Below are 56320 nucleotides of genomic sequence, written 5' to 3' on the forward strand. Positions count from 1 at the left end.
TGCGGGGCTGCGGGCGATGGGGCTGAGCCTGTATGGGCAGGATGCCTATCGCATGACCAACGTGACGGGGGTTTATATTCCCGACGGCGTGGATGGCGAGCGGGTGCGGGCGCGGATGCGCGGGGAGTTCGAGATCGAGATCGGCACCGCCTTCGGGCCGCTGGCGGGGAAGGTCTGGCGGATCGGCGCGATGGGCTACAATGCGATGCGGTACAAGGTGCTGATCACGCTCGGTGCGCTGGAGGCCGTCCTGCGGGCCGAGGGCTACGCGCCGCCGCCCGGCGCGGCCATCGATGCGGCCCGCGCCGTCTATGGAGAATGACGCGCCTTGTTCAACTATGCCGGGATTTTTCGATGGCGGCTTTCAGCGCGTCGTAATCCACAGCGCCGGGGATGATGTAGCGGGCGTCGAAGACGAAGGTGGGCGTGCCTTCCAGGTGGATGGCCTCGGCCAGCTCCGAATTGGCGCGCAGGGTGGCGGCGACGGCGGTGCCTGCCATGTCCGATACCAGGCGGTCCGCGTCCAGGCCGGCCTGTTTCGCCAGGAGGCGGATGCGGGTGGCGTCGGGCTTCGTGGTGTCGGTCATGATGGCGCGCTGCATGCGGAAATAGGCGTCCTGGCCGCCCTGCAACGCGGCGGCGACGATGGCCTGTGCCGTCAGCAGGCTGGCCGGGCCCAGTACCGGCACGACTTTCTCCACGATGCGTACGTCGGGGTCGTCATGGACCAGCCGGTCCAGGTCGGGCAGCACCTTGCGGCAATAGGGGCAGCGCGGATCGTAGAATTCGAGCACCGTCGTCCGGGCCCGGGGCGCGCCCAGAATCGCGTCGCTGGGTGCCGGCGTCGTCAGGGCCGCCCGGTTGGTGGCCAGCGCGTCGCGGGTGCGAGTCTGTTCCTGTGCCTCGGCCCCGGCGCGCAGGGCGGCGATCGCGTCGGACAGGATCGAGGGGTCGGTCTTCAGCGCGTCGCGGACGATGGCGACGATTTCCTTGCGCTGGGCGGGGGTGAAGAAGCTGTCATCGGCGCGGGCGGGGGCCGCTGACGACAGGGCCAGCATCATGCCGAGACCGGCGGGAATGGCCGGGCGGAGCCTGGCGAGGCTGCGGGACGAGAAAAAAGACAAGGGCGGCCTCCGGCGCTCGGGTTCCGTAACGGGGCTGTCTGTAGAGCAGAATGGGGTGGCGCGGAAGGGCGCCGGGGGACAAGGCGAGTTGCCGATGCTCCCGAAGACCGCTAATTCCCGATAGCCCGGTGGTTTCATCCTCGGGGCATGACGGCGGTAATGGAGAATCTGTGCGTGCGTGAACGTCCCCTGAACCACCCGTTGCGCCGTTGCGGGGCCTTGCTGCTGTCCACGGTCCTGGCTACGGCGCTTGGCGGATGTTCGGTCAAGTCATTCAATGACCCGTTGGGATCGGCCAGCCATGTCCTGTTCGGCGGCGGCTCCGACACGCCGAAGGGGCCGACCTACCTGACCGGCTATATCGGCAATGTCGTTTCGGACGAGCCGCAATCCGCCATGGTTGCCCGCGACGTTCTGGCGCGGGGCGGCAATGCCGCCGACGCGGCGGCGGCGCTGGGGATGACGCTGGCGGTCACTCTGCCGTCGCGGGCCTCGCTGGGGGCGGGCGGCGCCTGCGTGGCGTGGCGCCCCGGCGAATCCGGTGGTGGCCGGGCGTTCCTGTTCCTTCCGGTCGCGGGATCGACGACGCCCGAGCCGGGGAGCGCGCGGGTCGACCGCCCGGCGGCGGCGCCGATGCTGGCACGCGGGCTGTATCTGATGCATCTGCGCTATGGCAGCGTGGAGTTCGCCGAAACCCTGGCCCCGGCGATGCAACTGGCGCGCGGCGGCATTTCGGTCAGCCGGGCGCTGGCTACGGACCTTGCGGCCGTCCAGGGGCCGCTGCTGGCCGATCCGGGCGCGCGGGCGATCTTCAGCCGGGGCGACGGCAAGGTGCTGGCCGAGGGTGACGCCCTGGTGCAGCAGCGCCTGACCGGCGTGCTGGAACAGATCAGCAGCATGGGGGTGGGCGACCTTTATAACGGGGCGCTGGCGCGCTCGTTCGTCGCCGGCAGCCAGGGTGCGGGCGGTGGATTGACGGTGGCGGACCTGCGCGGTGCTGTTCCGGTCGAGACCGATCCGCTGACGGTGCGCGCGGGCGAGGTGCGGGTCAGTTTCCTGCCGCCGCCGGCCGATGGCGGGCTGGGCAGCGCGGTTGCCTTCCGGGCCCTGAATGAAGGCGGCCAGAGCGATCGTGCCGGCCAGTCGGCGGTTGCCGCCTGGCGCGGCCAGACGGCGGGTGCGCAATCGGGCGCCGAGTTGGTCGCCAGGGCGCAGGCGGTGGTCGATTCCGGCACGGTTTCGACCGGTGGAACGCTGCCGCATCTGCCGGCTTCGACCTCGTTTGCCGTGGTTGACCGGCATGGCGGGGCGGTGGCGTGCAGCCTGACGATGGATAATCTGTTCGGTACCGGCCGTATCGCAGGGAGTACGGGCATTGTGATGGGGGCGTCGCCGCGCCGCCTGCCGCCGCCGCTGCTGACGGCTGCGATCGCCAGCGAGGGCAGCAGGTTCCGGGCCGCGGTGACAGGATCGGGCCAGAACGACGCGGCCGATGCGGTCGCGGCCGAAATGAAGCAGGTCCTGGCGGGCGAAAAGCCGGGTGCGCGGCCGGTGACGGTGGATGGGCGCATCAACGCGATTTCCTGCCCGGCGGGGCTGCCGGGGGGCGAAGGGAGCTGTGCCGGCGGTACCGACGCGCGTTCGGCCGGCCTGTCGGTGGGATCTGACTGAGGGACCGGCGCCGGGGTCTGGTGCTGCCGCTTGTGGATGATCATGTTTTGTTCTAGTTTTCGTTTGGTCGGGACCGCCGGGCGAGGCGGGCAGTACCCGGGGTTTTCATGATATCGGAACGGGATTGAAGGCGATGGCGCAGGCACCGGGCATTGACAAGAGCAAGGCGCTGGAAGGCGCGCTGAGCCAGATCGAACGTGCGTTCGGCAAGGGATCGGTGATGCGCCTGGGCCAGCGTGCCAACGAGGCGGTGGATGTGATCTCCACCGGTTCGCTGGGGCTGGACATCGCGCTGGGCATCGGCGGCCTGCCGCGTGGCCGCATCGTCGAGATCTATGGCCCCGAAAGCTCGGGCAAGACGACCCTCGCACTGCATGCGATTGCCGAGGCCCAGAAGAAGGGCGGCGTCTGCGCGTTTATCGATGCCGAACACGCCCTGGACCCCGGCTATGCCCGCAAGCTGGGCGTCGATGTCGACAATCTGCTGATCAGCCAGCCCGATGCCGGTGAACAGGCGCTGGAAATCGCCGATACGCTGGTGCGCTCGGGGGCCATCGACGTGCTGGTGGTGGACAGTGTCGCGGCCCTGGTGCCGCGGGCGGAGCTGGAAGGCGACATGGGCGACAGCCATGTCGGCCTGCATGCGCGGCTGATGAGCCAGGCGCTGCGCAAGCTGACGGGCACGGTCTCGCGCTCCAACACCATGATGATCTTCCTCAACCAGATCCGCCTGAAGATCGGTGTCATGTTCGGCAGCCCGGAGACGACGACGGGTGGTAACGCGCTGAAATTCTATGCTTCGGTGCGCATGGACATCCGCCGGATCGGGCAGATCAAGGACAAGGAAGAGGTCGTGGGCAACCAGACCCGCGTCAAGGTAGTCAAGAACAAGATGGCCCCCCCGTTCCGCCAGGTCGAATTCGACATCGTGTATGGCGAGGGGATCAGCAAGATGGGCGAGCTGATCGACCTGGGCGTCAAGGCCGGCATTGTCGAGAAATCGGGGGCCTGGTTCTCGTATGACAGTCAGCGGATCGGCCAGGGGCGGGAGAATTCCAAGCAGTTCCTGCGCGAGCATCCCGAGATGGCGGCCGATATCGAACGGCGTGTGCGCGAGCAGGCGGGCGTGGTGGCCGAGGCGATGCTGGTCTCTCCCGGCGAACAGGATCTTGCCGACGCCGAGTGACCGGCGCGGGGCGATGAGCCGGCACGCGGGGCCGCGTGGCCTCGCAGTGCTGGCTCTGCTGGCCGGTCTGACGGCCTGCGGGTTCAAGCGGCCGGATGGGGAGTCGATCGATGTGCCGCCCCTGACCCTGTTCAGCGGGCAGGAGCGGCCGGGCGCGGCCCAGACTGCATCGGCCGGCCGGCAGCATGATGGATCGCAGCCGATGTCTGCCGCGCCGGCGGGGCGGCAGCCGGATTATCAGCCGCTTCCCGATGCGTGGGGCATGCAGATGATTGCTTCCGGATTCGATTCCAATGCCGCCGGGGATGACGGGCAGAAGGAAGATGCCGGGCATTATGTGATCCCCGACACGCAGGTGAGTTATGGCGCCCGTGGCCGTGGACAGACGGTGAGGGGGCAATAGGCCGCGGAGCCTGATTGGAAACGGGCGCTGGCGGCGCGTTCCGCGCCTGTTTCCCATCGGGCCCCGAGTCACGTCTGTGTCATGAGACGGCCGGAATGTGGCGGTTTTGTGCCTTTCTTTGACCGAAAGGGCCGAATGCGGGGGCGGAAGGGCGTGGGGTCCACTGGATCGCTCCAGGCGTTGATGTTACGCCGCGCTGAACGAGACCGGAATGACGGTCCATCCTGGGGAAGCGGATTCATGACGGTTGGCACGAAACCCGGCGGCATCTGCCCGGTCCGGGCATAGAGCATGATGCTGCGGATGCCTCCGTGGGGGTCGGTGTCGCGGGACGGCGATCCACCGCTTCCGTATCTGACCTTTTCGCGTTCCGACTGGGCGGCGTTGCGGGCCAACGTGCCGCTCTCGCTGTCCGAGGACGAGATCGCGGCCCTGCGCGGCCGGAACGAGCCGGTGTCGCTGGCCGATATCACCGAGGTCTATCTGCCTCTGTCGCGCCTGCTGAACCTGTATGTCATGGCCTCGCGCGGCCTGAACAGCATGGTCGAGAGCGCGTTCCTGGGGTGTCCGCGCATTTCGGTGCCGTTCATTATCGGCATCGCCGGCAGCGTGGGCGTGGGGAAGAGCACCTTTGCCCGCCTGCTCCAAGCCGTGCTGTCGCGCTGGCCGGATCATCCGCGCGTCGACCTGGTGACGACCGACGGGTTTCTGCTGCCCACGCGGGTTCTTGAGGAACGGAGCCTGATGCAGCGCAAGGGCTTCCCGGAGAGTTACGACCTGCGGCGGATGATCGCCTTCCTCGCCGCCGTCAAGGCGGGCGAGCGGTTGCAGCAGGTGCCGCTCTATTCGCACGAGGCCTATGACATCGTGCCGGACCGTTTCCAGACGGTGGACCGGCCGGATATCCTGATCTTCGAAGGGCTGAACGTGCTGCAGACCGGTACCGACCGGTCGATGGTGGCGTCGGATTATTTCGATTTCTCGATCTATCTCGATGCCACGACCAGCGATATCGAATCGTGGTATGTGGAACGGTTCCTGCTGTTGCAGCGCACGGCGTTCCGCAAGCCGACTTCCTATTTCCATCACTATGCCGACCTGTCGCCGTTCGAGGCCGAACGGGTCGCGGGGCAGATCTGGAACCGGATCAACCTGCCCAATCTGGAAGCCAATATCCTGCCCACGCGTGAACGCGCGCGGTTGATCATGCGCAAGGGGCGGTCGCACGCCATCGACGAAGTGCGCCTGCGCTATCTGTGAGGGTATCGGCGTCGCGCGCCGGACGACTGTCTGACGGTCATGTTCCGCCATTGATCCCGATGCGATAGTCTGGATGCTGTTTCGGGAGGGATAGGTCCGATGATTCGGGTGATCGGTCTGATGAGCGGCACGTCGCTGGACGGGGTGGATGCCGCCGCCATCGAGACGGATGGTATCATGGTCGGGGCGGTCGGGCCGACGACGACCGTTCCCTTTCCGCCCGAGCTTCGGGCGCGGACCCGGGCCATTCTCGATCGTGCGGCGAGCCTGCGGGCGGATGATCCGGACCTGCTGGCTGTCGAGCATGATCTGACGCGCCTGCATGTTGCGGCGGTCCGCGCTCTGGACTGGCCGGCGGATCTGATCGGTTTTCATGGCCAGACGATCCTGCACCGTCCGGAGGAGCATAGAAGCTGGCAGGTCGGTGATGCCGGGCTGCTGGCGGCGGAAACCGGGGTGCCGGTCGTGCATGATTTTCGCAGCGCGGATCTTGCCGCGGGGGGCGAAGGGGCGCCGCTGGTGCCGGTCTTTCATCAGGCCCTGGCCCTTGGGCTGGAACATCCTTTGGCCGTGCTGAATATCGGCGGGGTGGCGAATGTCTCGCTGATCGGAGCGGCGGGGGAACTGCTGGCCTGCGATGTGGGGCCGGGCAATGCGCTGCTGGATGACTGGGCGATGCGCCATACCGGCGTGCCCTATGATCGCGACGGGGCGCTGGCCAAGGCGGGGCGGGCCGATGAAGCGGTTCTGAGGGACCTGATGGGCGACCCGTTCTTCCGTCGACCGGCGCCGAAATCGCTCGACCGCCTGTCGTTTCATCGTGCCATGGACCTGCTGGCCCCTCTGTCGCCGGCCGATGGGGCGGCGACGCTTGCCGCCTTTACCGTTCGGGCGGTGGCGGAACTGCCCCTGCCATTCGCGCCGCGCCGCTGGCTGGTCTGTGGCGGTGGCCGTCATAACCCGGTGCTGATGGAGGGATTGCGGCAAGCGCTGGGCGCTGCCGTCGAACCGGTCGAGGCCGTGGGATGGAATGGCGATGCGCTGGAAGCCCAGTGTTTCGGTTTCCTCGCCGCGCGTGCCGTGCGCGGGCTGCCGCTTTCCTTCCCCGGAACCACCGGGGTGAAGCGCCCTGTCAGTGGAGGGCGGCTGGAAGAGCGGGGGGTGCCGGCCGCCGCGACGCGGATGCTGGACCTGCTGCGGCAGGGATAGAGCGCCGGCCCATACCGGTCAGCCGTCCGTCTGGCGGGGGATGCCGAGGGTATCGAGGCGATCGTGGACCCGATTCGAGAGGGCCGTGTCTCCGTGCGGGCCGAGGGCGTGCAGGGTGCGCTCCATGGCCAGCAATACGTCCGATGTCGCATCGCCGACCGCGCGCCGCCACCAGTCCAGGGCCTCGGCATGCTTGCCCATCGCCAGCAGCGCCGATGCGTAATTATGCTGTCCGCGATAATCGCCGCCTTCGGCCGAGCGGCGGTACCATGCGAGAGCCGTGGCGGGGTTGCGTTCGGTGTGCCAGCCCTCTTCGGTGAAGCGGGCGACCAGGTTCATCGACTTGGCGTGTCCGCGTTCGGCGGCGCTGCGGAACAGTGCCAGTGCGCGGCGCAGGTCGACCGGCATGCCGAGGCCGCGCATCGTCATGATGCCCAGATTGTAGCACCCCCAGAGGTCGCCCAGGCGCGCCGCCATTTCGTAGCTGGCGGCGGCGGCCGGGAGGTCGGCCGGACAGCCCCATCCGAAATGATGGCATCGCCCGAGCATGTTATGGGCGGGAGCATAGCCGGCGGAGGCGGCGATTTCGTACCATTTTCGCGCCTGCTGCGGGTTGGGCGGCACATAGATGCTGTCGAGCAGGATATCGCCCCAGCACACCTGTTCCGAAACATGGCCCTGCGCGGCCCGGATGCGGATTTCGTCGATGAAATCGGGCAGTGGGGGCGGTGTGTCCCTGTCGCGCCGGCGCTGGATGGCGGTCTTTTTCAGGATGTCGAGAAGCCGCATCTGCTGGGAACCCGTGACGGTTGACGCTTGGCGCTACAAACCATGACCGGGGCATTTATGCAATTGATAATCTGTCGCAACCTGGCTATTCAGCGATCTTGCATGTCGCCCGCGTGGGGCGTTGCCGTTCGTCCAGGCGCGGACCATGCAAGCGCCATAGATCGAGACCGCCATGTTGCTGCATATCCCCAATGTCCTTTCGGACGATGAGCTTCTGCACTGTCGTCGCGCGCTTGCCGAGGCGAACTGGGCGGATGGGAGGGTGACGGCGGGGCCGCAATCGGCATCGGCCAAGAACAATCTCCAGATCCCGCTGGACCATCCGCTGCATCGTTCGCTGGGTGAGGTCGTGCTGCGTGCGCTGGGGCGGAACAACCTGTTCAACAGTGCGGTCGTGCCGCTGCGCGTCGTGCCGCCGCTGTTCAACCGCTATGACGAGGGCATGTCGTTCGGTGCGCATGTGGACAATGCCATCCGGCCGATCCCCAATTCCGGCGGAATGCGTATCCGCACGGATGTTTCCTCGACGCTCTTCCTGACCGACCCCGACGAATATGACGGGGGCGAGCTGAGGATACACGATGCCTCGGGCGTGCAGGAGATCAAGCTGCCGGCCGGGGACATGATCGTCTACGACACCACGGTGCTGCACGATGTGACCCCGGTGACGCGTGGCAGTCGCTGGGCGTCGTTTTTCTGGACGCAATCGATGGTCCGGGACGTGGAGCGGCGGCGGATCCTGTTCGATCTGGATCGCACGATCATGGATCTGCGCATGCGTCTGGCAGATGACGATCCTGCCGTGCTCGAACTGGTGAATTGTTATCATAATCTCATGCGTCAATGGTGCGAACTCTGAGTTCCTGACCAAAATGCGCGCTGGCGGCGATCCGACGCGTGTTTTCTGTGCTCCGATGCTCACGGCCCTCAAGGCCGCTCCGCTTCGGTGCTCGAAAACACACGCCGGGCGCGGCCCTACCGGGCCGCTCTCGCTCACCAGCCCACATTTCCGATCAGGAACTGAATGGAACAATACAGAAATTATCTATAGATTTCAGTATTCTTGTGCGGCGACCGGCGGGAGTGCATCGCCGGGAATGGACAGGACATTTTTTGTCGCAAATGAATTTCTTGACGCTTTGTATCTCTCGTGAAACATACTCTGTTAATGCGAGTGGTTCGCATTTTCATGTATGGCATTGAGGAAACCCCGGAGAATGGGTGTCACTGGAAAATGGCGTGTGGCGCGGCAGGTGGCGCCCCAGCGCGGTCAGGTCCTGTGCGGTCTGGCGATGGCGATGATCGGGTCGCAGGGGCTGGCCGCGACGCCGGGTGTGGCGGCATCGGACAAGCTGACCGATGAGGAAAGGAAGAAGGCGCATCAGGATCGGCCCAATCCGCGGCACGAACATATCGAAGTCGTGGGCATGTGGCATGACATGTCGCCGAAATTCACCGCCTTGCTGCTCGATACGCCCAAGAGTGTTTCGGTCATCTCGCGCCAGTTGCTGACCCAGACCGCGTCGAACACGCTGGCCGATGCGTTGCGCAACGTGCCCGGGATTACGATGGGCGCGGGCGAGGGGGGCAATCCGGTCGGCGACCGGCCGTTCCTGCGGGGGTTTGACGCGCAGTCGAGCACCTTTGTCGATGGATTGCGCGATGTCGGGGCGCAGTCGCGCGAGACGTTCAATGTGGAATCGATTGAAATCGTCAAGGGCGATACCGGGGCCATCGCCGGGCGGGGCGGGGCCGGCGGTGCGATCCTGATCAACAGCAAGATGCCCACCCTGAAGAATGTGGTCGATGCCAATCTCGGCTTCGGCAATGCCGATTACAAGCGCGGCACGTTCGACGGCAACTGGCGGATTGCGGATACGGGGGCCTTCCGGCTGAACCTGATGGGTGACGACCAGGGCGTGGCGGGGCGCGGGCCCACCCATTATCGGCGTTTCGGCGTGGCGCCGGCGGTGTCGTTCGGGCTGGGTACCCCCAACCGCGTTACGCTGATGTATTACCATATGCAGAATGACGACCTGCCCGATGTCGGCATTCCGTACAATAATCCGACCTTCAACCCGCGCTCGGGCGGTGCGGCGCGGGTCATGGCGAGGGGCGATGGCGCGCCGGTCAAGGTGCCGTTCGATACCTGGTACGGGCTGGAGAACCGCGATGCCAACCAGGATGGCATCGACATGGGCACGCTGCGGCTGGAACATGATTTCAGCAGCGCGCTGCATCTGCGCAATACCACGCGCTATTCGGAAACGACGCAGAACGACCGCTGGACGATGCCGGACGACAGCCAGGGCAATATCTATTACGGTTATGTCTATCGGCGCCTGAACAGCCGTTTCTCCACTTTCGATACGGCGACCAACCAGACCGATTTCTATGGATCGTTCGATCTGGCGGGCTTCAGGAACCAGTTTGCCTCCGGCGCGGAGTTTACGCGCGAGCAGGGCAAGAACGACAATTACACGGCCTATGTGAACGGCCAGAATGTGGGATCGGGAACCAATTTCACCCGTTGCGCCACCGCGCTGGCCTTTTCGTCGGGCACCTGTACCGCGCTGCTCGATCCGAATCCGGGCCAGCTCTGGACGGGCGACCTGAGGCATACGGGGAACCCGAACAGTACGCGCTTCGATACCAAGGCGGTCTATCTGTTCGACACGATCACGCTGCTGAAGCAGCTCCAGGCCAATGTCGGCCTGCGCTACGACAATGTGCAGAGCACCTATCGCGCGGCGGCGGGCGAATATGGGCGTGGCGACAATCTGTTCACCTACCAGGGTGCGCTGGTCTACAAGCCGCGTTCCAATGGTTCGATCTATGCGTCCTATGCCACGTCGGCGATTCCGCCGGGCAATTCGGTTGGCCAGGGATCGGACGATATCAGCCTTGGTGCCGACCGATCGGGCAATATCGGCGCCGTGCTGAAGCCGGAACGCGACCGCACGATCGAGGTCGGTACCAAATGGAACGTGCTGCATAACCGGTTGCTGGTGACCGGCGCGCTGTTTCAGATCGACGCCACCAATTTCAAGATCACCACCGCGACGGGCGGGATCGACAATGGCGGGACCAAGCGGGTTCGGGGATTCGAGGTCGGCCTGAATGGGCAGATTACCCGCGACTGGTCGATCAATGGCGGCTTCACGTACCTGGATGCGCGGCTGCTGAAGGCCGGCGGGTCCGGAGCTGCTGCCGGGCTGATGGATGGGCGCCATGCGCCGAACACGCCGGAGAACAGCCTGGCGCTGTGGACGACCTATCGCATCTTCCAGCCGCTGACGGTGGCGGCGGGCGTTTATTACATGGGCAAGGTGTACGGCACGGATTCCCCGACGGCACCGAAATTCGTGCCCAATTACTGGCGGTTCGATTTCATGGCCACCTACAGGTTCATGAAGCACTACAGCCTGCAGCTCAATATGCAGAACCTGGCCAACAAGCGGTATTTCACCCAGGCCTACACCACGCATTATGCGACGCAGGCGCCGGGCCGCACGGCGCTGGTGAACCTGAACGTGCATTTCTGACCGGCGCGATGCGGGAGGCTGGACCCGACCAGGCGACGGCCGGTGTCGCGACGATCTGCGACCTGGCCGGCGGCGGGCTGGCCGATGCGCAGCTCGCGCTGGGGCAGATCCTGCTGGATGGTGTGCTGCTGCCCCGCGACGCGCGTGCGGCGCTGGGGTGGTTTCTGGCGGCGGCGCGGCAGGGCAGCGCCATGGGGTGCAACATGGTCGGGCGCTGCTGCGAACTGGGCTGGGGCATGGCTGCGGCCCCGGCCGAGGCGCTGCGCTGGTATCGTCGGGCCGCCTGTGCCGGCCTGGATTGGGGCATGTACAATTATGCCACCGGCCTGACCCTGGGGTGGGACGGGCCGCCCGACCATGTGCGGGCGCTGGCCTGGTTCCGGCGGGCCGCCGCGCGGGGACACTGCAAATCCTTCAACATCATCGGTGGTTTTTATGAGGATGGATGGGCGGTGACGCGTGATCTTGTCCAGGCGCGGGCATGGTATGCCCGCGCCGCCGAGGGCGGCGATTTTCGCGGGCATTTCAATCTCGCCCGCTTTCTGCTGGCGGAAGGCGAGATGATCCGGGCGCGCCGGCATTTCGAGAATGCCTGGCAGACCGCGACGCCGGCCTTTCGAACGCGGATGGAGCAATTCCTCGTGGAAAGCGGGATCGAGATGCGTTTTCGCCCGGCGCCGAACGGCTGAAGCGGGACGGGCGAGCCCCTGAAGCCACACCTGCCGTCGAAGTCGGGCAGTGTGATTCGTCCCCGGCATCAGAAGCCGAGTACGCCGTCCATACCGAAGGTGAACACACCTGTATTGCGACCGTCATTGAACGGAGAGGTTCCGTTCAATGACCGGTCGAAGCGGATTTCGGGCCGCAGTTCGAAGACGCGGACCCCATGGCCGAGCGTTGGCCTGTAGGTTACCCCGAGCGTCAGCGCGCCATAGGTTGTGGGAGGCGCTGCCTCCAGGGGGACCGCGGCGCCCGTAAAGGCGGTCATGTACGCGGTGTTGTTCAGGAAGCTGAGGACGAACTGGCCGGTATTGTCGCGATAGATTTCACCGCGATAGTTGAAGGTCAGCGACGGGGTGATCTTGTAGCTGAGGAAGCTCACGAAACTGTAGGTGTCGGCGCGCAGGCCGTCATCATGCAGGTAATTGAATTCGCCCGTGACCGACAGCCTGTCGTTGATCTGGTACGCGGCGTTGATATCGTTCCAGTACCGCATCGCGCTGTCCGCGCGCGGACCGAGGGCTGCGACGGCATTTTCCGGCCCGACGCGGCTGAGTTCGATGATGTTGAGCTTGCCGCCGGCGAGGCCGTTCAGGTTGAAGCCGAAATATCCCGCCGCCTCGTGGTTGGGGTCGCTCTTGCCGAACGTGGTCTGATTGCCGGTATCGACGCCGAACGTGACGTCGAGAAGCGGAATGACATGCCATTTGAACATCGCGCCGACATGTTCGAACGGTACCGAGTATTCGGATGTGTAGGCAAGTGTATAGAAGGGGCGCGTCGTCGGATCGAGCGTTTCGACGCCCATCGGTGCCTGGAGGATGCCGGCCTGCATATCCAGGCCGCCGCTGGTCAGCCAGGGCAGATGCACGTCGACATGGGCCTGGGCGGGGATAAGCTGGTAGCGGTTCGAGAATGCGCGATCGGAGACGCCCAGCAGATGATAGTAGCGTGCGTCCGAGCCGTAGAGCGCCTCCAGCGTGAAGCCGATCTGATATTCGCTCTTGCTCGGATCGATGGCCTTTGAAAGCGTGAATTCGAGCTGGTTCAGTTGGACCTGGTTGGCATGGTCGGCGAGGAAGTTGCCAAAATTGATCCCGTTATCGGGGCGGGCTGGATTGGCCATGATTCCACCTTCGATCTGGCCCACCAGGGTGACATCATTGAGCCATTGGGAAACGCCCGACTTGCCTGACGAATGGCCGAATACCGCAACCTGGGCCTGGGCAGCCGCCGGAAGAGCGAGACCGCTTGCCGTGAGGAAAAGTGAAATGGAGAAACGAGATTTCTTTCTTGGCTTCGACACGCTTCGTTTCCTCTCTTTATTGTGAGGGGGAGGCACCTCCCCCTCTTTCTACGTCCTTGACGAAGTGGCGCCTGAATCTTGTCGCATCAGTTGATGCGTTCTCCGTGAAGGGTCATGTCCAGCCCTTCTTCTTCCTGGTCCGCCGTGACGCGCAGGCCGATCGCCAGGTCAATAATCTTGAGCAGGATGAAGGATGCCGCGGCGCACCAGACGATGGTGATGCCCACGGCCTCGGCCTGGGAGACGAACTGCGCGAACGAACCGCTGATACCGCCGGGATTGGCATCGGTGGCCGAGAGCGGTCCATAGGCGAATACGCCGGTCAGCAATGCGCCGATGATGCCGCCGATGCCGTGCACGCCGAACGCGTCCAGGCTGTCGTCATAGCCCAGCATGTGCTTGAGCGACGTGGCGGCCCAGAAGCAGACCACGCCGGCTACCACGCCGATGATCAGCGCGCTGCCCGGCAGGACGAAGCCCGCCGCCGGCGTGATGGCGACCAGGCCGGCGACGGCACCGGAGATGATGCCCAGCACGGTCGGCTTGCCGCGGCGGACCCATTCGGCCAGCATCCAGCCGAGGCCGGCGGCGGCGGTGGCGATCTGGGTCGTTGTCATGGCCATGCCCGCGCGGCCGTTGGCGCCGACGGCCGAACCGGCATTGAAGCCGAACCAGCCCACCCACAGCAGCGACGCGCCGATGACGGCGTAGGTCAGGTTGAAGGGCGACAGATCGTCCTGCCCGTAACCCTTGCGCCTGCCCAGCACCAGGGCCGTCACCAGGCCGGCCACACCGGCATTGATATGCACGACGGTGCCGCCCGCGAAATCGATGGCGCCCAGGCCGGCGACCCAGCCCAGCGGGCTCCACACCCAGTGGGCGATCGGCGAATAGACCAGCAGCGACCACAGGATGGTGAAGACGCACAGGGCGCTGAACTTCATGCGCTCGGCGAACGCGCCGGTGATCAGCGCCGGGGTGATGATGGCGAACGTCATCTGGAACATCATCCAGACGCTCTCGGGGATCGTCATCGTGACCGCGTTGGGGGTGCCCGCGCCCATCGTGAAGCCGATATCGGCGCCCTTGGCGATATGCGCGCCGATGCCGTTGAGCAGGACGCGCGACAGGTCGCCGATATAGGGGGTGCCGGTGCCGAAGGCCAGGCTGTAGCCGGCCACTATCCAGACGATGGTGACGATGCAGCAGATCGCGAAGGACTGCATCAGCGTCGCCAGCACGTTCTTGCGGCGGACCATGCCGGCATAGAACAGGGCCAGGCCCGGGATGGTCATCATCAGCACCAGCGCGGTGCTGACCAGCATCCATGACGTGTCGCCCGTGTCGATCGCAGGGGGCGCGTCGGCGGCGAGGGCGGGTGTGGACAGGCCGATGATCGGGACAAGGGGAGCCAGGACCTTGATGACACCCGAGAGCCTGAGAGCCTGGGACGTGAAAGGGGGATTCCTCATAGGGCGCTGTCCCCCGTGTCACCTGTGCGAATGCGCATTGCCTGCTCCAGATCAAGAATGAAGATTTTCCCGTCACCGATCTTTCCGGTGTTGGCGGCCTGGCGGATGGCCTCCATCACGGTATCGGCAAGGTCGTTCGGGACCGCGATTTCAAGTTTCGATTTCGGAACGAAATGTTCCTGATATTCCGCGCCGCGATAGATTTCGGTCTGGCCTTTCTGGCGGCCGAATCCCTTGACGTCGGTCACGGTGATCCCCGTAACGCCGAGGGCGGACAGGGCCTCGCGCACGTCATCGAGCTTGAAAGGTTTTATTATTGCAACGATTAGTTTCATGATCTCCTCCCTGAGGAACCACTCGTCGCCGCAAGCCTGCGCAATGCGGTACGATCGAGGATGACTTGCCGCCGGACGCATGGATCAGGTGGCCAATACGGAGCGGGAATGCACCCCGTTTGTGCCGGGACGGGATCTACGCCACCGTCCGGTCCCTGCTTCATGGCAGGGCTGGTCGGTTCGCGGCTTCGATTTCTAGATATCGGCTATCGGGGAGTAGAGTTCCGTCATGAAAACCGGGATAACGACATGACTGTGTCTTCTGTGCCTGCTGGGGCCGGGATCATTCGCCTGATCGCCTGTGCCGCCGGCCTTGTGGTGGCCAATATCTATTACGCCCAGCCGCTGATCGGCCTGATCGGCCCCGATATCGGCCTGGCGCCGGCATGGCTGGGCAGCATCGTCATGCTGACGCAACTGGGGTATGGCTGCGGCATGATCGGCCTCGTTTCGCTGGCCGATATCGTGGAGAACCGGCGGCTGGTCCTGGTGGCGCTGGGAGGGCTGGCCCTGACGCTGCTGGCCTCGGCCTTCGTGCGGTCGGCGGGGGCATTCCTGCCGATGGCGTTCGCCATCGGTGTCTTTGCCACCGCCACCCAGGTGCTGGTGCCGCTGGCGTCGCATCTGTCGGCCGAGAAGGATCGCGGCCGCGTGGTGGGTACGGTCATGGGCGGGCTGATCGGCGGGATCATGCTGGCCCGGCCGTTCTCGAGCGTCGTCGCCGATTATGCCGGCTGGCATACCGTCTTCCTGGCGTCGTGCGCGATGACGCTGGTGCTGATGGCGGCGCTGGCGCGCGGCCTGCCGCGCCGGCAGCCCGTGCATGACGGGCTGACCTACCTGCACATCCTGGCATCGCTGCCCGGTATCCTGCGCGATACTCCGCTGCTGCGCCGGCGGGCGTTCTATCAGGGATCGGTGTTCGCCGCGTTCAATGTCTTCTGGACCGCGGTGCCGCTGCAACTGGCATCGGCCCCCTTTCATCTGGGGCAGACGGGGATTGCGCTGTTTGCCCTGGCCGGGGCGGGGGGCGCGCTGGCGGCCCCCGTCGCCGGGCGCCTGGCGGACCGGGGGCTGACGAATGCCGCGACGACAGGGGCGATGGCGATGGTGGCGGGGGGCTTCGCGCTGGGGCTGGCGGCGGTGGCGGGCCACGCGCTGGTGCCGCTGGCGGCGGCGGCGATCGTGCTGGATGCCGGCGTGCAGACCAACCAGGTGGTCAGTATGCGGGCGATCTACATGCTGCGGCCGGAGATCCGGGGACGGCTGAACGCCCTGTTCATGACCATCGTCTTCCTGTGCGGCGCCGCGGGCTCGGTGCTCGCGGCCGCCCTGTTTCACCAGGGCGGGTGGCAGGCGGTTTCGCTCGCCGGCGCCGTGCTGCCCCTGGTTGCCCTGGGGCGGCAGGTCTCGGCGGGCGAAGCAGCGCGGCGTTGAGTGCCGCGCCCGGCCGGCAGGCCGGGCGTTGGGACCATTCAGGCGGTCTTCCTGGCTTCGATCAGTTCGCGGTAGATGTCGAGATAATCCTCGGCCATGCGCCGGGCGGTGAAGCGTTGCTCGAATCGCTCACGGATGCGGTCGGACTGCAGCTCCGGCAGGCGGGCGCACGCGGTGATGGCCTCGTGCTCGTCATTCACGATCAGGCCGGTCAGGCCGTCTTCCAGCACTTCGGGGACCGAGCCGCGACGGAAGGCGACCACGGGCGTGCCGCAGGCCATGGCCTCGATCATCACCAGGCCGAACGGCTCGGGCCAGTCGATCGGCATCAGCAGTGCCCGCGCGCCGGACAGGAAGGCGGGCTTCTGCCGGTCGTTGATCTCGCCGATCAGTTCCACGCCCTCGCCCAGCATCGGGACGATCTCGCGCTCGAAATACTCGGCATCCACCTTGTCGATCTTGGCGGCGATCTTCAGCGGCACATTGAGGGCGCGGGCGATGCGGATTGCCTTGTCCACGCCTTTTTCCGGGCAGATCCTGCCCAGGAAGGCGAAATAGTCGCGCGGGCCCGGCTGCGGCGTCAGCAGCTTCTCGGGCAGGCCGTGCAGCACGGTGCGGACGTAATGGGCCTGGGGCAGGGGCAGGCGCTGGTTGTTGGAGATCGAGACGATCGGCACCTTGGGGAAGGCGTCGAACACCGGCTGCAGCTCCATCAGGTCCAGGCGGCCGTGCATGGTGGTCAGCATCGGCGTCTTCTGGCGGCTGAAATAGGTGAAGGGCCAGTAATCCATATGGAAATGCAGGATATCGAACTGCTCCGCCACCCGGGCGACCTGTTCCATCATCAGCATGTGCGGCGCGATCGGGTCGCGAATCGCGGGGTCGAGGCGCAGGGCCTGCGGCCAGCAGGCGGTCAGCCGGGCGGAGGTCACGCTGTCGCCGCTGGCGAACAGGGTCACATCATGGCCCATGGAAGTCAGTTCTTCCGTCAGGAAAGACACGACACGCTCGGTGCCGCCATACAGTTTGGGCGGTACGGCTTCATGGAGCGGCGCGATCTGGGCGATACGCATGGGGCAGTTCACTTCTTTCTTCCGCAGGAATGGACAGGGGATGCTAGCGTGCGATCACGAAACGGCAAATCGATGGCAGGCCTCGACGGCACGCCGCGATGGCGGGCCGGCTACAGGTGGAACGAACCGGGATAAGGGATGTTCCATCCCATGGGCCGGCTTGCCCGGCATCTGCGGGGAAGGGCAGGGAGAGCCTATCTTTCTTCCCCTCGATCCGGATAGATAAACATTTCAAGGTGTGGAACTTTCCGCGCGTCACGACGACCGGATGAACCGGCAGCAGAGAGGGCAGCCGATTTTGGCGACTGATACCGAGACCACCATTTCAGACGATCAGTTGGTTCATTATCTGGGCCGGCCGCTTTCCTTCGTCTTCCGCTATGCGCGGGGTCATGCGCTTCTGCATGCCGTGATTTTCCTTTCGGTCATGGTCGCTGTCGGCTGCACGGTCGGTGCCACATATGCCACCCGTTTCCTGGTCGATACCATGACCGCGCACGGTGTGGGAGAGATGCGCCCCATCTGGAATGCGGTGGCGATCCTGGTGGCGGTCATCACCTTCGACAATATGTCGTGGCGGGTGGCCGGGTGGTTTGCCACCTATGCCTTCGTGGCCATGACCGGCGATGTGCGACGCGACCTGTTCCGCTACCTGACGAGCCATTCCGCCGGTTATTTTGCCGACCGTATGCCGGGCGCCATGGCGGCGCGCATTTCCACCGCGTCCATGTCGGTGTTCACGCTGGAAAACCTGGCGGCGTGGAATGTCCTGCCGCCCTGCCTGAACGTGGCGCTGTCGATCGGGCTGCTGCTGACGATCAGCCCGGTCATGGCGGGGGTGATCGTGACGCTGTCGGCGGCGTTGTGCTTCCTGATGTTCCGCATGGCGGCCGGCGGCCGGGGCATGCACCAGCATTATGCCGCCGAGGCGGCACGCGTGGATGGCGAGATGCTGGACATCGTCAACAACATCCCGCTGGTCCGCTCGTTCGGCATGACCCAGTACGAGCGGCTGCGCCTGGGCGATACCATGCGCCAGGAAATGGGGGCGCGCAGCCGGTCGCTGCGCTACATGGAAAAGCTGCGGCTGGTGCACGCGGTGCTGACGGCGGTGCTGACGGCGGGCCTGCTGTCCTGGGTGGTGATGCTGTGGCATCTGGGCCGGGCCAGCGTCGGCGACGTGGTGATGGTGGCCAATCTGGGCTTCATGATCCTGCACGGGACCCGCGACCTGGCCGTGGCGCTGGTGGAGACCATCCAGCATGTCGCCCGGCTGGACGAGGCGCTGTCCGCGATTCTCGTCCCGCATGAAATGGTCGATTCCCCGAATGCGCGCGGCTTTGCCGGCCCGGTGCGCGGCGAGGTGGCGTTCCGCGAGGTGATGTTCGCCTATCCGGGCGGGAAGCCGGTGCTGTCGCATTTCAACCTGGTGGTCGAGGCCGGGACGCGGGTGGGGCTGGTGGGGCGGTCCGGGTCGGGCAAGAGCACGATCCTGGCCCTGATCCAGCGCCTGCGCTACGTGCAGGGCGGGGCGATCCAGATCGACGGTGTCGATATCCGCGACCTGGACGAGAAGAGCCTGCGGGCCTGCATGTCGGTGGTGCCGCAGGACGTGTCGCTGCTGCGGCGGTCGGTGATGGAGAATATCCGCTATGGCCGCCCCGACGCCACGGATGACGAGGTGATCGCCGCCTCGATCGCCGCCGGATGCCGCGATTTCATCGACGCGATGCCCGAGGGCTTCCAGACCGAGGTCGGGGACCGGGGGGTCAAGCTCTCGGGTGGGCAGCGGCAGCGGATCGCCATTGCCCGTGCGTTCCTGCGCAATGCGCCGATCCTGATTCTCGACGAGGCGACCAGTGCCCTGGACAGTGAAAGCGAACAGCGCGTGCAGGAGGCCCTGGACCGGCTGAAAGTCGGGCGCACCGTGATTGCGGTGGCCCATCGCCTGTCCACCCTGCGCGATTTCGACCGGATCGTGGTGATGGATCACGGCCGGATCGTACAGGACGGGCCCGTGAGTGTGCTGGAACGGACCGAGGGCCCGTATCGCGACTTCCTGGAGCGCCAGTCCATGTTCATCGAGGGTGCGCTGTGACGTGATGACGGCATATTGGAATGACGGGGATGAGCAGGACGTGATGCTGCGCGTGGTGGCATGCCCCGATGGAAGGGAGACTGGCGTGCCTGCCGGAGAGAGTGGGCACCGTGGGGCCGAGCCGGGCCGGCCAGCCCGTGCCGCGACGGATGGCGGCAGGCGTGCCCTGAGTGCCGATGCCTATGAATATATTCGCAGCGGCCTGATCCGCAGCCGGTACCGGGTGGGCCAGAGGCTGGTGCTGCGCCCGCTGGCCGCGGAACTCGGGCTGAGTCCCACGCCGGTGCGTGAGGCCCTGCTGCGGCTGGTGTCGGAACAGGCGCTGGACCTGAACGACCGCAACACGGCGGTGGTGCCGGACATTACGCCTGCCAGTTTCCGCGAGATCCATCGGCTGCGCGTCGACCTGGAAAGCCGGCTGGTCCAGGCGGCGGCACTGCGCGCCACGCCGGAGGAGCTGGAGGCCCTGTCGGACCTGCATGAGCGGTTCCAGCAGGCCTGCGCCCGGCAGGATGAGGGCATGATGGCGGCCGGCAATGCCGATTTCCACGCGATGCTGGCGACCATGGCCGACCTGCCGCTGACGGCGAACATTCTGCATAATCTCTGGGCGCGGATCGGACCGCTTTATGCCCTGGCGCGCACGGCGCCGCCCGCGCGGCCGCCCGGCGTGCCGCACCCGCATGACGAGCTGATCGCGGCGCTGCGCGCGCATGACCCGGTTGCGGCCACCCGCGCGCTGGTCACTGACGCGGATTATGCGCGAAGCTGGATCGAGCCGCTGCTGTCGCAGGGTATGGTAGAGGACCAGCCGTGAGGGGGATATCGTGCGCCGCTCGTGTGGCGACGATCATCGCCGTAATCGCGAGTGCTTGCCTGCTGGTGGGCGGCTTTGTTTTCCAGGTGCCGTTCTGCCTGGGCACCCTGGATTGGCTCGGCCGCCACAGGTGGATATGGCTGACGCTGGGTGTGGTGATCTCGATATGGCGCCGTTGGAACGTGCCCTATGCGGAGCGCGTTCGACAGGGGTGGTGACCATTGGGCAGCCGGGGCCGGTCGGACCGGACCCGGCTGAAAAGTACCTGCTCAGGCGGTCTTGGCCGCAGGTTTGGCTTCGGGGACCTCGATGTCGATCTCGAGCATCGAGACGCCGGCGCCGCGATCCATCTTGATCTGGACCTTGTCCTGATCGACGGAAATATGCCGCTTGATGACCTCCAGGATTTCTTCCTGGAGCTTGGCGATCAGTTCCGACTGGCCTTCGCCGGCGCGTTCGTGCGCCAGCAGGATCTGCAGCCGGTCACGGGCGATGGGGGCCGAGGTCTTGCGTCCGAACAGCGATGTCAGGAAGCTCATGCGACACTCCGTTTGAACAGCCAGTCGAACAGGCCCTTGCGTTCGGTGGGGACGCTGACATCCAGGGTCTCGCCCTCCAGCCGGCGCACCGCTTCGAAATAGGCGCGGGACGGGGCGCTGGTCGGGTTGGACAAGGTGACCGGCATGCCGAGATTGGATGCCCGCAGAACCTCTTCGCTCTCGGGAATGATGCCCAGCAGGGGAATCGACAGGATTTCCAGCACGTCTTCGGTGCGCAGCATTTCCCCGCGTGCGGCGCGCGCCGGGTCGTAGCGCGTCAGCAGCAGGTGCTTGTCGATCTTCTCGCCCTTCTTGGCGCGCTCTGTGGTGCTGTCGAGCATGCCGATGATGCGGTCGCTGTCGCGCACCGACGAGACCTCGGGGTTGGTCACCACCACGGCCTGGTCGGCATGGTACATCGCCAGTTGCGCGCCGCGTTCGATGCCGGCCGGGCTGTCGCAGATCACCCAGTCGAATTTCTCGCGCAGTTCCTCGATCACCCGGGCGACGCCCTCGGGGGTCAGGGCGTCCTTGTCGCGGGTCTGCGAGGCGGGGAGAATCGAGAGGGTTTCCACGCGCTTGTCGCGGATCAGGGCCTGCGCCAGCTTGGCGTCGCCCTGCACGACGTTGATCAGGTCGAACACCACGCGGCGTTCGGCCCCCATCACCAGATCCAGGTTGCGTAATCCGACGTCGAAATCGACGACGACGACATTTTTCCCGGTCTGGGCCAGTGCCGCGCCGAGGGCAGCGGTCGATGTGGTCTTGCCCACACCGCCCTTACCCGAAGTGACAACCAGCACCTTGGCCATATGCGTGTTTCCTTATGTCCGGACCTGCCGTTCTGCGGCATCGTCTTGATATGAATCTAATGGCGGAAATGTGGTGAGGGCAACGGGAAAGCGGGATTTTCGTCAGTTGAGCGTCCGGACGACCAGCATATCGTCCTCCAGCATGGCCTGGGCGGAGCGGTCGAGCAGGGTTGGGTCGATTTCCTCGGCGATCATGTAATAGCCGTCGATCGCCAGGAGTTCGGCCTTCATCACCGCCGCGAAGATTCGCGCGCCCGTCTGTCCGCCCATGCCGGCGATCGCCCGCCCGCGCAGGGTGCCGTAGACATGGACCGAGCCGCCGGCCGAGATCTCGGCCCCCGAGGCCACGGACCCGATGACCACCACGTCCCCGTCCGGGTTCTGGACCGACTGCCCCGACCGCACCGGCCCTTCGACGATCAGCGCCGCTGCCGGCATTGATGGCGCGGGAGGCATGGGCGCGGCATGGCCTGCATTGTCCTCGGGCAGTTCCACCGTGCCGGCGGCGCGGCCGCCGTCGAAGCCCACGGGCCAGTCCCAGCCCGCTACCGCCGGCCAGTCCGGGTCGCCCCCTTCGATTCCGATGACCCGGACCCCGCGCTCCAGCAGGGCGGGATAGAGGTCCGCCAGCCCTTCGGCGTCGCCTGCCAGCAGGCCCAGATCCAGGATGATCGGCTTGCCCACGAAGAAGGAGGGCGAGCGCGCGATCTGGGCATCCAGCCCGCGCAGCCAGTCGTCCAGTTCGGCTTCGGGGGACAGTACCAGGGCCAGGAAGGAGCGGCCACGGGCGCGGATGCGGGGAAGCGGTCGGGTTTCGTCGGACAAGGGCGTCACGGACCTTCACGTTGCGGGGAAGGGAACCCGTTCCAGCTACCGTGAGAACGGGGCGCTGTCGAGCGATCCGCGCGTGCGGGCTTCGATTTCCGTGTGGGTGCGCGGCGGGCCTTGGCGAGGCGGGATTCGATGGAATAAACTGTCACAATGCGCATTCTCTATCATCTTCCTCTCTCGCCCTATTGCCGCAAGGTTCGTCTGGTCCTGGGCGAGAAGCGGCTGCCGTTCGAACCGATGATGGAACGGGTCTGGGAACGCCGGCCCGAATATCTGTCGGCCAACCCGGCTGGCACCGTTCCCATGCTGGTCGAGGAAAACGGGCTTTCGATTCCCAATTCGTCCGTGATCTGCGAATATCTGGAAGAAGCCTATCCCGATACGCCGCTGCTGGGGCGGACGCTGGCCGAGCGCGTCGAGGTTCGGCGGCTGGTTGCCTGGTTCGACGAGAAATTCGCGAACGAGGTTACGCAGAACCTGCTGCATGAGAAGGTGATGAAGCGGATTGCGGGACGGGGCAACCCGGACGGCAATGCGCTGCGGGCCGGATATGCCAATATCCGCTATCATATGTCCTATCTGGACTGGCTGGCGGAGACGCGGAAATGGCTGGCGGGGCCAACCCTTTCGCTGGCCGATTTCGCCGCCGCGTCCCATCTGTCCTGCCTGGACTTCATCAACGATGTGGACTGGAGCAAGGCCCCGGCCGCCAAGGACTGGTACGCCAGGATGAAATCCCGCCCGTGCTTCCGCCCGCTGCTGAACGATCGGGTGACGGGAATCGTGCCGCCGGATCATTACGCCGACCTCGATTTCTGACCGGCCGATGGCCATGACGATCGATGCCGACGCCATCGTCCTGGGCGCCGGGGCGGCCGGGCTGATGGCGGCGCTGGCCGCCGGCCAGCGCGGGCGGCGCGTGGTGGTGCTGGACCATGCGGCCGAAGCCGGGCGCAAGATCCTGATTTCGGGCGGCGGGCGCTGCAATTTCACCAATCTGGATACGGAGGCCGGGCGGTTCCTGTCCGGCAATCCGCATTTCGCCAAATCGGCCCTTGCCCGTTTCGGCCCTTCCGACATCCTGGAGTTGATCGGCCGCCACGGCATTGCGTGGCACGAGAAGACGTTGGGGCAATTATTCTGCGACGGGTCGGCGCGGCAGGTGGTGGCCATGCTGCTGGCGGAATGCGCGGCCGGCGGCGTGGATATCCGCCTCTCGCACCGGATCGTGGGGGTGACGGGCGGCGAGGGGTTCAGCGTGGAGACCGATCGCGGGATCTTCTGCGCGCCGTCCCTGGTGCTGGCGACCGGGGGCCTGTCGATTCCGCGCATGGGGGCGAGCGGGCTCTCGCATGGGCTGGCCCGGCAGTTCGGGCTGCGCGTCGTGCCCACGGCCCCGGCGCTGGTTCCGCTGACGCTGGATGCGGCGGAGCTGGAATGGACGCGCGAGTTGGCCGGCGTTTCGCTGGACGTGCTGGCTCAGTGCGGCGGCGCGCGGTTTCGCGAATCGATGCTGTTCACCCATCGCGGCCTGTCGGGGCCGGCGATCCTGCAGATTTCGTCCTATTGGGAGCCGGGCCGGGCGATCAGCCTGAACCTGCTGCCCGGATGCGATGCCGGTGCCGTGCTGCGCGAGGCGAAGCGCCAGCGGCCACGGGTCGAGGGACGGACGATGCTGGCGGGCTTTCTGCCGCAGCGCTTTGCGCAGGCGATGGCGGCGCGCCATATGCCGGAACGGCCGGTGGGCGATGTTTCCGACACGGTGCTGAACCGCCTGGGCCAGGTGCTGGCCGGGTGGAGCCTGACGCCGGCGGGGAGCGAGGGCTTTGCCAAGGCCGAGGTGACGCGCGGCGGCATCGATACGCGCGACCTGTCGTCACGCACCATGGAGGCCCGGACGGTGCCCGGCCTCTACGCGGTGGGCGAGGCGGTGGATGTCACCGGCTGGCTGGGGGGATATAATTTCCAGTGGGCCTGGGCCAGCGGCCATGCGGCCGGCCGGGCCATTGCCGAGAAGGGTTGAGGGGCTCGGGGCGTCGGGCAGGCAACCAGTTGGTGGGGCCGGCCGTTTGATGGTCCTTGTCCCATGGAACGGGAGGACGGAATGGCGACCTATCGCATTGCGCGCCGGCTGGTCACGAAAGGGCGGATGGTCCTGATCCTGGCCGGGCTGGCGGCGCTGCCTGCCGGATGCACGGGCGTGGCGGAGGGGTACCCGCCGCCGCCCGGCGCGCCGATCGCCGGTTACGGCTATCTGTGCAAGGCGGGTGTCTATAGCTGCCATCTGCCGATGCAGGTGCCGCTGGGATCTGCGTGCTCGTGCCCAGGGCTGGGGGCGCCGTCTTACGGGAACGTGCATTGATCGTGGGGTGGGGGAGGGGGCCGCATGGTCTTTCTCCCCCACCGGCGCGGTGGCTTATTCGGCCAGGACCGCGCAGGCTGCCCGGTCTCCGGCGCCGCCGATCGGCTGGGTCTGGTAATCGTCGGGTTTGACGTGAATGACCAGCGATGACCCGTCGGCATCCACCAGGGCGGGGCGTCCGCCATCGCCCTTGAAGGACACCAGGGTGGAATAGAGCTCGACCGTCGCGGTGCCGTCGGTGCCGACATGGATGTTCGGCAGGTCGCCCGAATCGTTGGCGTTGGCGTTCAGCAGGCCGTGCACGGGCTTGGCGATGTCATGGGCATGGACATGGCCGCCAGCGCTCTTGAACGTGGGGGGCGCGCAGGTGCCTTTCTCGTGGAAATGCACGCCGTGCCAGCCGGGCGCGAGGCCGGTCGCGGCGATGCGCAGGATGACGCCTTTCGGCGCTTCCGTGACCTCGACCGTGCCGTGGGAGGCACCGTCGTTGCCCTTGAGGTCGCCCGTCAGCCTGTCGGCCGCCAGGGCGGAGACGGGAAGGGCAAGCAGCCCCAGGCCGAGCGCCGCCAGCATCGTTTTGCTTGAATAGGCCATCATGTGTTCCTCGTTCTGCAACAGGCTGAAAAGCTAGCATCATTTTAGCGCCGGGTCCGAAACGCGGTGGTTCGATGCCGCATGCTGGCCGAAACGTGACGTCCGCCCGGCCTTGCGCGGCCGGGCGGCGTCGACCGCGCCGGTGCTTACAGGTCTGCCGTGATCGAGAATTTGAAGGTCCGGGGCATGCCTTGCAGCAGATAGCCCCCGAAGGCCGAGGCCCAGTAGCGGGTGTTGGCCAGGTTCTCGACGCCGAAGCGGGCCGTCATCGCCTTGTGATCGACCAGGAACGTGTAGCGGGCACCGAGGTCGAAACGGGTCCAGCCCGGAACGCGCAGGGTGTTGGCAGTGTTCGCCCATTGGTGGCCGGTGCGGATGGCCTGGCCCGTCAGCGTGCCGCCCTTGAGGAACGGCAGGTCGTATTCCAGATTGGCGTTGATGGTGTAGCCCGGCACGCCGATGGCGCGGTTGCCGTCATACAGGCCGCCCGCGGTGCGCCGCTGGTTGGCGTCGATGATCGATGTGCCGCCATTGAAGCGCAGGCCCTTCACGATCTCGCCATTGATCGTCCATTCGATGCCGCGATTCCGCTGCCGCCCGTCGACGGAGAAGATGGATTGTCCGGCGTCGCCGTATGGCACCGCGTAGGCGTTCGGCTGCGAGATCTGGTAGAGCGCGAGGGAGGTGTTGAACCGCCCGATATCGTATTTCGCGCCGATTTCGTACTGGACCGTCTGATAGGGCGGGAAGGTCTGCCCGATATTGACGACGTTGCCCGATGCCTGCGGCCCCTGTGCCAGCCCTTCGATGCGGTTGAAATAGATGGATGTCCGGCGCGTCGGGTGCACCACCAGCCCGACGACGGGGGTGAAGGCATCCTGACTGTAGCGGGTGAAGTAGTTTCCGTAGCCGTAATCGTTCACCAGCATGTTCTGGTAGCGGAACCCGGCGGTGAGGGCGACGCGATCGTCGAATGCGGAGACGGTGTCGGAGAAGAACAGGCTGTAGAGTCGGGTGTAGCCGTCTTTCTGCGGATTGTTGACGTTGCCGCCGATGAAGGTTTCGGGGGCGGACTGCCGGTAGAATGTCGGCCGGTAGAGGTTGGAGCCGAGCGAGGTCAGGGCGAAGGCATAGGCAGTGTCCTTCTCGGACCACAGGCCGGAGCCGCCGGCATTGACCTCATGCTTCAGCGGACCGGTGGTGAAATGTGCCCGGATACCGGCCCGTGTGCTCTCGTTGGTCTGCACATAAGGCACATACATCGACCCGTTGGTTCCGGCGCCGGTCGCGGCGTTGGTGACGGTCAGGCTGGAATAATTGCCCTTTTCGTTGCCGCCGAGGCCGCCGAAGGCCGCGTAGGCCGTCAGGTGCGTCGAGAAATCATGCTCCACGTTGAGCATGCCGAAAATGTAGTTCAGCTCGGTAAAGGTCCAGGGCTGGCCGTAATTGCTCGACGGCGCGGGCGCGCGCGGCACGCGCGTCAGCGTCGAGCCGAGCAGCACGCCGGGGCGGCCCTGTTCCACGCTCTGGTTCTCGTAATCCATGTCCAGCGTCACGCGTGTCCTGTCGTCGCGGCTGCGCCAGTCGAAGCCGCCGCCGACTGCCACCGAATGGCGGCGCTCCAGGTCGATGGAAGTCCGACCGCTCTTGCCCGCGACGTTGATCCGGATGCCGAACTGATTGTCGGTGCCGAAACGGCGGCCGACATCGACATTGCCGCCGCCCATTCCAGCACTTTCGTAATCGCCGGTCATGCGTGTCAGCGGGGTTTCGCCAGCATGCTTGAACATCAGGTTGATATTGCCGCCGATCGAGGAGCCGCCCGGCGCCGCGCCGTTGAGGAAGGCGCTGGCGCCGTTGAGGACCTGGACCTGGTCATAAAGCTGCGGCGAGACGAGCTGGCGGGGCACGATGCCGTAGAGCCCGTTGATCGACACGTCGTCGCCATAGACGGGGAAGCCGCGAATGACGAACTGCTCGGAGAAATTGCCGTAGCCGTAGGTCGTGCGCACCGACGGATCGTTCTCCAGCACCTGCCCGAGCGTCTGCGACTGCTGGTTCAGGATCAGGGCCGAGGTGTAGCTGCGGACATTGAAGGGCACATCCAGTCCCTTCTTCGTCCCCAGCGCGCCGAGCTGGCCGCCGGAGATGACTTGCATCTGGTTGCGGCGCTTGGCCTGCACGATGATCTGCTCGTCCGTTTTTCTTGCGTCGGCGTCGACCTGCGCCTGCTCCGGGGCCGACGCGATGGCGGGCATCGACACCGAGAGCATCAGCATCGTTGAATAAGCTGCGGTACGGCCGAGGGAACCGAAGATGGATCGAGCGTGCAAGGGCGGCCTCAATTGACAAGCCGTGAAAGGAGTGGACACATAGACGCGAATGAGAACTGGTCGCAATACGAGGAGAGGCGCGAATGGGTAACCCCTGGTATTCTCCAGCCGGACGTTGCCCGAAAGTCACATGCGAATGACTCTTAAAACCAATCGGAAAACCGTGAATGGCGGCCTGTGGAAACGATGGCTGGGCCGCTTTGGGGGGAGTGTGGCCTGTGCCTATGTCTGCACGCTGGGACTCTTCTCGCTCGCTTCCGGCCATGCCGGCGGACTGGATGCGACTCTGGTTCAGAGCCTTGCAATCGCCGTGCTGCCGCTGGTGATCGTCGGGCTGTGCGCCTTGCCGGGCCGGAGGTCGGGTCCGTCTGTCTTCGTCGCGCTTGCCGTGCCGTTCCTGCACCTGTCCTGATGCGCGATATCCTGCGCAATCGCATGGGCTGGCTTCATGCCTGGGTTGGCTTTGTCGGCGGGCTGGTGCTGGTCGTGGCGTTCACAGGGGGCACGCTTGCCCTTTTCGACACGGAAATCACGCGCTGGATGGAACCGGAACTGGCGGCGTTGCCCGAAGCCGCCATGACCGGTGAGGCTCTGGACCATGCGGGGGCGCAGGTATGGGCGTTGCGCGAGAAGGGGCAGAACGTGTTTCTGAACCTGCCCTCGGCCCGCGATCCGGTGCTGCGCATCCTCCATTATGACGGGCATGCATTTGTCGGCCCGGTGCTCGATCCGCGCGACGGCACCGCACTGCACAGCCGCGAGACGCGGGGCGGACAATTGTTCTTCGACCTGCACCAGTCGCTTTATCGCGGGCCGGTCTGGGGCAATCTGGTGACGGAAGCCGCCGGCATCGGGCTGATCGTCGCCGTGATGTCGGGGGTGATCATCCATTTTCGCAATCTGGCGTCCGATCTGCTGCTGTTCCGGCCCTTTGCCGCGCCCGGACGGGCCTGGCTGGACGCGCATCTTGTGGCGGGTGTGCTGCTGCTGCCGTTCATCGTCATGATGGCCTATACCGGCGCCGTCATTCATGCGCCCCGGCTGTTCCCGATGATCGGGGCCGGCCATGCAGCCCGGCCCGCGGGCCGCCCCGATGCCGGGATGCGCGTTGTCGGCCCTTACGCGCCACTGGCTCCGATGCTGGCGCAGGCGGAGGATGTTTTCGGGCGTGGCCGGATCGGCTTCGTCATGTTCGGCACCGGAACGGTGTCCTTCTATCGGGCAGATGCAGCGGATTTCGCGATGACGCGGGACCATGCCGATTTCTCGGCTAGCGATGGAAGGCTGGTCGGGGTGGAGCGGATCGGGCACGGGATGCCGCGTCTGGGTGGCGCCATGCGGGGTCTGCATTTCATCCGGTGGGGAACGCCTGCGCTGCGATGGCTGTATTTCGTCTGCGGTGTCGTCGGCAGCATGATGATGGCGGCGGGGCTGGTACTCTTTCTGATGAAGCATCGACGCGTCCATGGCGGCACGTTCCGGCTTGCCCTGGCGGAAACGCTGGCCCTGGCGGTTACGCTCGGCCTGCCGCTCGCTTCGCTGGGTTATCTGTGGGGCAGTCGGTTGCTGCCGCCGGAACTGATGCATCGTGCGGACCGGGAAACGGGGGTTTTCTTCCTGGTGTGGCTGGTGGCGCTGGTCCATGCCGGCATGCGGTGTTTTGGCGGCGCCGTCCGTCCTGCGTGGCGGGACCAGGCTTGTGCGATTGCGGTCCTTGGCTGTGGATTGCCGATTCTCGACGCCATGTCACGTGCGGGGACCGCGCTCAGGCTGCATGCGGATGTCTATCTGGCGGTGGATGCCTGTGCGCTGGGCTTCGGGCTGCTGGCACTGTGGGGGCAGCGTGTGATCGTGCGGGCTCGATGATCGTCCTGGTCTCGCTGGTTTGCTGGGGGCTGGCATTGTCGGGTCATGGGCTGCTTCAGCCGAAAATCCGGCGGCTGCTCCAGATCGGTGGCGGGCGCCCGGTTGTGCCGAGGGTTGCGCGCCTGGTCCTGCCGCTGGTTGCGTTGGGCGTATGTGCGCGGCTGGAGATGCCGCTTTCGATTTTGGTCTGGGTGGGAACGTTTTCGGTCGGCGGGTTGCTGGCCGGGGGTGTGCTGGCGGTGGAAGTCTTTCGGCGGGGCAGGCCGAGGAGGTCCTGACCGTCGTCGGCAGGTTGGTATGGCATTCGGCGCGCGGCGATCCCATTTCTGTCGGAGACTGTGCCCGTGATATCGAACGGGTGCGAGACGGGCGGGCGGGGCGGCATGGCAGGCAGGCGGGATGAACGGGGAAGCGGGGATCTGTTCGGTGATCCGGCGGTCCGGGAGGTTCGGGATGCCCCGCCTGGGGCGCGCCGCGTGCGGTCGGCACCGCCGCGCACCCAACCCCTGGCCGACCGGCTGCGCCCGGCTTCGCTGGATGAGGTGGTGGGGCAGGACCATCTGCTGGGGCCGGAGGGTGCCCTGCGGCGGATGCTGGACCGGGGCACGCTGGCCAGCCTGATCCTGTGGGGTGGGCCGGGGGTCGGCAAGACGACCATTGCCCGCCTGCTGGCCGATGCGGCGGGGCTGCGATTCGTGCAGATTTCGGCTGTCTTCTCCGGCGTGGCGGATCTGAAGCGGGTGTTCGACGATGCCAGGCAATGGGCCGGCACGGGGCGGGGCACGCTGTTGTTCGTGGACGAGATCCATCGCTTCAATCGGGCCCAGCAGGATGGATTCCTGCCGGTCGTCGAAGACGGGACGGTGGTGCTGGTGGGGGCGACGACCGAAAACCCGTCCTTCGCGCTGAATGGGGCGCTGCTCTCGCGCTGCCAGGTGATGGTGCTGCGCCGGCTGGATGACGAGGCGCTGGAACGGCTGCTGTGCCGGGCCGAAGCCGAGAGTGGGCGGCCCCTACCGCTGACGCCGGATGGGCGGGCGACCCTGCGCGCGATGGCCGATGGCGACGGGCGCTATCTGCTGAACATGGTCGAGCAGGTTCTGGCACTGCCGGATGACCGGATGCTGGATGCGCAGGGCCTGTCCAGCCTGCTGGCCCGGCGCGCGGTGCTGTACGACAAGGACCGCGAGGAACATTACAACCTGATCTCGGCACTGCATAAATCGCTGCGGGGGTCCGACCCCGATGCGGCGCTGTACTGGTTCGCCCGCATGCTCGAAGGGGGGGAGGACCCGCGCTTTATCGCCCGGCGGCTGACCCGCTTCGCGGCCGAGGATGTGGGCATGGCCGATCCGCAGGCGCTGCCTTTGGCCGTGGCGGCGTGGGAAACATACGAGCGACTCGGCTCGCCCGAGGGGGAACTGGCGCTGGCGCAACTGGTGGTGCATCTGGGCACGGCGCCGAAATCGAATGCCGTCTATACCGCCTACAAGGCCGCGCGGCGGCTGGCGAAGGCGACCGGCAGCCTGATGCCGCCGGCCCATATCCTGAACGCGCCGACCGGGCTGATGAAAGAGCTGGGCTACGGCAAGGGATATGAATACGACCACGATGCCGAAGAGGGATTTTCCGGCCAGACCTACTTTCCGGACGAGATGCGGCGCGAGGCGCTGTACAGCCCGACGGGCCGGGGATTTGAAGCGGAAATCGCGCGACGGCTGGACAGGTGGGCCAGACTGCGGGAAAGCCGTCAGTCATGAGTGTAGTGACCCTGACCGTCAGCGATGACGAAGCCGATATCCGCCTCGACCGCTGGTTTCGCCGCCATTACCCCCATTTGACCCAGGGGGCCTTGCAGAAACTGTGCCGCACGGGCCAGGTGCGGGTAGATGGCAAGCGCGCCGATACCGCGACCCGGCTGGTGCCGGGGCAGGCGGTGCGCGTGCCGCCGATCCCGGCCGCCGCGCGGCCGGCCCCGCCGCCGCGGCCGGTGCTGGACGACCGCCTGGTGCGCGAGATCCGGGGCATGGTGCTGTACAGCGACGCGCAGGTGATCGTCCTGAACAAGCCCGCCGGGCTGGCGGTACAGGGCGGCCCGGGCATTACCCACCATGTCGACGGCATGCTGGATGCGCTGAAGGAGAACGACGACGATCCGCGCCCGCGCCTGGTGCATCGGATCGACCGTGACACGTCGGGCCTGCTGCTGCTGGCGCGCACGCCCGGCGTGGCGGCGAAGCTGGCGGCCTCCTTTCGCGGACGCGACGTGCGCAAGACCTACTGGGCGGTCGTAGTGGGGCGGCCCACCCCTGCCAGCGGCGTGATCGACCAGCCGCTGGCCCGGCTGGGGGCGGGGCCGGGCGCGCTGACGGTGGTGGCGTCGCGCAAGGATGAGGATGCGGCCCATGCGCTGTCGGAATATGAGGTGCTGGATGCGGCCGGGCGCCGCCTGTCCTGGCTGGCGCTGTCGCCGCTGACGGGACGGACCCATCAGTTGCGCGTGCATTGCGAGGCATTGGGCACGCCGATTTTGGGCGATCCGAAATATGGGGGGGACAAGGCGCATCCCGAGGGGTTCGCCGATCGGCTGCATCTGCATGCCCGGTCGCTGGACCTGCCGCATCCGGCGGGGGGGCGCCTGCAGGTGTCGGCTGAATTGCCGACCCATATGCGCGAGACCTTCAGGCAACTCGGGTTCACCGCCGGGGCCACGCCGGCCCCACGGCGGAGCTGAGCCGTGCTGCCGGTCGTGTGGGAAGGGCCGCAGCCGCCGCCGCGACCGAAACGGCGGCGCTGGCGGCTGCTGGCGGCCGTGGCCGTGGTTGGGGGGCTGGCCGCCGGGGGCGTGCTGGCCGCGCGGGTGCTGATCGACCCCGCCGCGCTGCGCGCGCAGATGATGGCGGCGGTGTGGCACCAGACCGGCCGCGTGCTGCGGGTGGGGGCGGTGCAGGTGCATGTCCTGCCTTATCCGTCGCTCTCCGTTCGGGATCTGGCGCTGTCGGACATGCCGGGCGGGGCGCGGCCGGACATGCTCACGGCTGCGGGGCTGGAGGCGCGGCTGGCCCTGATACCGCTGCTGCGGCATGAAATCCGGCTGGAAGAAGTCCGGCTGACCCATCCCGACCTGCTGGTCGAACGGCTGGCGGATGGGCGGGCGAACTGGCAGATGCAGCCGCCCGCCGAATCCGATCGGCCGCCGGGTGGGGTGTCCGCCCCCTCGACGCCATGGCGGGTCCGTATCGGCAGCGTCCGCATCCAGGATGCCGACCTGCGCTGGGACGATAAGCGGGTCCATGCCAGCGGGGCGGTGACGCTGGAACGGTTCGATCTGTATGGGCTGACCGGCGCCACGCCCGCGATCGCCGCGCAGGGGCATCGGCAGGGTGATCCTGCGGCTGTCGTCACGGTGTCGGGGCAATCGGGGCGGCTCTTCAGTGCGGAGCCCTCGGCATGGCCCGTCCGGTTGCAGGCTGCATTCCGGGTGGATGGGCGGGATGCGGGGAGTGCCACGCTGGAGGGGACGCTCTCCGACCCCATGCGGCTGCGTGGCTACGATGTCGTTGTGCATACGGCCATCGGGCAACTGACCGATCTCGACCGGTTGTTCGTGCATGCGAACCTGCCTGCCGTTCACGATCTCGACCTGACGGCGCGGGTGGTGGATCTGGGATCGGACGCCGTGCCGATGCCCGGCCTGCGCCAGGTGCGGCTGCGTACGGGGGCGATCGACAGCGTGCCGCCGGTCGGCGGACTGACGCTGGACCATCTGGCGGTCGATGCGCCGACGCCGGCCGATCATGTGGCGATCGAGATGGCGGGGCATTATGTCGGCCGGCCCTTCGCGCTGCATGGCACGGTGGGGACGCCGGCCGAGACCCTGGCCGCTGCGCGCAGTCTCCTGGCCAGCACGATGCCGCTGGATCTGGTGGTGGATGCCGCCGGTGGAACGCTGCGGCTGGGCGGAACGGTTGGCGGCGGCCAGTCGGCGCTGGACGGGCATCTGACCGCAGGGCGGCTCGCGCTTCCCGGTGATCTGGTGCTGGATCATCTGACGGCCGATGCCCATCTGGCCATGCGGGGCGGAACCGATATCAGGCTGACCGGATTGCGGCTGGATTCCGCCCAGATGACGCTGGACGGGGAATTGTCGTTTCTGCGGCAGGGCGGGACGAAGGGTGTTCCGCTGCTGAATGGACGGCTGCATGCCAGCCGGCTGGATGTCGATACGCTGCGGGGCGCCGCGCCGGCCGGGCAGGCGCCCGATGACGGGGCCGCGCCGACAGCGCCCGCGCAGCCGCAACCGCCGGCGGATGAGATTGAGGCCGATGCGCCGCTCCCCTTCGAGCGTCTGCGGCGGATGGACGGTGATCTGGACCTGACGGCGGATCAGATGCGGCTATATGGTGAGGATTATCATGCGGCCGAGGCGCATTTCGTGCTGCGTGGGGGGCATCTGACGATCGATCCGCTGCATGCGGATGGGGTGGGGCGCAGCCTGGACGCCATGCTTTCCATCGATGCGTCGGGCGCGGTACCGCGGCTTTCGGCCGATGTGCGGACCCTGGTTCTGCCGGCCGACTGGGTGGCCAGGGCGTTCGACCTGAGCCCGATGCTGCGCGGCAGCCTGCAGCTTGTCGGCAGTGTCCAGACCCAGGGAAACGATCGCGCCGCGCTGCGGGAGCAGTTGGGCGGGCATCTGGGCCTGTCGATGGTCAAGGGACAGGTCGACGGCAATATGCTGGGGCGGCTGCTGGGGCCGGATGCCTCTGCCGCCACGCGGGGGACCTCGGTCGCGCTGCGCTGCCTCGGCCTGCATATGACGCTGGGCGACGGGCGGGCGGCGCTGGATACGATCGGGTTGCAGACCTATCGGCTGGCGGTCACGGGGCATGGAACGATCGGCCTGGCGCGGCAGGATCTGGACCTGCACCTGCTGCCGCAACTGCTGATCGGCGGAACCGGCGCCACGATGCCGATCATGGTTGGCGGTACCATCCTGGCGCCGCAGCCCCGGCCGGAACCGGCGGGGCCGGGGCATCGCTTCATGCTCAGCATCGGCCCGTCGGCGGGGATCGCCGATCCGTGTCCCGACACATTGAAGGCGGCGCGCGAGGAACGGCCCGGCCCGGCGCCGGATGCCGCGCCCAGGAGCAAGGCGCCGAAGGTGATGGATGTTCTGCGTGGCCTTGGATTGTTTCGATGAATGGTAAGCCTGTGACGCCTCAACTCTCTTCCCCCGCGACCCGCCGCCGGTTCTGGGATCGCACGGATGTGGTGTCGGAGCCGGAGGGATTCGCCGTCCGGCTGGACGGAAGGCCGGTGCGCCTGCCGGGTGGGACGGTGCTGCGGGTGGGCAGCCATGCGCTGGCCGAGGCGTTGGCCGGGGAGTGGCAGGATGCGGGCGGCGGCGGGAAGGGGGGCGATTTCACGCCCTCTGAACTGAGGCTGACCCGGATTGCGGGCTCGATGCTGGAGCGAATTGCTCCGGACCGTGCGGCCGTCATCGGCGTGCTGCTGGGATACGCGCGCCATGAACTCCTGTGCTACCGGGTGCGTTATCCGGCGCTGCTGGTGGAGCGGCAGCAGCAGGAATGGGACCCATGGCTGGACTGGCTGCGCACCCGGTACGGGATTGCCTTGCGGACGACAGACGGGGTGATGCCGGTCGATCAGCCCGCCGGCGCCCTGGTGGGGTTGCAGGCGGTGCTCGAAGCATTGTCGGACGGGGTGCTGGCCGCCCTGGGTGTGGCGGTGCCGGCGCTGGGGAGCCTGGTGCTGGGCCTGGCACTGGCGGACGGGCGGCTGACGGCCGAGCAGGCGATTGCTTGCGCGACTCTCGACGAGCGGACCCAGATGGAACTCTGGGGGCACGATGCCGAGCAGGCTGGCCGGCTGGAGACGCTGGGGCTGGATGTTGTGGACGCGGCCTCGTTTCTGGCGTTGCTGCGCGCCGATTCGTGACGGTCGGGCGGTCATGGAACCGCCATAAAGTATCGGCAGCTTCCGGCTTGCGTTCCGACACCGAGCCAAACACTCTGTTACAGGACTTCGCGTTAGAAGGAACGGACACCACGACGAGTCAGGAGATATCGCATGGCCTTGATCGACTGGCGGCCGCTTTCGGAAATGCCCGGCATTGCCGGACATGAGATGGACCGGGCATCGAGGGGTCAGGCTGATCGCCCTGTATCGTCGCACCGCGTGAGGCAGCGCGTCGCCCACTGGGTTGCGACCTGCGCGATGGGCGCATGGGCCCTGCTGGCGATCGTGCCCGTCATCGTCGTCATCATGGCGATCGACGGCTGATCGGCCGGAAAATTCAGCGAGAGAAATTCCGAGGCACGCGGGATCGCCGTAGATCCTGCTCGGAAATGTGGGCTGGTGAGCGAGAGCGGCCCGAAGGGCCGCGCCCGGCGTGTATTGCCGAGCATCGCAGCGGAGCGGCCTTAATGGCCGTGAGCAGCGAAGCGCAGGCAATGCGCGCCGGATCGCCACCGGCGCGCATTTACGAGCAGGATTAGGGGACGAGGACGGTGGCGCTGGCGGTGCAGGCGATCCCTTCCTCGCGGCCGGTGAAGCCCAGCCGCTCGGAGGTGGTGGCCTTTACCGAGATCCGGTCGATGTCCACATTCAGCAGGTCGGCCAGGCGCTGGCGCATTGCTTCGGAATGCGGGCCGATCTTCGGACGCTCGCAGATCAGCGTGACGTCGGCATTGACCAGCATGCCGCCGCGGGCGCGGATGCGCTCGCCGGCATGGACAAGGAAGCGCGCGCTGTCGGCGTCTTTCCATTCGTTCTGGCTGGGCGGGAAATGGCGCCCGATATCGCCTTCGGCCAGTGCGCCGTAGATGGCGTCGCACAGGGCGTGGATGCCGACATCGGCGTCCGAATGGCCGGCCAGGCCGCGATCGTGGGGCACGGTGATGCCGCAGAGGATCAGCGGCCGGTTCTCGGCGAAGGCGTGCACGTCGTACCCGATGCCGGTGCGCGGCAGCAATGTCGGACCGATCAGCCGTTCCAGGCGCATCAGATCTTCCTCGTAGGTCAGCTTGATATTGTCTTCCGAGCCGGCAACCAGTGCGACCGTGTGACCTGCCGTTTCCAGCAGGGCGGCGTCGTCGGTCGCGTCGGTGGCGGCCGCGCCGCGATGCAGGTCGCGCAGCAGGGCGAAGCGGAAGCCCTGGGGCGTCTGGGCGCGATACAGATCCTCACGCGGGACGGTTGCCGTGATGACGCCGTCATGACCGCGCTTGAGCGTGTCGGCCACCCGGACGGCCGGGATGGCGCCGGGATGGGCCGCCAGGGCGGCGATCACGGCCTGGGTCACCTCGGCCGGCACATAGGGGCGGGCGCCGTCATGGACCAGGACCAGCTCGGGCCGTTCGGCCGCAGGCAGGCGATCCAGCGCTTCCAGCCCCGCGCGGACGCTCTCCTGCCGGGTCGCGCCGCCCGCGACGGGCGGGAGGGTATCCAGCCCGTGCAGGGCCTCGGCCAGCGCGTCGGTGTCACCGACCGGCTGGAGCAGGTCCACATGGGGACTCAGGGCATCCGCCGCGTGGCGGATGATGGGCCGGCCGCCGAGCGTCAGATACTGCTTGGCGACAGGCGATGCCGTCGTGGCGCTGAAACGTCGGCCCACGCCCGCGGCAAGAAGAATGGCTGCAACACGCATGGCGGAGCAATGCGGCGGACATCCTCCGTCGTCAAGCGCCGGTACGCATTTGTTTCAGGTGCCTGCCGGCCATTTCGGGTTCCGTGGGCCTGCTATCGCGATTGCGTGATGCTCTCGAATTCGATATTCTGCTCAAATCCTGAGCATCCATGCTGGAAATTCGTCCAATCCGGCGCATTGTCGTTGGGACGAAGGCAGGATCTGTCAGCCCAGATGGGGGTAGTGCCGTTCATGTCGTCCGAGTTGTTGCGTCCAGTCGATCTGGGGAGGGGCGTGGTGCTGCGCACCCCGGTCATTCTCGCCCCGATGTCGGGCGTGACGGACCTGCCGTTCCGCCGCCTGGCGCGCCGGCTGGGGGCCGGGCTGGTGGTATCCGAGATGATCGCGTCCTGGGCCATGGTGCGCGAGAACCAGGCGACGCTGCGCATGGCCGAGGTCGCGGACGAGGACGGGCCGAACGCGGTGCAGCTTGCCGGGTGCGAGCCGGAGGCGATGGCCCAGGCGGCGCGCATTGCCGTCGACCGCGGTGCGGACATGGTTGACATCAATTTTGGCTGTCCGGTCAAGAAAGTGGCGGTGGGCCAGCAGGCGGGGTCGGCGCTGATGCGCGACGAGGCGCTGGCGGGGCGGCTGCTGGACGCCGTGGTGCGGGCTGTGGACGTGCCGGTGACGCTGAAGATGCGCATGGGTTGGGACCATGCCAGCCTGAACGCGCCGGTGCTGGCGCGGATGGCCGAACAGGCCGGTATCCGCATGGTGACGGTGCATGGCCGCACGCGGCAGCAATTCTACAACGGCACGGCCGACTGGGCCTTCGTCCGCAGGGTGAAGGAGGCGGTGTCGCTGCCCGTGATCGTCAATGGCGATATCCTGACGGTCGACGATGCGCGGCGGGCGCTGGCGCAGTCGGGCGCCGACGGGGTGATGATCGGGCGCGGCTGTTATGGCCGCCCGTGGTTCCTGGCACAGGTGGGCCATGCCCTGACGACCGGCGAGGAGGTGCCCGACCCGGCGCTGGCGGCGGAGAAGGCGATCGTTCTGGAACATTACGACATGATGCTGTCGCATTTCGGGGCGCATCCCGGCCTGCGCCTGGCCCGCAAGCATGTGTCCTGGTACTCGGCCGGCCTGCCGGATTCGGCGGGTTTCCGGGCCGCGATCAACCGGGTGGACGAAGCAGCCGTGGCGATCGCGATGATCGGCGACTTCTATGACCGGCACATCGAAGCCGGTTCGCGCCGCGAGCGCAGGGGTGGTTCGTCGGGCGGCCAGGACGCCGCCCAGGCCGCCTGATGCCCATGCTGGCGGACCTGCCGCCCGACGAACTGCCCCGCCCGGACGGGGGGGCGCTGCTGGATGCCATGCCCATGCCGGTGATGCTGGTGGGCAGGAACAATCGCATCCGCCATGTCAACAGCGCGGCCGAGCCGTTCTTTGGCATGTCGAGCCAGCATCTGGTGCAGATGCATCTCTCCGACGTGCTGGCGGCCGATCATCCGATCTTCCTGCTGGTGGAGCAGGTGCGGCGCGACGGGGTGACGATCGCGGAGCATGAGCTGACGCTGGACGGTCCGCGCCTGCACCGCAGCGGCATCACCGTGCAGGGGACGCTGGTGGCCGAGCATCCGGACGCGGTGCTGCTGACCTTTCACGATTCCTCGGCGGCGCGCGCGCTGGACCGGCAACTGACATTCCGCTCCGCCGCGCGCAGCGTTTCGGGCATGGCCGCGATCCTGGCGCATGAGGTCAAGAATCCACTCTCGGGCATCAGGGGGGCGGCGCAACTGCTGGAAGGGTCGGTCGGGGAGAGCGACCGGGAGCTGGCGATCCTGATCCGGGACGAGGCAGACCGGATTCGCGACCTGGTCGACCGGATGGAAATCTTCAGCGACAAGCCGCTGGAGCGGCGGCCGGTGAACATCCATCGGGTACTGGAGCATGTCCGGTTGCTGGCGCAGCAAGGATTTGCCGCCAATATCCGTTTTGTCGAGGAATATGACCCGTCGCTGCCGCCGGTGTGGGGCAACCGCGACCAGTTGGTGCAGGTGCTGCTGAACCTGGTCAAGAACGCTGCCGAGGCGATCGCCGGGGAGGGCAAAGCGGGGGAAATCACGCTCGGCACCGCCTATCGCCATGGCGTGCGCCTGGCCGTGCCGGGCATGGAGCAGCGGGTCGAGCTGCCGCTGGTGGTTTCGGTGCGCGATAGCGGCCCGGGTATACCAGAGAGCATCCGCCCCCATCTGTTCGAGCCCTTCCTGACCACCAAGGCGGGGGGAAGCGGCCTGGGGCTGGCGCTGGCGGGCAAGATCATCGGCGATCATGGTGGTGTGATCGAGGTCGATAGCCGTCCTGGCCGCACCGAAGTGCTGCTGCATCTGCCTGTGGTGGCGGAGGGGCGAGGGCAGCCCTGACCCGCCAGGTTGCCGTTTTTTCGTTATCTTATTGCCCGTTTCGATTGAGAGACCGGATTTCTTATGCCCCTTCCGACTGTTCTTGTTGCCGATGACGACCGATCCATCCGCACCGTTCTCAGCCAGGCGCTGGGGCGTGCCGGCTATCAGGTTCGTACGACCGCCAGCGCCGCGACCCTGTGGCAGTGGATCGAGGAAGGCGAGGGCGACCTGGTCATTACCGACGTGGTGATGCCCGACGAGAACGGTCTGGACCTGATTCCGCGCATCAAGCGGGCGCGGCCGGACATGCGGGTGCTGGTGATGAGCGCCCAATCCACGTTGATGACCGCCGTCAAGGCGACCCAGCGCGGGGCGTTCGAATACCTGCCCAAGCCGTTCGATCTGAAGGAACTGCTGTCGGTGGTCGAGCGGGCGCTGGCCTCGCCGGCCCGCACGCTGGCCGAGCCGGCGCCGCCCGAGACCGAGGAGCGGATGCCGCTGATCGGCCGGTCGATGGTGATGCAGGACATCTATCGCATCATCGCGCGGCTCACGACGTCGGACCTGACGGTGATGATCAATGGCGAAAGCGGCACCGGCAAGGAACTGGTGGCGCGGGCGTTGCATGATTATGGCCGCCGGCGGGGTGGCCCGTTTGTCGCCGTCAACATGGCGGCGATCCCGCGCGAACTGATCGAGAGCGAGCTGTTCGGGCATGAGCGCGGCGCCTTTACGGGAGCGACCAGCCGCAATCCGGGGCGGTTCGAGCAGGCGACGGGCGGCACGCTGTTTCTCGACGAGATCGGCGACATGCCCCCCGAGGCGCAGACGCGCCTGCTGCGCGTGCTGCAGGAAGGCGAGTTCACGACCGTCGGCGGCCGGCAGCCGATTCGGGCCAATGTCCGGATCGTGGCGGCCACGCATCGCGACCTGCGCCAGTCGATTCGCAACGGGACGTTTCGCGAGGATCTGTTCTATCGCCTGAACGTGGTGCCGATCCGCCTGCCGCCGCTGCGCGAACGGGTCGAGGATATTCCGCTGCTGGCGCGGCATTTCCTGGATCGGTGCCGCGAGGATGGGCTGCCGGCCAAGATGCTGGCCGATGGTGCGCTCGAGCGCCTGCAGGCCAGCCGCTGGCCGGGGAATGTCCGAGAGCTGGAAAACCTGATGCGCCGTCTGGCGGCCCTGTATCCGCAGGAGACGATCACGGGTGACCTCATCGACCAGGAACTGGTGGAGGCATCGCACGACCAGGAGGCCGAGACGACGGAAATCCTGGCCAAGGAACCCTTGGCCGACGCGGTGGCCCGGCATATCCGGCATTTCCTGGCGGCGGGGCAGGATGGCATGCCGCTGCACGATATCTATGATCGGGTGATTGCCGAGGTCGAGCGGCCGCTGATCCAGATGACGCTGGCTGCCACCAGGGGCAACCAGATCAAGGCGGCGGCGATGCTGGGCCTGAACCGCAATACCCTGCGCAAGAAGATCCGGGACCTGGAAATTCCGGTCGTACGCGGCGTAAACTGACATCCATGAGTCTTTTGATGCGTCGGGCGACAAGCGGGTGCTGACCCCAAGGCACGGTTTCAATATCCGGCGGCTGATGTCGGGGATGGGGTTGATGCGCGGGCTGTTCGGGCTGCTTGCGCGGCGCAATGTCGCCATTGCCCTGGTGGCTTTGGCCCTGTGCTTCGGTGTTGCCACCTTCGTCGTGCTGTCGGGCGGGATGTCGGTGACGCATTATCCGCGCATCCAGGCCCTGATCTTTATCCTGAACTTCCTGGTCCTGCTGCTGCTTGCGCTGGCGCTGGCGGAACGGCTGGGGCGCGTGATGGCCGATCGGCGCCGTGGCCTGGCCGGGGCGCGGCTGCATGTGCGCCTGGTGACGCTGTTCGGCATCGTCGCGGTGGCGCCGACGGTGCTTGTCGGCACCTTTGCCGCGGCCTTCTTCCATTACGGCATCCAGATTTGGTTCAGCGATCGGGTCAACACGGCGCTGAACGAGGCGTTGGAGGCCTCGCGCGGATATCTGCAGGAACATAACGCCAATATCCGGACCGAGGCATTTTCGCTGGCCAATTACCTGGCCGGGGCGGCCAACAGCCTGGAAGGGTCCGGGTCGGACCTGATGCATGATCCCGAGGCGCTGGACCAGGTGCTGGATTCGCAGGCGACCCTGCGCGGGCTGAACGAAGCGGTGATCTATGATCCGCTGACCAACACCGTGGTCGCCAAGGGGGGGCTGATGAGCCGGCCGGGCGACATGCAGGCCCTGCCGCCGCCCTCGGCCACCATGATGGCGCGCACCAACGAGATCGCGATTCTCGATTCGCCGGACGAGAAGACGGTGCGGGCGGTGATTTCGCTGGGCGATACGCCTGCGCTGATGCTGGTGATTACCCGCCCCGTCGATCCGTCGATCCTCGACCATATGCACAAGACCGAAATGGTGGTGGCGGATTATCAGCGGCTGAACCGGAACCGCTCCAAGATCCAGTTCACCTTCGTGCTGATCTTCGCGCTGGTGGGGTTGCTGGTTCTCTTCGCCGCCGTGCTGGTGGGGCTGGTGCTGGCCAACCAGATCGTGCGGCCGCTGGGGCTGCTGATCCTGGCGTCGGAGCGCATCAGCGATGGCGACCTGAAGGTGCGGGTGCCGGAGGGCGAGCGGGATGATGAGGTATCGAGCCTGTCGCGCGCCTTCAATCGCATGACCGACCAGCTTTCCAGCCAGCGTTCCGAGCTGATGATCGCCTACAGCCAGATCAACGAGCGCCGCCGGTTTACCGAAGCCGTGCTGTCGGGCGTATCTGCCGGGGTGATCGGCCTGGATGCCCAGCAGGTGATCGAGCTGCCCAATCGCGCCGCCGGTGTTCTGCTGCAAAAGGATCTGGCGGCCGCCGTCGGGCGGCAACTGGTCGATGTCGTGCCCGAGTTCGGCCCGATGCTGAAGGAGGCGGCCAGTGCCCCCGACCGGGTGTGGACGGGCGAGATTCACGTTGGATCGGGCACGAAGGCCTGCACGCTGCTGGTCCGGATCGGCGGCGAGATCAGCGGGGGGGCGCCTGATCGGTATGTCGTGACGTTCGATGACATTACGGCCCTGCAGGCGGCCCAGCGCAAGGCGGCGTGGGCCGACATCGCCCGGCGGATCGCGCATGAGATCAAGAATCCGCTTACGCCGATCCAGCTTGCGGCCGAGCGGCTGAAGCGCCGCTTCCTGCGCGAAATCACCTCCGACCCCGAGACGTTCAGCCAGTGCGCGGATACGATCGTGCGGCATGTCGGCGATATCGGGCGCATGGTGGATGAATTCTCGGCGTTCGCGCGGATGCCGCAGCCGATCATCCGGCCCGAGGACCTGTCGCGAATCGTGCGCGAGGCGCTGATCCTGCAACGCAACGCGCATCCCGAGATCCGTTACGACACCGATCTGCCCGATCATGGGCCGATCGTGTCGTGCGACCGGCGGCTGGTCGGGCAGGCGTTGACCAATTTGCTGCAAAATGCCGCCGATGCCATTGCAATGCTTCCGAAAGATGGTGATGCTGCCGATCGCCCGACCGGACCGGTCGGCACTGTCCGGATTGTCTTGCGTATCGAAGGAGCGGCCGCCCATATCGCGGTTGTCGACGATGGGATCGGTCTGCCTGAAGAAGACAGGCAGCGACTGACCGAGCCCTATGTGACCCACAAGCCGAAGGGAACCGGGCTGGGGCTGGCGATCGTCAAGAAAATTCTGGAAGATCACGGGGGAAGCATCCGTCTGGAAGACAGGCAGGATGGACGGGGAGCTGTTTCGGTCTTGATACTGCCAGTAAAGGACGAGCATGGCGCATGAAATCCTGATCGTTGATGACGAACCGGATATCCGGCTGCTCATCGAGGGCATTCTTCGGGATGAGGGCTATGAGACCCGGCTGGCGGGAGATTCGGATTCCGCGATCAGCGCGTTCAGGGCGCGCAGGCCGTCGCTGGTGATCCTGGATGTCTGGCTCCAGGGGTCGCGCCTGGACGGGCTGGGCATCCTGCAGGCGATCCAGGGCGAGGAACCGGCCGTCCCGACCATCATGATTTCCGGCCATGGCACCATCGAGACGGCCGTGGCCGCGTTGCAGCATGGCGCCTACGATTTTATTGAAAAGCCTTTCCAGTCCGATCGGCTGCTGCTGGTCGTCAGGCGTGCGCTGGAGGCCTCGCGCCTGGCGCGGGAGAACGCGGAACTGCGCCTGCGCGCGGGACCGGAGGCCATGCTGTTCGGCGACAGCCCTGCCATTGCCGCCGTGCGCAACCAGATCGAGCGCGTGGCCCCCAGCGGGTCGCGGGTGCTGATTTCCGGCGCCGCAGGCGCGGGCAAGGAGGTTGCGGCGCGGATGATCCATGCCCGGTCGCGCCGTGCCGAAGGGCCGTTCGTCGCCCTGAACTGCGCCACGCTGGCGCCGGGCCGGTTCGAGGAGGAGCTGTTCGGCATCGAGGGCACGGCGGACGGTAACGGGCGGCGCACCGGCGTGCTGGAGCGCGCCCATGGGGGCACGCTGCTGCTGGACGAAGTGGCGGACATGCCGATCGAGACCCAGGGCAAGATCGTCCGCGCGTTGCAGGACCAGAGTTTCGAGCGTGTGGGGGGCGCCACGCGGGTAAAGGTCGATGTCCGCGTGCTGGCGGCGACCAACCGCGACCTGCAGGAGGCGATCGCCGCCGGGCGCTTCCGCGAGGATCTGTATTACCGGCTGGCGGTGGTGCCGCTGCGTGTGCCCAGCCTGCGGGAACGGCGGGAGGACATTCCGGGCCTGGCGCGGATGTTCTTGCACCGGGCGGCGGAGAATGCCGGCCTGCCGTTGCGCGACCTGTCGGGCGACGCGATCGCGGCGTTGCAGAGCTATGACTGGCCCGGCAATTCGCGCGAGCTGCGCAACCTGATGGAGCGGCTGCTGATCATGATGCCGGGGAACGGCACCGACCTGATCCGCGCCGAGATGCTGCCGCCGTCGGTGGGGCAGGGGGCGCCGACCCTGCTGAAGTTCGACCCCGCCGCCGATGTGATGGGCCTGCCGCTGCGCGAGGCGCGCGACCTGTTCGAGACCCAGTATCTGCAGGCGCAATTGCTGCGATTCGGCGGCAATATCAGCCGCACCGCCGGCTTTGTGGGCATGGAGCGCAGCGCGCTGCACCGCAAGCTGAAGCAGTTGGGCGTGACGTCCGACGAACGGGGAGCAGGATGAGGTTTTGCCCCTCGGGGAAGGGCCTGCTAGAGAGAGCCAACCGAATTATTGGCGGGGAACGGAGCAGCTTGCGCGGCGTTCGTCCTCGCCGACAGAGCAAGTAAGGCCCAACCGTGGCAAAAGAACCTACGCAGAACGTTCAGGATGTTTTTCTCAACCATGTCAGGCGCTCCAAGACGCCGGTCACGGTGTTTCTGGTCAATGGTGTCAAGTTGCAGGGCATCATCACCTGGTTCGACAATTTTTCCGTGCTTCTGCGCCGTGATGGGCACACGCAGCTTGTCTACAAGCACGCCATCAGCACCGTGATGCCGGCGACGCCCGTCGTGCTGTTCGACCCGTCGCGCCCCGAGGGTGCCTCGGCGGATCTGTCGGACAAGGATCTGGCGGGGGATTCCGATCTCGTCTGAGATTCCCGTGGCGCAGTCGCCCACGCGGGCGGCCGTCATCCTGCCATGGGAGCGGCCGGACCGTCAGGACGAGGTTCGCGCCGCCGAAGCCCGGCTGGAAGAAGCCGTGGGCCTGGCGGCGTCGATCGGGCTGGTGATCGTGCGGCAGGCCGTGCTTCTGTTGCGCGCCCGCCGGCCGGCCACGCTGCTGGGAAGCGGGCAGGTGGAGTCGCTGCGCCAGGCGGTGCAGGAGGATCGCGTTGCCGTCGTGGTGGTGGATACGCGCCTGACGCCCGTGCAGCAGCGGAACCTGGAAAAGGCCCTGGGCTGCAAGGTCATCGACCGTACGGCCCTGATCCTGGACATTTTCGGCGAGCGCGCCGCCACCAAGGAGGGTTCGCTCCAGGTCGAACTCGCGCATCTGGAATATCAGCGCAGCCGTCTGGTCCGGACCTGGACCCATCTGGAGCGGCAGCGCGGCGGCTTCGGCTTTCTCGGCGGGCCGGGTGAGACCCAGATCGAGGCCGATCGCCGCATGATCGGCGACCGTATCGTGCGGTTGAAGCGCGAGTTGGAGCAGGTGCGGCGCACGCGCGGCCTGCATCGTGCCGCGCGGCGGCGGGTACCGTTTCCCGTCGTGGCGCTGGTCGGCTATACCAATGCCGGAAAATCGACCCTTTTCAATGCGCTGACCGGGGCGACCGTTTATGCGCAGGACCAGTTGTTCGCGACGCTGGACCCGACGATGCGCGGCATTCGCCTGCCATCGGGCCGGCGGATCATCCTGTCCGACACGGTGGGCTTCATCAGCGACCTGCCGACGGAACTGATTGCCGCCTTTCGCGCCACGCTGGAGGAAGTTGCCGAGGCCGACATCATCCTGCATGTGCGCGATATCTCGCATCCCGACACCACGGCGCAGCGCGCCGATGTCGAGGAGGTGCTGGAGGGCATGGCGACCAGCGGAACGCTGGAGGACGACTGGCGGCGGCGGGTGATCGAGGTGCAGAACAAGGCCGACCTGCTGGGCGGCCGCGATGCGGTGCCGCCCCGGGCGGGCAGTGTCGTGATTTCGGCGATTACCGGCGACGGGCTGCCCGAATTGCTGGCGGCGATCGACCAGCGCCTGACCGAGGCGATGGAGATCGTCCATTACACCATTCCGGTGAAGGACGGCGCGCTGCTGGCGTGGCTGTATGCTCATGGCGAAGTGACGTCGCGCGATGATGGCGAGCAGGCTATCGTGGTGACGGTGCGGCTGTTGCCGGCCGATCGCGCGCGGTTCGAACAGCAACTGGCCAGTCGCGAGCGGTAGGCGCCCGCCCGCGCCGGATGGGCGGGAAGGGGGGAGTGATGTCATGACGGTCGCGGTTTCGCGCGCGCATATGCGTACGGTTCTGGACATCATGCGGCAGGCGGCGGCGGATCGGATCATGCCGTCCTTCCGCCGGCTGGATGCGGACGCCATCCGGTGCAAGACCAGCAAGCTGGACGTGGTGACCGTGGCAGACGAAGCGGCCGAGCATGACATGACCGAGGCGTTCCTGCGTCTTTCGCCCGGGGCGGCGGTGATCGGCGAGGAAGCCGTCTGTGCCCGGCCCGGCCTGCTGGACGCGATCGAGGATGCGGACCTTGCCTATGTCATCGATCCGATCGACGGTACGGCGAATTACGCGGCGGGTGTGCCGCTGTTCGGCGTCATGGTCGCGATCCTGCGTCGGGGCGAGATTGTCGGAGCGGCGATTCTCGACCCGATCTGCAATGTCGCGGCGCTGGCGGTGCGGGGCGAGGGGGCATGGCAGGTCGGGCCGGACGATGCGGAGCGGCCGTTATGTTGCGCGCGGCCCGTGCCGGCGGCCGAAATGACCGGCAACGCCTCGTGGCGCTACCTGCCCCCGCCGATTCGCGACCTGGTGGCCCGCAACCTGCCGCGCGTGATGGGATCGTGGGATTTCCGCTGTGCCGCGCATGAATATCTGATGCTGGTGGATGGGAAATGCCACTTCCTGCTCTTCAACCGCACCATGCCTTGGGATCATCTGGCCGGCTGGCTGATCCATCACGAGACCGGCGGTTATTGCGCCCATTTCGACGGAGCGCCTTACCGGTTGACGGATCGCGCCGGGGGGCTGCTCTACGCCCCCGACCGGGCGAGCTGGCAGGATCTGCGTGACCTGCTGCTGGACCCGGGCTGAGAGGCTGTTTCAAAAGCGCCGATGGTGAGTGGAAGCGTGGCGTCCGTCAGGTCGCCCAGCGGAGCTTCTGAAGCAGCCTCTGCGTCTCGCTTACGCGCCGCTGTCGCGTTCCTGCCGTTTGACGGCCTGCCAGGCGGCCTCCATGTCCGCCAGGGTGCTGTCGGCCGGCGTCAGGCCGCGTTCGGACAGATGCTGTTCCACTCCGGTGAAGCGGCGGGTGAACTTGGCGTTGGCCTGGCGCAGGCAGGCTTCGGGGTCCAGGTCCAGCTTGCGGGCCAGGGTGGCGAGCGTGAACAGCACGTCGCCCAGTTCGTCGGCGATTCGTTCGCGGTCGCCCGATTCCAGTTCGACCTTCAGTTCCGCGATTTCCTCATCCACTTTTTCGGCGACGTCCCTGGCATCGGGCCAGTCGAAGCCGACGCGGGCGGCGCGGGCGGACAGTTTGCGCGCGCGCAGCAGGGCGGGCAGTGCGGTGGGGATGCCGGCCAGCGTGCCGCTCTCGCGCCGGGCGAGGCGTTCCTGCTCCTTGCCGTCCTCCCACTGGCCGGGGGCCAGTGCGGCGTCGCCGAAGACATGGGGATGGCGGCGGACCATCTTGTCGCCGATCATGCCGGCGACGGTCGCGAAATCGAACCAGCCGGCCTCTTCGCCCATGCGGGCGTGATAGACGACCTGGAGCAGCAGGTCGCCCAGTTCGTCGGGCAGGGCGGCCCAGTCCTGCCGGGCGATCGTGTCCTCGACCTCGTAGGCTTCCTCGATCGCATAGGGGGCGATGGAGGCGAAATCCTGCTCGCGGTCCCAGGGGCAGCCGCTAACGGGGTCGCGCAGGCGGGCCATGATGTCGAGAAGGCGCGAAAGGGCCTGGGCGGCGTCGGACATCCGGGGGCTCCGTTCATGGGTCGGCGGGATCGCCCCATGTCTGCACCGGCGCCGCGGGCGCGTCCAGCGTGGCGCGATATGCGGATGCTCCGATGCGGCTGTTTCAAAAATTCCGATGGCGCGTGGAGGCGCGGCGCCTGCCATGCCTCTGACGACGGTTTCCGAGCATCGGAGCGGCCTTGATGGTCGTGAGCGCCGAAGCACAGGAAACGCGCGTCGGATCGCCGCTAGTGCGCTTTTCCAAGCAGCCATCTCTGGATGGCGGGTCGGGCAGGGATTATAGTCCGGTGCCCAGGACCAGGGGGTACCATGAGCGAACAGGCGACGGTTTTCATTGACGGCGAGGCTGGCACGACGGGGCTGGGCATTCGTCAGCGCCTGGATGCGCTGCCGGTGACGGTGCGTTCGATCGCGTCGGAACACCGCAAGGATGCCGCTGCCCGCCGTGCGATGATGGAATCGGTCGATCTGGTGGTACTGTGCCTGCCCGATGCGGCGTCGCGCGAGGCGGCGTCGATGGCGGCCGAGATCGCGGCTGGCGGTGGCCGGGCGCCCCGGCTGCTGGACGCCAGCACGGCTTTTCGCGTCGATCCGGACTGGGTTTACGGTTTTCCGGAAATGGGGGACGGATTCGCGGCGCAGGTCGCGGCGGCGGCGCGGGTTTCGAACCCCGGCTGCTATCCGACCGGGGCGATCGCGCTGCTGCGGCCGCTGGTTCAGGCCGGACTGCTTGCGCCCGATGCGCCGCTGACGATCAACGCGGTCAGCGGCTATAGCGGCGGCGGCCGCGCGATGATCGAGGCGCACGAGCGGGAAGGCGGGCCGGCCTTCGAACTGTACGGGCTGGGGCTGGAGCACAAGCATCTGCCCGAGATCACCCGTTATGCGGGGCTGACGCGTCCGCCTGTCTTCGTGCCCTCGGTCGGGCATTTCCCCCAGGGCATGATCGTCTCGGTGCCGCTGCATCTGGACCTGCTGGCCCGGCCGGCGACGGGGGGTGATCTGCGGGCGGTGCTGGCCGATTTCTATGCCGGTTCGGACCGGATCAGTGTGCCCGAGGCCACGCCGGGCCTGTCCGCCGAAACGCTGGCGGGGACCGACCTGATGGAATTGCGGGTCCATGCCAACGAATCGCGTCGACAGGCGGTGCTGACCGCGCGGCTGGACAATCTGGGCAAGGGGGCCTCGGGCGCCGCGATCCAGAATATCGCCCTGATGCTGGGCCTGGCTCCGCCGGCACCGCGGGCCGGATGATCGCCGGGTTCCGGTTGTGCGATTGCCTCCCGGCCCGTTTTGCTGATAAGCAGGCCCGCAGGCGAGAGTGACGGAACGGTAGACGTAGTCGGCTCAAAATCGACCGCCGCAAGGCATAGGGGTTCGAGTCCCCTCTCTCGTACCATTTCTCCGGACAGGATGATGTCTGCTCTCTCTCCCGACGCGATCGCGAAGCCGGGCGTGCGCCCCGCCAATCCCTGTTTTTCCTCCGGCCCTTGCGCCAAGCGTCCGGGGTGGTCGCTGGACGCGCTGTCCGGCGCGCTGCTGGGCCGCTCGCATCGCGCCCCCGAAGGGCGGGCCCGGCTGAACGAGGTTATTACCCGCTCGCGTGCCATCCTGGGCCTGCCCGACGACTGGAAGCTGGGGATCGTGCCGGCGTCGGATACCGGCGCGGTGGAGATGGTGCTGTGGTCGCTGGTCGGTGAGCGCCCGGTCGACGTGCTGGCGTTCGAGAGTTTTTCGGCGACCTGGGCCGACGATATCGTCAACCAGTTGCACGCGCCGGCCGCGCGGGTACTGAAGGCCGATTATGGCCGTCTGCCGGACCTGGCGCAGGTCGACTGGGCGCATGACGTGGTGCTGGCGTGGAATGGCACGACCTCGGGCGTGCGCATTCCCGAGGGAGCGCCGATCCCCATGGAGCGCGACGGGCTGGTGATCTGCGACGCGACCTCGGCCGCGTTTGCGATGGACCTGCCGTGGGATCGGCTGGATGTCGTGACCTGGTCCTGGCAGAAGGTGCTGGGCGGAGAGGCCGCGCACGGCATGCTGGCCCTGTCGCCGCGTGCGGTGCGTAGGCTGGAAGAAGCATCGGCGCCGCGTGCGCTGCCGAAGATCTTCCGCCTGACGGCCAAGGGGCGGCTGATCGAGGGTATTTTCAAGGGCGATACGATCAACACGCCCTCCATGCTGTGTGTGGAGGACGCGCTGGACGGGCTGCGCTGGGCCGAGGCGATCGGTGGCCTGCCGGCCCTGGTTGCCCGCAGCCAGGCCAACCTGGCGGTGGTGGCCGACTGGGTGGCGCGCTCCGGCTGGGCTGCGTTCCTGGCCGCCGATCCGGCCGAACGCTCCAGCACCGCGATCTGCCTGACCATTGTGGCGCCCTGGTTCGTGGCGCTGGATGCGGCGGCGCAGGCCAAGGCGGCCAAGCGGATCGTCGGCCTGTTGGAAGCGGAGGGCGTGGCGCTGGATATCGGCAGCTATCGCGATGCGCCGCCGGGCCTGCGGCTGTGGGGTGGTGCGACCGTGGAGGCGGATGATCTGCGCGCGCTGATGCCGTGGCTGGACTGGGCCGAAGCCGAAGTGCGCACGGAGTTCGCCTGACGCGTTCCTGCCCGCGCGTGGGCTGACGAATGACTGCAAGGATGGTATAGGCGCGCGCATGACGGACGATCCGCCTCCCAATCCCGCCCTGCTGCCCGCAGGCTTTGTCGATCTGCTGCCTTCCGATGCCGAGGCCGAGGCCGCCGGCATGGAAAGCCTGATGCAGGTCTTCGCCGCGCATGGCTACAGCCGGGTGAAGCCGCCTTTGCTGGAGTTCGAGGACACGCTGCTGAGCGGGTCCGGGGCGGCGGTGGCCGAGCAGGCGTTTCGTCTGATGGACCCGGACACGCGGCGCATGATGGCGCTGCGCCCCGACATCACGCCGCAGATCGCCCGCATTGCCGCGACCAGGCTGGCCGATGCGCCGCGTCCGCTGCGCCTGTCCTATACCGGGCTGTGCGTGCAGGCGAGTGGCGGGGCGCGGGAGAGCGACCGGCAGATTTCCCAGGCCGGTATCGAGCTGATCGGCCCGGATACGCCCGAAGCCGATGCCGAAGTGGTGGCGCTGGGCGCCGAGGCGCTGGCGGTGCTGGGGGTGCCCGGTGTGTCGTTCGACCTGACGATGCCGCCGCTGGCGCCGGCGCTGATCGCGGAGGTTGGCTTTACTCCGGCCGAGCGGCAGGCGCTGATGCGTGCGCTGGACCGCAAGGACGCGGCGGCGGTGGCGAAGCTGGCCGGCGGGCTGGCGCCGGTGCTGACCGAATTGCTGCATGCGGCCGGGCCGGCCGAGCGTGCGCTCTCGGTCCTGGGCGGGCTGGTCCTGCCCGAACCGGTGCGGGCGCTGAGCGAGCGTCTGGCCGCCACCTTCGCCGCGATCAAGGCGCGGGTGCCGGACATTCGCTTGACCATCGATCCGGTCGAATTCCGGGGGCTGCATTATCATACCGGCGTCTGCGTGACGGTGTATGCCCGCGGGCAGCATGAAGAGCTGGGCCGTGGCGGGCGCTATGTGTCCAATAATGACGAGCCGGCCTGCGGCCTGACCCTGCGCCCCGAGGCCCTGCTGCGTGCGGCGCCTGCCAGGGCAGGGCGCGCGCGCGTGTTCCTGCCCGTGGGCAGCGATCCGGCACTGGGCAGGCGGCTGCGGAGCGAGGGATATGCGACCGTCGATGGGCTGGCGCCCGTTGCGGACAGCGTGGCTGAGGCAAGGCGCCTGGAATGCGATATGATCGTCGCCGGCGATGGAGTGGTGGCGCTGAACTGACGCGCCTGTTAAGCCGGGCGGCTGGGCGGCCAGTGTCGCCCCTTTTGTGCTGCGTTCCGGCCGGACCGTTTTTCTGAGGAGCTTCTGATGTCCAACGTCACCGTGATCGGCGCCCAGTGGGGTGACGAGGGAAAGGGCAAGATCGTCGACTGGCTTGCCAGCCGCGCGGATATCGTCGTCCGTTTCCAAGGTGGGCACAATGCCGGCCACACGCTGGTGGTCGGTAACCAGACCTACAAGCTGTCGCTGCTGCCTTCCGGCCTGGTCCGTGGCAAGATGGGCGTGATCGGCAATGGCGTCGTCGTCGATCCCGAAGCCCTGCTCAAGGAAATCGACCGCGTGACGGCTCAGGGGCTGGAGGTGACGCCGAAGACCCTGCGCATTGCCGAGAACGTGCCGCTGATCCTGCCGGTGCATGGTGCGATCGACCGCGCCCGCGAAGAAGCCCGTGGTGACCGCAAGATCGGCACCACCGGCCGTGGTATCGGCCCGGCCTACGAGGACAAGGTGGCCCGCCGGGCTATCCGCCTGTGCGATCTGGCCGAGCCCGAAACGCTGGACTGGAAGCTGGACGAGCTGCTGCTGCACCACAACACGCTGCTGGCCGGCCTGGGTGCGCCGACCTTCACCAAGGCGGAGCTGCTGGAGCATATGAACGCGTTGGCCCCGCGCGTGCTGCCGTACATGGACACGGTGTGGGATCTGCTGGACGACGCGCGCCGGGCCGGGCGCCGCATCCTGTTCGAAGGTGCGCAGGCCGTCATGCTGGATGTCGATCACGGGACCTATCCGTTCGTGACCAGCTCCAACACCATCGCGGCCAATGCGGCGACCGGCAGCGGTGTCGGGCCGGGCACCGTCGGGTTCGTGCTGGGCATTGCCAAGGCCTATTCGACCCGCGTGGGCGAGGGGCCGTTCCCCAGCGAACTGCATGACGAGATGGGGCGCACGCTGGGCACGCGTGGGCATGAGTTCGGCACTGTGACGGGGCGTCCGCGCCGTTGCGGCTGGTTCGATGCCGTGCTGGTGCGCCGTGCGGTGCGCGTTGGCGGCATCAACGGCCTGGCGCTGACCAAGCTGGATGTGCTGGACGGGCTGCCCGAGATCAAGGTCTGCGTCGGCTATGAACTGGACGGCAAGGAAATCCGCAGCTTTCCGTCGGCTCCGGCGGCGCAGGCCCGTGTCACGCCGGTCTATGAGGCGATGGAGGGCTGGACCGACAGCACCCGGGGCGCGCGCTCCTGGGCCGACCTGCCGGCGCAGGCGATCAAATATGTCCGTCGGATCGAGGAACTGGTCGAGGCGCCGGTGACGCTGCTCTCCACCAGCCCCGAGCGCGACGACACTATCCTGATGCGCGATCCGTTCGAGGGCTGAGGTCCATATGAAAAGGGCCGGACCTGATGGTCCGGCCCTTTTTCGTTGGGTCGTACGGCCGGTCAGTCGGCCATGCTGGCACCACGATGCGCCTCGACTTCGGCCTTCATCGCGGCCTGGACCTTCTCGAAGGCCCGGACCTCGATCTGCCTTACCCGCTCGCGCGAGATGTTGTAGGTGTGCGACAGATCTTCCAGCGTCGAGGGTTCGTCCTTCAGCCGGCGTTCGGTCAGGATGTGGCGCTCGCGCTCGTTGAGGGTCTTCAGCGCATTGTCCAGCAGGGCCTTGCGACCGCTGAATTCCTCGCTTTCCGCCAGCGTTTCTTCCTGGTTGTCGTGCTCGTCCACCAGCCAGTCCTGCCATTCGCCTTCGCTGTCGGCGCGGAGCGGGGCGTTCAGGCTGTGGTCGGGCGCCGACAGGCGGCGGTTCATGTTGACGACGTCCTGTTCCGGCACGCCCAGCGACTTGGCGATCTGGTTCACCTGTTCGGGTTGCAGGTCGCCGTCGTCGATCGCCTGCATCTGGCCTTTCAGGCGGCGCAGGTTGAAGAACAGTTTCTTCTGGGCGGCGGTGGTGCCCATCTTCACCAGCGACCAGCTATGCAGGATATATTCCTGGATCGCGGCGCGAATCCACCACATCGCATAGGTTGCCAGCCGGAAGCCCCGATCGGGGTCGAAGCGGCGGACCGCCTGCATCATCCCGATATTGCCCTCGCTGATCAATTCGCCCAGCGGCAGGCCATAGCCGCGATATCCCATCGCGATCTTGGCGACCAGCCGCAGGTGCGACGTGACCAGCGCATGCGCGGCCTTGCTGTCGCCCTTGTCCCGCCAGCTCCGCGACAAACGCTGCTCGTCTTCCGGCGAGAGCATCGGAAACTTGCGGATATCCTGGAGGTACCTTGAAAGGTTGGTCTCAGGACCAACATTGAGAACGGAAGAGGCCATTGGTCGGACTCCTTTTCCCTGAGGGAGGCCATGCCCCGCTGATGTCCTAAAGGCACATCTGGTGACAGGGTTGCATGGGCTGCCCATATGACGCGTGGATGGACTTCACGTCCCCGCGGGGCACCCCCTCAGAGGGCTGCGCCGCCACGGGACGTCCATTCCAGCGGTAGCGTCACCCGCTGGACTATTGTTCGAGCCTATCGGTCAGGTCTGGGAGCGTCAAGGAAGCTCCTCGATTATTGCCTTAAAACTAAGCAATCTTTGCCAGAAGCGCCTTGAAATCGTCAGGTGGGGCGGTTTCGAAGAGCATCGCTTCGCCCGTGCCCGGATGGGTGAAGCCCAGCCGCGCGGCATGCAGGGCCTGGCGTGGGAAATCCAGCGCGGCGCGCCGTGCGTCGTCCGGCAGGGTGCGGGCGACGGCGGGGATGCGGCGCAGATAGACCGGATCGCCGACCAGCGGGTGGCCGCCGTGGGAGAAATGCACGCGGATCTGATGCGTGCGGCCGGTCGCCAGCCGACATTCCACCAGGCTGAGGCCACCATGATGGGTGGCGAGGGTGCGGTAATGCGTCAGCGCCGCCTTGCCGCCATGCGTCACCACGGCCATGCGCTTGCGGTCGCGCTTGTCACGGCCGATCGCGCCTTCGAACCCGCCGCTAGCCGGGGTCATCAACCCCCATGCCAGGGCCAGATAGGTGCGGTCGATATCGCGGGTCGCGAAGGCGTCGGACAGGGCTTTGTGGGCCTGTTCGGTCTTGGCGACGACCATGACCCCCGACGTGTCCTTGTCCAGCCGGTGCACGATGCCCGGCCGCCGTTCACCGCCGATTCCCGTCAGGCTGTCGCCGCAATGGGCCAGCAGGGCGTTGACCAGCGTGCCGTCCTCGTTGCCAGGTGCCGGATGGACCACCAGCCCGGCGGGTTTGTCGAGCACGATCAGGTGGGCGTCCTCGTACAGGATGGTGAAGGGAATGCTCTGGGCCTGGGGTGTGGCGGGGATTGCCGGGGGCACCCTGATTTCATAACACAGGCCGGGCCGCACCGGATCGGCGGGCTCGCGCAGGATCTGGCCGTCGCGCAGAACGTGGCCGGCCTCCATCAGGGCCTTGACGCGCGAACGTGACAGCGTATCGAGCGCGTCGGCAAGGAAGCGGTCGGTCCGCTGGCCGGCATGCTCTTCGGTCCCGGTGAGGCGGATGGGGGGCGTGTCGTCGGTCATGCACGGCTCTTAACGGAAATCGCCCGGTCGGAACATCATGCCGGGCCAGGATGGATCAGGACAATCATGAATGGACAGGGCGTGAGGGAGACGGGATCGGCTCCGACGGTCTCCAGGGGGCTGTTGGCGGCCGTGATCGGCATGGGTGTGCTGCTGGCGGCGGGCTCGCTGGTGCTGGTCAGTGTGCTGATCCATCGAATCGCGCATCCGCGGCCGGCGGCGATCGCACGGCCTGCCGCCGAGCCGGTGGTGTTGCCGGCGGGCGATTATGGCGAACTGGTGCTGGGCGAGCCGGCCGGCACGCATGTTACCGGTATGGTTCGGCAGGATGGGGGGCTGCTGGCGGTCGCGCTGGCCGGGGGCGGTCCGGACCGGGTGCTGCTGTGGGACGTCCAGCATCGGCGAATCATCGCGCGCCTTATCCTGAATGCGGCCGCCGG

General features: G+C 66.8%; 51 protein-coding genes, 1 tRNA gene and 1 pseudogene (1 of these 53 cut by a window edge). 38 read left to right on the forward strand and 15 right to left on the reverse strand.

Annotation, left to right across the window (positions count from 1 at the left end):
- Window positions 1–322 (forward strand): annotated as a pseudogene (locus tag HLH36_RS14305) (alanine--glyoxylate aminotransferase family protein); the annotation flags it as partial.
- Window positions 323–332: 10 nt separating this feature from the next.
- Here the strand turns inward: HLH36_RS14305 and HLH36_RS14310 are convergent.
- On the reverse strand, window positions 333–1124 hold the full coding sequence (locus HLH36_RS14310; RefSeq protein WP_408871900.1) for a DsbA family protein: 792 nt from the start codon (window positions 1122–1124) through the stop codon (window positions 333–335).
- Between the two features lie 147 nt (window positions 1125–1271).
- Between HLH36_RS14310 and HLH36_RS14315 the strand changes: the two genes are divergently transcribed.
- The 5 genes from HLH36_RS14315 to HLH36_RS14335 all read left to right on the forward strand — a co-directional run bounded on the left by HLH36_RS14315 (window position 1272) and on the right by HLH36_RS14335 (window position 6853).
- Window positions 1272–2795, forward strand: a complete 1524-nt coding sequence (locus tag HLH36_RS14315; RefSeq protein ID WP_182987032.1) for a gamma-glutamyltransferase — start codon at window positions 1272–1274, stop codon at window positions 2793–2795.
- A gap of 133 nt (window positions 2796–2928) precedes the next feature.
- Window positions 2929–3981, forward strand: a complete 1053-nt coding sequence (gene recA / locus HLH36_RS14320; RefSeq protein ID WP_182987033.1) for a recombinase RecA — start codon at window positions 2929–2931, stop codon at window positions 3979–3981.
- 13 nt (window positions 3982–3994) lie between these two features.
- Complete coding sequence (locus HLH36_RS14325; protein ID WP_220792859.1) at window positions 3995–4384, forward strand: hypothetical protein; 390 nt, start codon at window positions 3995–3997, stop codon at window positions 4382–4384.
- Window positions 4385–4675: 291 nt separating this feature from the next.
- Window positions 4676–5644, forward strand: coding sequence for a type I pantothenate kinase (coaA, locus tag HLH36_RS14330; protein ID WP_182987034.1), 969 nt, complete (start codon window positions 4676–4678; stop codon window positions 5642–5644).
- A 99-nt stretch (window positions 5645–5743) separates the two neighbouring features.
- Complete coding sequence (locus HLH36_RS14335) at window positions 5744–6853, forward strand: anhydro-N-acetylmuramic acid kinase (RefSeq protein ID WP_182987035.1); 1110 nt, start codon at window positions 5744–5746, stop codon at window positions 6851–6853.
- Window positions 6854–6871: 18 nt separating this feature from the next.
- Here the strand turns inward: HLH36_RS14335 and HLH36_RS14340 are convergent, their stop codons facing one another.
- On the reverse strand, window positions 6872–7642 hold the full coding sequence (locus tag HLH36_RS14340) for a tetratricopeptide repeat protein (RefSeq protein WP_182987036.1): 771 nt from the start codon (window positions 7640–7642) through the stop codon (window positions 6872–6874).
- A 172-nt stretch (window positions 7643–7814) separates the two neighbouring features.
- On the opposite strand from HLH36_RS14340, the gene HLH36_RS14345 reads away from it, so the two are divergent.
- From HLH36_RS14345 to HLH36_RS14355, 3 genes are all read left to right on the forward strand, one after another.
- Window positions 7815–8501, forward strand: a complete 687-nt coding sequence (locus HLH36_RS14345) for a Fe2+-dependent dioxygenase (protein WP_182987037.1) — start codon at window positions 7815–7817, stop codon at window positions 8499–8501.
- A 358-nt stretch (window positions 8502–8859) separates the two neighbouring features.
- Window positions 8860–11187, forward strand: coding sequence for a TonB-dependent receptor (locus HLH36_RS14350; RefSeq protein WP_182987038.1), 2328 nt, complete (start codon window positions 8860–8862; stop codon window positions 11185–11187).
- Between the two features lie 8 nt (window positions 11188–11195).
- Complete coding sequence (locus HLH36_RS14355) at window positions 11196–11876, forward strand: tetratricopeptide repeat protein (protein WP_182987039.1); 681 nt, start codon at window positions 11196–11198, stop codon at window positions 11874–11876.
- Window positions 11877–11944: 68 nt separating this feature from the next.
- Here the strand turns inward: HLH36_RS14355 and HLH36_RS14360 are convergent, their stop codons facing one another.
- The 3 genes from HLH36_RS14360 to HLH36_RS14370 form a co-directional block, all read right to left on the reverse strand.
- Window positions 11945–13213, reverse strand: a complete 1269-nt coding sequence (locus tag HLH36_RS14360; RefSeq protein ID WP_182987040.1) for an outer membrane beta-barrel protein — start codon at window positions 13211–13213, stop codon at window positions 11945–11947.
- An 86-nt stretch (window positions 13214–13299) separates the two neighbouring features.
- Entirely contained in the window at window positions 13300–14685 is a 1386-nt protein-coding gene (locus HLH36_RS14365) for an ammonium transporter (protein WP_182987041.1), read from the reverse strand.
- Complete coding sequence (locus HLH36_RS14370) at window positions 14682–15020, reverse strand: P-II family nitrogen regulator (protein WP_182987134.1); 339 nt, start codon at window positions 15018–15020, stop codon at window positions 14682–14684. Before HLH36_RS14370 ends, HLH36_RS14365 begins: the two co-directional genes overlap by 4 nt.
- Before the next feature lie 249 nt (window positions 15021–15269).
- Here HLH36_RS14370 and HLH36_RS14375 point away from each other — a divergent pair, with 249 nt between their 5' ends.
- The gene (locus tag HLH36_RS14375) at window positions 15270–16457 is read left to right on the forward strand and encodes an MFS transporter (RefSeq protein ID WP_182987042.1); all 1188 of its coding nucleotides are present in this window, start codon (window positions 15270–15272) and stop codon (window positions 16455–16457) included.
- Between the two features lie 38 nt (window positions 16458–16495).
- On the opposite strand, the gene HLH36_RS14380 is transcribed toward HLH36_RS14375, so the two are convergent.
- Window positions 16496–17530: a glycosyltransferase family 4 protein gene (locus HLH36_RS14380; protein WP_182965891.1), complete on the reverse strand. Its 1035-nt coding sequence runs from the start codon at window positions 17528–17530 to the stop codon at window positions 16496–16498.
- 268 nt (window positions 17531–17798) lie between these two features.
- Between HLH36_RS14380 and HLH36_RS14385 the strand changes: the two genes are divergently transcribed.
- Genes HLH36_RS14385 through HLH36_RS14395 form a run of 3 tightly spaced genes read left to right on the forward strand, consistent with a single transcriptional unit; the run spans window position 17799 to window position 20663 of the window.
- Entirely contained in the window at window positions 17799–19628 is a 1830-nt protein-coding gene (locus HLH36_RS14385) for an ATP-binding cassette domain-containing protein (RefSeq protein WP_182987043.1), read from the forward strand.
- A 1-nt stretch (window position 19629) separates the two neighbouring features.
- Window positions 19630–20445: a GntR family transcriptional regulator gene (locus HLH36_RS14390; RefSeq protein ID WP_338030465.1), complete on the forward strand. Its 816-nt coding sequence runs from the start codon at window positions 19630–19632 to the stop codon at window positions 20443–20445.
- Window positions 20446–20468: 23 nt separating this feature from the next.
- Complete coding sequence (locus tag HLH36_RS14395; protein WP_182987044.1) at window positions 20469–20663, forward strand: hypothetical protein; 195 nt, start codon at window positions 20469–20471, stop codon at window positions 20661–20663.
- A 51-nt stretch (window positions 20664–20714) separates the two neighbouring features.
- Here the strand turns inward: HLH36_RS14395 and minE are convergent, their stop codons facing one another.
- The 3 genes from minE to minC form a co-directional block, all read right to left on the reverse strand.
- Entirely contained in the window at window positions 20715–20984 is a 270-nt protein-coding gene (gene minE, locus HLH36_RS14400; RefSeq protein ID WP_182987045.1) for a cell division topological specificity factor MinE, read from the reverse strand.
- Window positions 20981–21796: a septum site-determining protein MinD gene (minD, locus tag HLH36_RS14405; protein WP_114727694.1), complete on the reverse strand. Its 816-nt coding sequence runs from the start codon at window positions 21794–21796 to the stop codon at window positions 20981–20983. Before minD ends, minE begins: the two co-directional genes overlap by 4 nt.
- 102 nt (window positions 21797–21898) lie before the next feature.
- Window positions 21899–22621 (reverse strand): septum site-determining protein MinC, encoded by a 723-nt coding sequence (minC, locus tag HLH36_RS14410; protein WP_182987136.1) that lies wholly within the window; start codon window positions 22619–22621, stop codon window positions 21899–21901.
- A gap of 156 nt (window positions 22622–22777) precedes the next feature.
- On the opposite strand from minC, the gene fzlA reads away from it, so the two are divergent.
- The 3 genes from fzlA to HLH36_RS14425 all read left to right on the forward strand — a co-directional run bounded on the left by fzlA (window position 22778) and on the right by HLH36_RS14425 (window position 24989).
- A complete protein-coding gene (gene fzlA / locus HLH36_RS14415) occupies window positions 22778–23446 on the forward strand; it encodes an FtsZ-binding protein FzlA (RefSeq protein WP_182965879.1) in 669 nt (222 codons plus the stop codon).
- A 7-nt stretch (window positions 23447–23453) separates the two neighbouring features.
- Complete coding sequence (locus tag HLH36_RS14420) at window positions 23454–24650, forward strand: BaiN/RdsA family NAD(P)/FAD-dependent oxidoreductase (protein WP_182987046.1); 1197 nt, start codon at window positions 23454–23456, stop codon at window positions 24648–24650.
- Window positions 24651–24731: 81 nt separating this feature from the next.
- Window positions 24732–24989 carry a hypothetical protein gene (locus HLH36_RS14425; protein ID WP_246376884.1) on the forward strand — a complete coding sequence of 86 codons (258 nt, stop codon included), beginning with the start codon at window positions 24732–24734 and terminating at the stop codon, window positions 24987–24989.
- Window positions 24990–25043: 54 nt separating this feature from the next.
- On the opposite strand, the gene sodC is transcribed toward HLH36_RS14425, so the two are convergent.
- Both sodC and HLH36_RS14435 read right to left on the reverse strand, forming a co-directional pair.
- Window positions 25044–25586 (reverse strand): superoxide dismutase[Cu-Zn], encoded by a 543-nt coding sequence (gene sodC / locus HLH36_RS14430; RefSeq protein WP_220792860.1) that lies wholly within the window; start codon window positions 25584–25586, stop codon window positions 25044–25046.
- A gap of 143 nt (window positions 25587–25729) precedes the next feature.
- Entirely contained in the window at window positions 25730–27841 is a 2112-nt protein-coding gene (locus tag HLH36_RS14435; protein WP_246376897.1) for a TonB-dependent receptor, read from the reverse strand.
- Between the two features lie 211 nt (window positions 27842–28052).
- Between HLH36_RS14435 and HLH36_RS14440 the strand changes: the two genes are divergently transcribed.
- The 8 genes from HLH36_RS14440 (at window position 28053) to HLH36_RS14475 (ending at window position 36088) form a co-directional block, all read left to right on the forward strand.
- Window positions 28053–28328 (forward strand): hypothetical protein, encoded by a 276-nt coding sequence (locus HLH36_RS14440; RefSeq protein ID WP_182987048.1) that lies wholly within the window; start codon window positions 28053–28055, stop codon window positions 28326–28328.
- Window positions 28328–29782 carry a PepSY-associated TM helix domain-containing protein gene (locus HLH36_RS14445; RefSeq protein ID WP_182987049.1) on the forward strand — a complete coding sequence of 485 codons (1455 nt, stop codon included), beginning with the start codon at window positions 28328–28330 and terminating at the stop codon, window positions 29780–29782. The genes HLH36_RS14440 and HLH36_RS14445 overlap by 1 nt, the downstream gene beginning before the upstream one ends.
- Window positions 29779–30060: a hypothetical protein gene (locus tag HLH36_RS14450; protein WP_182987050.1), complete on the forward strand. Its 282-nt coding sequence runs from the start codon at window positions 29779–29781 to the stop codon at window positions 30058–30060. The genes HLH36_RS14445 and HLH36_RS14450 overlap by 4 nt, the downstream gene beginning before the upstream one ends.
- 105 nt (window positions 30061–30165) lie before the next feature.
- A complete protein-coding gene (locus HLH36_RS14455; protein WP_182987051.1) occupies window positions 30166–31542 on the forward strand; it encodes a replication-associated recombination protein A in 1377 nt (458 codons plus the stop codon).
- Window positions 31539–32516 carry an RluA family pseudouridine synthase gene (locus tag HLH36_RS14460; RefSeq protein ID WP_182987052.1) on the forward strand — a complete coding sequence of 326 codons (978 nt, stop codon included), beginning with the start codon at window positions 31539–31541 and terminating at the stop codon, window positions 32514–32516. Before HLH36_RS14455 ends, HLH36_RS14460 begins: the two co-directional genes overlap by 4 nt.
- Before the next feature lie 3 nt (window positions 32517–32519).
- Window positions 32520–34985: an AsmA family protein gene (locus HLH36_RS14465; RefSeq protein ID WP_338030466.1), complete on the forward strand. Its 2466-nt coding sequence runs from the start codon at window positions 32520–32522 to the stop codon at window positions 34983–34985.
- Entirely contained in the window at window positions 34982–35743 is a 762-nt protein-coding gene (locus tag HLH36_RS14470; protein WP_182987053.1) for an ATP12 family chaperone protein, read from the forward strand. The genes HLH36_RS14465 and HLH36_RS14470 overlap by 4 nt, the downstream gene beginning before the upstream one ends.
- Window positions 35744–35875: 132 nt before the next feature.
- A complete protein-coding gene (locus tag HLH36_RS14475; protein WP_182987054.1) occupies window positions 35876–36088 on the forward strand; it encodes a hypothetical protein in 213 nt (70 codons plus the stop codon).
- Window positions 36089–36299: 211 nt separating this feature from the next.
- On the opposite strand, the gene HLH36_RS14480 is transcribed toward HLH36_RS14475, so the two are convergent.
- Window positions 36300–37454: a bifunctional 2-C-methyl-D-erythritol 4-phosphate cytidylyltransferase/2-C-methyl-D-erythritol 2,4-cyclodiphosphate synthase gene (locus HLH36_RS14480; RefSeq protein ID WP_182987055.1), complete on the reverse strand. Its 1155-nt coding sequence runs from the start codon at window positions 37452–37454 to the stop codon at window positions 36300–36302.
- 213 nt (window positions 37455–37667) lie between these two features.
- Between HLH36_RS14480 and dusB the strand changes: the two genes are divergently transcribed.
- From dusB to HLH36_RS14520, 8 genes are all read left to right on the forward strand, one after another.
- Window positions 37668–38747, forward strand: coding sequence for a tRNA dihydrouridine synthase DusB (dusB, locus tag HLH36_RS14485; RefSeq protein WP_408871901.1), 1080 nt, complete (start codon window positions 37668–37670; stop codon window positions 38745–38747).
- A complete protein-coding gene (locus HLH36_RS14490; RefSeq protein WP_408871902.1) occupies window positions 38747–39865 on the forward strand; it encodes a two-component system sensor histidine kinase NtrB in 1119 nt (372 codons plus the stop codon). Before dusB ends, HLH36_RS14490 begins: the two co-directional genes overlap by 1 nt.
- Before the next feature lie 63 nt (window positions 39866–39928).
- Window positions 39929–41377 carry a nitrogen regulation protein NR(I) gene (gene ntrC / locus HLH36_RS14495; RefSeq protein WP_182987056.1) on the forward strand — a complete coding sequence of 483 codons (1449 nt, stop codon included), beginning with the start codon at window positions 39929–39931 and terminating at the stop codon, window positions 41375–41377.
- Between the two features lie 94 nt (window positions 41378–41471).
- The gene (locus tag HLH36_RS14500) at window positions 41472–43688 is read left to right on the forward strand and encodes a sensor histidine kinase NtrY-like (RefSeq protein WP_182987142.1); all 2217 of its coding nucleotides are present in this window, start codon (window positions 41472–41474) and stop codon (window positions 43686–43688) included.
- Window positions 43678–45069, forward strand: a complete 1392-nt coding sequence (ntrX, locus tag HLH36_RS14505) for a nitrogen assimilation response regulator NtrX (protein WP_182987057.1) — start codon at window positions 43678–43680, stop codon at window positions 45067–45069. Before HLH36_RS14500 ends, ntrX begins: the two co-directional genes overlap by 11 nt.
- A 113-nt stretch (window positions 45070–45182) precedes the next feature.
- Complete coding sequence (gene hfq / locus HLH36_RS14510; protein ID WP_182949016.1) at window positions 45183–45479, forward strand: RNA chaperone Hfq; 297 nt, start codon at window positions 45183–45185, stop codon at window positions 45477–45479.
- Between the two features lies 1 nt (window position 45480).
- Window positions 45481–46773 carry a GTPase HflX gene (gene hflX, locus HLH36_RS14515; RefSeq protein ID WP_182987143.1) on the forward strand — a complete coding sequence of 431 codons (1293 nt, stop codon included), beginning with the start codon at window positions 45481–45483 and terminating at the stop codon, window positions 46771–46773.
- Between the two features lie 43 nt (window positions 46774–46816).
- Window positions 46817–47653, forward strand: coding sequence for an inositol monophosphatase family protein (locus HLH36_RS14520; protein ID WP_182987058.1), 837 nt, complete (start codon window positions 46817–46819; stop codon window positions 47651–47653).
- Window positions 47654–47743: 90 nt separating this feature from the next.
- On the opposite strand, the gene mazG is transcribed toward HLH36_RS14520, so the two are convergent.
- Window positions 47744–48532 carry a nucleoside triphosphate pyrophosphohydrolase gene (gene mazG / locus HLH36_RS14525; protein ID WP_182987059.1) on the reverse strand — a complete coding sequence of 263 codons (789 nt, stop codon included), beginning with the start codon at window positions 48530–48532 and terminating at the stop codon, window positions 47744–47746.
- Window positions 48533–48841: 309 nt separating this feature from the next.
- Here mazG and argC point away from each other — a divergent pair, with 309 nt between their 5' ends.
- From argC to HLH36_RS14550, 5 genes are all read left to right on the forward strand, one after another.
- Complete coding sequence (gene argC, locus HLH36_RS14530) at window positions 48842–49786, forward strand: N-acetyl-gamma-glutamyl-phosphate reductase (protein WP_182987060.1); 945 nt, start codon at window positions 48842–48844, stop codon at window positions 49784–49786.
- Window positions 49787–49847: 61 nt separating this feature from the next.
- Window positions 49848–49931, forward strand: a tRNA-Leu gene (locus HLH36_RS14535).
- A gap of 17 nt (window positions 49932–49948) precedes the next feature.
- The gene (locus tag HLH36_RS14540; RefSeq protein WP_182987144.1) at window positions 49949–51130 is read left to right on the forward strand and encodes a phosphoserine transaminase; all 1182 of its coding nucleotides are present in this window, start codon (window positions 49949–49951) and stop codon (window positions 51128–51130) included.
- 58 nt (window positions 51131–51188) lie between these two features.
- Entirely contained in the window at window positions 51189–52334 is a 1146-nt protein-coding gene (locus tag HLH36_RS14545; RefSeq protein ID WP_182987061.1) for an ATP phosphoribosyltransferase regulatory subunit, read from the forward strand.
- Between the two features lie 87 nt (window positions 52335–52421).
- Window positions 52422–53711 carry an adenylosuccinate synthase gene (locus tag HLH36_RS14550; protein WP_182987062.1) on the forward strand — a complete coding sequence of 430 codons (1290 nt, stop codon included), beginning with the start codon at window positions 52422–52424 and terminating at the stop codon, window positions 53709–53711.
- A 62-nt stretch (window positions 53712–53773) separates the two neighbouring features.
- Here HLH36_RS14550 and rpoH read toward each other — a convergent pair whose 3' ends face one another.
- Window positions 53774–54661, reverse strand: a complete 888-nt coding sequence (rpoH, locus tag HLH36_RS14555) for an RNA polymerase sigma factor RpoH (protein ID WP_182987063.1) — start codon at window positions 54659–54661, stop codon at window positions 53774–53776.
- 250 nt (window positions 54662–54911) lie between these two features.
- Window positions 54912–55880: an RluA family pseudouridine synthase gene (locus HLH36_RS14560; protein WP_182987064.1), complete on the reverse strand. Its 969-nt coding sequence runs from the start codon at window positions 55878–55880 to the stop codon at window positions 54912–54914.
- A gap of 66 nt (window positions 55881–55946) precedes the next feature.
- Between HLH36_RS14560 and HLH36_RS14565 the strand changes: the two genes are divergently transcribed.
- Window positions 55947–56320 carry the 5' portion of a hypothetical protein gene (locus tag HLH36_RS14565; protein WP_182987065.1) on the forward strand. Its footprint extends 22 nt past the window's final position, so only the first 374 of its 396 coding nucleotides appear in the window; it begins with the start codon at window positions 55947–55949; its stop codon lies off the right edge, out of view.

Source organism: Gluconacetobacter aggeris (assembly GCF_014174395.1).
Taxonomy (GTDB): Bacteria; Pseudomonadota; Alphaproteobacteria; order Acetobacterales; family Acetobacteraceae; genus Gluconacetobacter; species Gluconacetobacter aggeris.

Coding starts and splice junctions, on each gene's coding strand:
- recA (WP_182987033.1), top strand. CDS start 2,929: ATGGCGCAGGCACCGGGCATTGACAAGAGCAAGGCGCTGGAAGGCGCG.
- HLH36_RS14520 (WP_182987058.1), top strand. CDS start 46,817: ATGACGGTCGCGGTTTCGCGCGCGCATATGCGTACGGTTCTGGACATC.
- HLH36_RS14370 (WP_182987134.1), bottom strand. CDS start 15,020: ATGAAACTAATCGTTGCAATAATAAAACCTTTCAAGCTCGATGACGTG.
- HLH36_RS14475 (WP_182987054.1), top strand. CDS start 35,876: ATGGCCTTGATCGACTGGCGGCCGCTTTCGGAAATGCCCGGCATTGCC.
- sodC (WP_220792860.1), bottom strand. CDS start 25,586: ATGATGGCCTATTCAAGCAAAACGATGCTGGCGGCGCTCGGCCTGGGG.
- HLH36_RS14435 (WP_246376897.1), bottom strand. CDS start 27,841: ATGCCCGCCATCGCGTCGGCCCCGGAGCAGGCGCAGGTCGACGCCGAC.
- minD (WP_114727694.1), bottom strand. CDS start 21,796: ATGGCCAAGGTGCTGGTTGTCACTTCGGGTAAGGGCGGTGTGGGCAAG.
- ntrC (WP_182987056.1), top strand. CDS start 39,929: ATGCCCCTTCCGACTGTTCTTGTTGCCGATGACGACCGATCCATCCGC.
- minE (WP_182987045.1), bottom strand. CDS start 20,984: ATGAGCTTCCTGACATCGCTGTTCGGACGCAAGACCTCGGCCCCCATC.
- HLH36_RS14375 (WP_182987042.1), top strand. CDS start 15,270: ATGACTGTGTCTTCTGTGCCTGCTGGGGCCGGGATCATTCGCCTGATC.
- ntrX (WP_182987057.1), top strand. CDS start 43,678: ATGGCGCATGAAATCCTGATCGTTGATGACGAACCGGATATCCGGCTG.
- HLH36_RS14355 (WP_182987039.1), top strand. CDS start 11,196: ATGCGGGAGGCTGGACCCGACCAGGCGACGGCCGGTGTCGCGACGATC.
- HLH36_RS14480 (WP_182987055.1), bottom strand. CDS start 37,454: ATGCGTGTTGCAGCCATTCTTCTTGCCGCGGGCGTGGGCCGACGTTTC.
- HLH36_RS14420 (WP_182987046.1), top strand. CDS start 23,454: ATGGCCATGACGATCGATGCCGACGCCATCGTCCTGGGCGCCGGGGCG.
- HLH36_RS14550 (WP_182987062.1), top strand. CDS start 52,422: ATGTCCAACGTCACCGTGATCGGCGCCCAGTGGGGTGACGAGGGAAAG.
- rpoH (WP_182987063.1), bottom strand. CDS start 54,661: ATGGCCTCTTCCGTTCTCAATGTTGGTCCTGAGACCAACCTTTCAAGG.
- coaA (WP_182987034.1), top strand. CDS start 4,676: ATGATGCTGCGGATGCCTCCGTGGGGGTCGGTGTCGCGGGACGGCGAT.
- HLH36_RS14445 (WP_182987049.1), top strand. CDS start 28,328: ATGCGCGATATCCTGCGCAATCGCATGGGCTGGCTTCATGCCTGGGTT.
- mazG (WP_182987059.1), bottom strand. CDS start 48,532: ATGTCCGACGCCGCCCAGGCCCTTTCGCGCCTTCTCGACATCATGGCC.
- HLH36_RS14560 (WP_182987064.1), bottom strand. CDS start 55,880: ATGACCGACGACACGCCCCCCATCCGCCTCACCGGGACCGAAGAGCAT.
- HLH36_RS14470 (WP_182987053.1), top strand. CDS start 34,982: ATGAATGGTAAGCCTGTGACGCCTCAACTCTCTTCCCCCGCGACCCGC.
- HLH36_RS14440 (WP_182987048.1), top strand. CDS start 28,053: ATGACTCTTAAAACCAATCGGAAAACCGTGAATGGCGGCCTGTGGAAA.
- HLH36_RS14500 (WP_182987142.1), top strand. CDS start 41,472: ATGCGCGGGCTGTTCGGGCTGCTTGCGCGGCGCAATGTCGCCATTGCC.
- HLH36_RS14335 (WP_182987035.1), top strand. CDS start 5,744: ATGATTCGGGTGATCGGTCTGATGAGCGGCACGTCGCTGGACGGGGTG.
- dusB (WP_408871901.1), top strand. CDS start 37,668: ATGGGGGTAGTGCCGTTCATGTCGTCCGAGTTGTTGCGTCCAGTCGAT.
- HLH36_RS14540 (WP_182987144.1), top strand. CDS start 49,949: ATGTCTGCTCTCTCTCCCGACGCGATCGCGAAGCCGGGCGTGCGCCCC.
- HLH36_RS14380 (WP_182965891.1), bottom strand. CDS start 17,530: ATGCGTATCGCCCAGATCGCGCCGCTCCATGAAGCCGTACCGCCCAAA.
- HLH36_RS14455 (WP_182987051.1), top strand. CDS start 30,166: ATGGCAGGCAGGCGGGATGAACGGGGAAGCGGGGATCTGTTCGGTGAT.
- HLH36_RS14340 (WP_182987036.1), bottom strand. CDS start 7,642: ATGCGGCTTCTCGACATCCTGAAAAAGACCGCCATCCAGCGCCGGCGC.
- HLH36_RS14460 (WP_182987052.1), top strand. CDS start 31,539: ATGAGTGTAGTGACCCTGACCGTCAGCGATGACGAAGCCGATATCCGC.
- HLH36_RS14325 (WP_220792859.1), top strand. CDS start 3,995: ATGAGCCGGCACGCGGGGCCGCGTGGCCTCGCAGTGCTGGCTCTGCTG.
- HLH36_RS14385 (WP_182987043.1), top strand. CDS start 17,799: ATGAACCGGCAGCAGAGAGGGCAGCCGATTTTGGCGACTGATACCGAG.
- HLH36_RS14350 (WP_182987038.1), top strand. CDS start 8,860: ATGGGTGTCACTGGAAAATGGCGTGTGGCGCGGCAGGTGGCGCCCCAG.
- HLH36_RS14545 (WP_182987061.1), top strand. CDS start 51,189: ATGACGGACGATCCGCCTCCCAATCCCGCCCTGCTGCCCGCAGGCTTT.
- HLH36_RS14315 (WP_182987032.1), top strand. CDS start 1,272: ATGACGGCGGTAATGGAGAATCTGTGCGTGCGTGAACGTCCCCTGAAC.
- HLH36_RS14365 (WP_182987041.1), bottom strand. CDS start 14,685: ATGAGGAATCCCCCTTTCACGTCCCAGGCTCTCAGGCTCTCGGGTGTC.
- HLH36_RS14450 (WP_182987050.1), top strand. CDS start 29,779: ATGATCGTCCTGGTCTCGCTGGTTTGCTGGGGGCTGGCATTGTCGGGT.
- HLH36_RS14345 (WP_182987037.1), top strand. CDS start 7,815: ATGTTGCTGCATATCCCCAATGTCCTTTCGGACGATGAGCTTCTGCAC.
- HLH36_RS14425 (WP_246376884.1), top strand. CDS start 24,732: ATGGCGACCTATCGCATTGCGCGCCGGCTGGTCACGAAAGGGCGGATG.
- HLH36_RS14490 (WP_408871902.1), top strand. CDS start 38,747: ATGCCCATGCTGGCGGACCTGCCGCCCGACGAACTGCCCCGCCCGGAC.
- fzlA (WP_182965879.1), top strand. CDS start 22,778: ATGCGCATTCTCTATCATCTTCCTCTCTCGCCCTATTGCCGCAAGGTT.
- argC (WP_182987060.1), top strand. CDS start 48,842: ATGAGCGAACAGGCGACGGTTTTCATTGACGGCGAGGCTGGCACGACG.